A 57,671-nucleotide genomic window follows, 5' to 3' on the forward strand; every position below is an offset into this window, starting at 1 on the left:
TCAGTAGGCTGAAACCTTCCACTAGCCCTTTCATGGTGCTATCGCCATCAGTAGCATTGGTGTGTTCGCTAATTTTTGAACGCTCTAGATACTGACTAAAGCTATGTAGTGGCTGAACTTCAAGAGTCAGGATACGTTCTGCGATTTCATCAATTTTCAGTTGTAGATAAGTATAGATTTCTTCAAATTTTGCATGTAATTCAAAGAACTTTTTACCTTTAATATTCCAGTGATAACCACGAGTGTTCATGTAAAACACCTGATAGTTAGCCAATAAATTATTCAATGCTTCCGCGAGTTCTAGGCTCTGTTCTTTATCGAGACCAATAAGATTCTTTTTCATAACATCACCTCTTATGTTGATATTCTTTGCTTCGTTGAGAGAATAATAAGCGTTGGTGATGTTAAATAGAAATCGTATGAATCCATTAATTCAATAGGAATATCCTATTGAATGAGGCTCTCATTTTCTCACCCGCTATCGATAACAACATTACTTTTCGAACATTTCTTGATTTAACTCAGGGTTAAGCGAAGCGTCGAGAGGCATGGTACATCTCCTGTTTTCCTTAGAGATTTTGTTATGCCTGTTATTAACGATCAGCGTCTTATTGAACACTTTCTAGAAATTATCCAAATCGACAGTGAGTCAGGCAAAGAGAAGGCATTTGCCGATGTTCTTTCAGCTCAGCTTGAAGACCTTGGATTCGAAGTGCACAAACTTCCTGTTCCTGAAAGTGTTTCAAACGGCTACAACATCTATGCTCGTCTAGAAGGTTCGCTTGCTGGCAGCACAGTTTTCTCATGCCATATGGATACGGTAAGTCCGGGAAATGGAATTCAACCTGTCATTGAAGATGGCATTATCCGCTCTGCGGGTAACACTATTTTGGGTGGTGACGATAAATCTGGTATCGCTGCAATTCTTGAAGCGGTTAAAACTCTGAAAGAAGAAAATACCGCGCATCAAACTATTGAAATCGCTTTTACCGTTCACGAAGAAGGCGGCTTAATGGGTTCTAAACACTTTGATATGAACTACATTCAGTCGGACAAAGCGATTGTTCTTGATACTGGTGGCCCAATTGGCACCATTATTACAGCGGCACCCGGTCAACAAAAACTAAAAGTAACTGTTCACGGTAAACCTGCACACGCAGGACTAGCGCCAGAAGAAGGTATCAGTGCGATTTCAGTAGCAGCGGATGCCATTACCAAAATGAACTTATTGCGTATTGATGAAGAAACCACAGCTAACATCGGTATGGTAAACGGCGGTTTGGCGACAAACATCGTAATGCCTGAACTCACCATCGTTGCTGAAGCGCGTTCTCTCAACAATGAAAAACTGGCCGCTCAGGTAAAACATATGGTTGATACCTTTGAGGCTGTTGCTGAAAAGCACGGTGCAACGGTAGAGATCGATTCTCAGCGCTCTTACAACGCCTTTGTTATGGATGATAGTCACCCACACATCGTGGCTATCAAGCAAGTGTTCGAATCTATGGATATTGAACCTAGAACCAAGAGTACGGGCGGCGGTAGTGACGCGAATAACTTCAATGAAAAAGGTTTAACTACGGTTAACCTGTCAACGGGCATGTCAAAAGTGCACACTACCGAAGAGTTCATCGCAGTTGCGGATCTCATCAAGATCAGTGAATTCATCAAAACCTATCTGACGCGTTAATACTAATTGCCGATGATAAGCAAGAGCCCAGTTTAACTGGGCTTTTTAGTCCCTGTCGTAGTCGATGAGGTAAGTTTAATCATCGCAACAAATACGATAATCATGGTCGGATATCGCGAAATTTCGACCACCAGAGACAGAATGCCACTCGAAGAGACCTGAGCTGCGAGGTAAGAGATCACCATATACACAGCGGCCAATATCAGCGTAAACAGTAAACCTTGAAACAAAGTCAGATGCTCTCTTTGATTCTTCAAGGTAGTGGTAATAAGTGCCATTACGATCAATACCACCAACCAAGCGGAGAAAACAGGAAGCTGCCAGTAGTAAGCAAAAATTGCAGCAACCAAACTGATCCCCCACCAAACGCGGCGCGAGCCCATAATGGTGCGCGCTTTCTCGGTTCTCTTGATGTCAAAGCGAATGATATTCCAAGTAATTAACAAACCCAGAAACACACCTACAGCCATGTCCGTTAGAAATGCACTTCCTGAATAGAACTTTGACAGAATCAACCAAACGGCGGAAAGCCAGTAAGCCGCACCAAACCAATGACCACCTAGCCTCTCCTTTTCCGTCATCAGCAAAATACCAATACTGCTCCACACCGCAACGGGTAAGCTTGGAAAACCGTTTCCGTAACTTGATACAAGCTGGAGTGATGGTAGGTAAACATGTGGTCGAGGAAGCGTAAAGCCTTGCTGAGCAAACAGACACATCAAGGAAGTAATGCTGATAGCGAAACTTACCTTGTAACAAACCGATTTGCCGCAACGCCAATAGAGCAACGGAAACAGAATAATACCGCAAATAGGTGAGGCGAATAGATTTCCGCTAAACAGCAGGTTATGGATAAAGTTACCCCATTGTTGCGGCAATTTACTCACCCATAGCTGAAACGCTTGAATCCATTTCAATTCGGTTTGATGGAAACTTGGTGCAGCCTGAATCAGATCGGCAACAATTCTGATTGGCTGATCGGTAGCCCGTTGAAACATCTCTATGGTTGAATCCCACTCTTTGGGATACCGATATTGCTCTGAATTTACGTAGGACGGATCTATCAGCATTGCACTCGACACTTCAACACCATAATCCGGAGCAAACCAGACTGGCAACTCATACCCTCCCATCGGGTTATGGTGTTGATAAGCAATGATTTCGGATGAGCTGACGCAATTAAAGAAAATGGCCTTATCGGTATGGCCTAGCTCTTCCCCAACCGTAACAACAATGCCTGTTTCTTCCCAAGTTTCTCTTTGGGCAGCGAGTTGTGGTAGCTCACCGGGTTTAATGGTGCCACCGGGAATCGACAGTTGTTTGGTGATGATTTCTTTGACCAGAACAATCTTGTCGTCCGCCTTAATCAGACACAAAGCGCCTTTATACGGATTGGCCATATTTGACGCGGCAGTATTTCCCTGCTCTTGAGCGTAAGCAGGTAATAGGTATAAAAGCCAAAAAGCGGCAATAACTTCTAGCAACCGACGTTGAAACACTAAACTCACTCTACGTTATTTATTCGTTATATTAGCGGTGCTTAACCGATTTTCTCAGCCATGCGATATGAGGCTCAAACCCCGAATCCTCATAGAATCGATGAGCATTTTGATTAAATGCCCAAACCTCTACGAATACTTGTTCAACACCATAATCTATCAAGGTTGTTTCAAGCTTCTTATAGAGCAAGGTTGCGACACCCTGCTTGCGAAATTCCGGTAAAACATACAGTTCGTCGATACTGCCCATTGGCACTGGTTTGCTAACTGTAGAAATTAGTTCGCAAAAATGGCCGGTGATAAACCCGATGATCGAATCATTCTGCTTGGCGACATAAACCAGACATTCCGGTGAATCGAGATAGCGAGCAATGCTTTTTTCCTGTTCGATGTCTTCAGCAGTTTTAAAATGCTCAGGACAAGCGGAATGGTGTTCATGATGCAACTCATACATCAAATCATTGAGCACTTCTAAATCATCTGCGCGAGCAGCAACAATCGAAAGGTTGGACATGTTTGTATGCCGTTAAAAAATAAGCTTATTCGGATTTTATAAGATAACGTTCAAAAGAGCACTTCTAACTGCGGTTATTTGAAACTAAAAAAGAAAAACGTCCAACTAAGGACGTTTCTGTTACTAGACGTTATTTACTGGCTCCCGGCCTGCGCAACAAGACCAACAAAGGCAGCATGAAGATGCACACGTACATCATAAAACGAAAATCTTGCAGATAACCAAAGATAGACGCTTGCTTAGTTACCATGTTGTTCAAATTCACCAATCCTGTCGTGGTTGAAAGATCATAAACACCCTTCTGAACCGCATCTTGTAACGCTGGGTTGAAGTGGTTGATGTGTTCGGCGTAAACCGCATGGTTAATTTGCACTCGATGCGACAAGTAGGTTGTCACCAAAGATATACCGATACTACTGCCGATGTTTCGAACCAAGCTATATAACGCAGTACCTTCATTGCGGTAGCGAGGAGCTAAAGTCGAGAAGGTTAATGTCGACAGCGGCACAAACACCAAACCCAAACCCAGCCCCTGAACGGTACCTGTCCAGATAATTTCCCAGCGCGTAACGTCTACCGAGAACTTGGTCATTTGCCACAGCGAAACAATCATCAGTAACAAACCAATGGTCACGAGATATCGCAGATCCACCTTTCCTGATAAGCGCCCGACAATCATCATCCCTGTCATCGTACCGAAACCACGAGGCGTCAGTAATAGACCGACATCCAATACCGGATAACCCATCAAGTTTTGTAAAAACGGCGGTAGCAGAGCCATCGTTGCCAGCAAAATAACCCCAATCATAAAGCCGAACAGCAAGCCAACCACGTAGTTTCGATCTTTGAACATCATAGGGTCAAGGAACGGCGCTCTATGGGTAAACATATGTACGGCAAACATGTAGAAGGTCAGAACAGCCAAAGAAGCCTCGATGATCACTTCAAGACTTGAGAACCAGTTGAGTGATTCTCCTCTGTCCAAGAACATCTGTAAGCTGCCTATCGCAATACCTAAAAGTGCAAAACCAAACAGGTCAAAACGGCGGTCTGGGTCGAGTTTGGTCTCTTTTACGTAAGCTGCGATACCCAACCACGCCATAATGCCAAACGGTACGTTGATGTAGAATACCCAACGCCAGTTGTAATACTCCGTTAACCAACCACCTAATGATGGCCCTAAGATTGGGCCAACCATAACCCCCACACCCCACATCGCCATAGCGGAACCGTGTTGTTCTGTCGGGTAGGTATCAAGCAATACTGACTGTGATAGCGGAACTAAACTAGCGCCGAAAATACCCTGTAACAGACGGAACAAAATGATTTGTTCCAGCGATTGCGCAGCACCACAAAGCACAGAAGCAAAGGTAAAGCCCACCACTGAGAACAAAAACAAGCGCTTACGACCAATACGCGCTGCAACAAAACCGGTTAACGGCATAGCAATGGCTGAAGCGACAATGTAAGAGGTCAGAACCCATGAGATCTGATCCTGCGTTGCACTCATGGTGCCTTTCATATGAGGCAGAGCAACGTTGGCAATCGTGGTATCAAGTGCCTGCATAATGGTCGCAAGCATCACAGAAAGTGTGATAAATGCGCGCTTACTGGCTGGCTCTTCTTCCGGCACTGCTTCGACGTGACTATTCATCGTCTAACTCCACTTACAGTGACAGGTTACGTTGATAATGAGTGTCGACAGTGACTACGGCACTTAAACCAGCGCGCAGTTTCGGCGCACCTTCTTCTTGCTCTAAACGAATGCGGATTGGTAAACGTTGAGCGATCTTCACCCAGTTACCCGTTGCGTTCTGTGCTGGAATAACCGAGAACTCAGCACCTGTTGCAGGGCTTAAGCTTTCTACTTTACCTTTCCAAGTAAAGCCCGGTGCGTAGTCCACTTTCACTTCAACATCTTGACCGGTTTTCACGTGTGTTAATTCAGTTTCGGTAAAGTTTGCTTCAATCCAGATGTCTGAATCCGACACCAACATCATTGCTAAGCTTCCCGGTGAAATGTACTGACCTTTCTCCACAACTTTTGTCACCACACCATCAGCAGGCGCATAAAGGTTTACGTGCGCAAGATCATTTTCCGCTTTATCTAACGCCGCTACCGCTGCACGATATTTAGGGTGAAGTTCGATGGGTGCGTTCACATCACCGCCCAGACTCTCTTCAACCTGCTTTAACCCTTTTTTAAGCGCGTTCACTTCAAGCTCAACCAGCAGCGTATTTTGACGAGCTGAATCATATTGAGATTGAGAGGTGTACTTTTTCTTGAGCAGATCAAGTTGACGCTTTTCTTCTTTCTTCAGGTATTCGTGCTGGCTTTTTGATACTTCAATGTTAGCCAGTTTGCTTTGGTATTCTGCTTTCAAAGTCGTTAGCGTGGTCTTTACATCATTCAAATTGGCGCGAGCTTGTTCGACGGCAATTTTGTATGACGTCGGGTCAATTTGAAGCAGCAAGTCTCCTGCTTTCACTAACTGGTTCTCTTCCACTGGCACATCAACAATACGACCAGATACTTCAGAAGTGATCGATGTTTTGTCCGCTTTAACATAAGCATTTTCTGTTTCAACATATCTACCGCCATGCAGATAAATGGCGACACCGCCAGCTACAGCCAGTAAAGGGACGAGAAAGAGCATAACGGCACGCTTGGTTTTACGACGCGATTTAGGCACTAATGTTGAAACCGGTTTTTCATGCTCTGGTTTGGAATTAGACATACGAGGTGTTCCTGAAAATTAAGACTTTGGTTTGTTTTCTAAAGAAAGATTGCTATGTATATGATTGAGCGTTTTAACAAACTGCTCGATTTCTTGTTCTGAAAGACCGCCCAGCGCTTCTGCCCAGATACCATTGGCGACACTTTTCACTTTTTTAAGTTGCTCATCCGCTGCCGGAAGCAAATAGATGAGATGAGCACGTCTGTCTGTAGGGTCAGGACGTCTTTCAACAAAACCTTCCTCGACCAGTGAGTCGATCACTCTGACTAACGTCATAGGTTTGATGTCTAACACTTCCGCCAAATCGACCTGTTTAACACCTTGGCGACAAGCGATATGCGACAAAGCTTTTGCTTGAGCGAGCGTTAAGCATGTAGAACTCGACGCAGATTCGTAGCGTTTTCGTACGATGCGCGTCACGTCCCAAAGCAAATACCCTATCGATGGAGTTGTCATAACATTACCTATGTTGGATGTTTTTGAGATTTACAGGATGGTATATGTAACAAGTTATTACATATAATAAGTAATGCTTATTATATGTAAAGCCTATAGATTCATAGAATTTATGCGTTAAGCACTAACTCTCTGTTTTTACATATGTTTCAAAGTGTAAATTTTTTAGGGTCGAGCCGGAGAAGAGAAAGGTGGAGAATCAAGGGCAAAAAAAGTGCTCCGATATCGGAGCACAAATGTTCGCCATGAACATAGAAGTAGAAAATATGTACCAACAACAGCAGATTAAACGTGCAGAATTTTCTCTAACTCATTCAAACTGCTTGGGTCATCAATGGTAGAAGGGACAGTGTAACTTTCTCCGTCTGCGATCTGACGGATAATACGGCGCAATATCTTTCCTGAACGTGTTTTCGGTAAACGCTCCACGACCAAGGCATGTTTAAAGCATGCGACGGCACCGATATGGCTACGAACACTATTGACCAGTTCAGATTCCAGCGATTCGAGATCAACTTTCACACCGTCTTTCAACACAACCAAGCCTAATGGAAGCTGGCCTTTGAGTTCGTCATGCACACCGACAACCGCACATTCAGCAACCGCTGGGTGGGCACCAACAATCTCTTCCATCTCGCCAGTCGAGAGTCGATGTCCGGCAACGTTAATCACATCATCGATTCGTCCCATAATGAACAGATATCCGTCTTCATCCAGATAACCCCCATCGCCCGAGACATAGTAATCAGGGAACTGAGCTAAATAACCTGTTTCGAATCGATCATGGTTACGCCAAACTGTGGTCAAACAACTTGGTGGTAACGGTCTTTTTAGTGCCACAAAACCCTGTTGATTGGGAGGAAGAACCTCTCCCACTTCGTTCAAGATTTCAACTTGATAGCCCGGAATTGGCTTAGTCGCAGAGCCAGCTTTCACAGGCATTAATTCAATACCTGTCGGGTTACCCGCAATTGCCCAGCCTGTTTCGGTTTGCCACCAGTGATCGATAACGGGTTTGTTGGTTTTCTCTTGTACCCATTCTAGCGTTGGAGGATCTAATCGCTCACCAGCCATAAAAATGGTTTTCAGATGATTCAGATTGTACTTCTCTAAAAGTTCGCCATTCGGGTCTTCTTTCTTAATGGCACGAAAAGCGGTTGGTGCGGAGAACAAAGCCGTCACCTTGTATTCCTGACAAACACGCCAGAAAGCGCCCGGATCCGGTGTTCTTACTGGTTTACCTTCGTATAAAATCGTCGTGCAACCATGAATAAGCGGCGCATACACAATGTAGGAATGCCCTACCACCCAGCCCACATCTGACGCAGCCCAAAATACGCCGTCTTGCGGCATATCGTAAATACAGCTCATTGAGTACTTCATGGCAACGGCGTGTCCACCATTATCACGAACCACACCTTTAGGCTTGCCCGTGGTACCTGAGGTATAAAGAATGTAGAGAGGATCTGTTGCCAACACTGGTACACAGGCATGAGGCAATGCTTTCTCGTACTGTGCACTCCAATCTAAATCGCGCTCGTTGTCGAGATCGGCTAAGCATTCAGGACGTTGGAATACCACCACTTTTTCGGGTTTCCAGCGGCTATCCATGATCGCTTTATCGACCATAGGCTTGTATGGAATGACCTTATTGATTTCAATACCGCACGAAGCGGTCATGATCACTTTCGGTTCTGCATCTTCAATACGAACAGCAAGCTCATTGGGTGCAAAACCACCGAATACCACAGAGTGAATTGCTCCAAGACGCGCACAAGCTAACATCGCCATGGCTGCTTCCGGGATCATCGGCATATAGATAATCACTCGATCGCCTTTTGTGACCCCTTGGTCAGCCAGCATACCAGCGATACGCGCTACAGTGTCACGTAATGCGAAATAGCTATAACGCTGTTTTTTACCTGTCACAGGCGAATCATAAATGAGTGCGGTTTGGTCGCCTCGACCTTGCTCGCAGTGATAATCCAATGCAAGCCAAGACGTATTAAGCAACCCATCGGGATACCAGCGTTCGATGCCGTTTTCGTCTTTCTTTAAAATAGTTTGCGGAAATTCAAACCAATCGATTTTCTGGGCTTGCGCATGCCAGAACGATTCCGGTTGCTCTTTTGCCCATAGATATTCCTTCAAATACGCAGACATTGTGCTTCTCCTTTTTATACCCCAAGTTTTATCGCCAAAGGCAACTTGGAATAATGTTCTGGCTTAACAAGTTTCGATGGTTTCAGCGGGAACTCTTACCCAGCCTTCCATTAACACTCGTGCGCTGCGACTCATCACGGCTTTTTCTACTTTCCAGCCGTTTTGTTCTGTCGCACTGGCTTTTGCACCTACCTTTAATGTTCCGGACGGGTGACCAAAAGTAACAGATTGTTTTTCTCCACCACCTGCAGCCAAATTGACTAAGGTGCCGGGCACGCAAGCCGCCGCAGCGATGGAGACGGCAGCTGTCCCCATCATTGCGTGGTGCAATTTACCCATAGAGAGCGCTCTAACCAGTACATCAACATCTGACTCTAGAACGGTTTTACCACTCGACGATTGATACGTTTTCGGCTTAGCAACAAACGCTACTTTAGGCGTATGCTGGCGAGTTTTCGCCTCTTCTAAATTTTGGATTAAACCCATTTTTAACGCGCCATAAGCACGAATTTTTTCAAACATAGCCAACGCGTTAACGTCGTTATTGATGTCATCTTGCAGCTCAGTACCCTGATAGCCAATGGCAGCAGCATCGACAAAAATCGTCGGAATTCCAGCGTTGATCATGGTGACATTGAGTGTACCGATATCAGGCACAACTAAATCATCCACCAAGTTACCTGTTGGGAACATCGAACCTTCACCGTCCGCTGGGTCCATAAAATCGACCTGAATTTCAGCGGCTGGGAAAGTCACTCCGTCCAGTTCAAAATCCCCCGTTTCCTGAACCATTCCATTAACGATAGGTACATGAACGACGATAGTTTTGCTGATATTCACCTGCCACACGCGCACTTCGACAATGCCGTTATCAGGAATCCGCGATTCAGGAATGAGACCGGCATGAATCGCGAACGGCCCAATAGCTGCAGACAAGTTGCCGCAATTACCACTCCAATCGACAAACGGACTATCGATAGACACCTGACCGAACAGATAATCAACGTCATGGTCAGCACGTTCGCTTTTCGACACAATTACCGTCTTACTCGTGCTTGAAGTAGCGCCGCCCATGCCATCAATTTGTTTGCCATAAGGATCTGGGCTACCGATAACGCGCATCAGCAGTTTGTCGCGCGCTTCACCCGCGACTTGCGCGGCTTTTGGTAAGTCATCAAGCCTAAAAAATACGCCTTTACTGGTTCCCCCACGCATGTAGGTAGCAGGAACTTTGATTTGAGAAGCCATTCTCTACCTCCTACTGCGCTAGGAAATCTTGTGCAAAACGCTGTAATACGCCACCGGCGTTATACACATTGACTTCGTCGGCGGTGTCTAAGCGACAGGTTACCGCCACATCCAGTTTTTCGCCGTTACTGCGGGTAATGACCAATGCCAAATCCACACCCGGTTTAATCTCACCCACCACATCGTATAGTTCAGTACCATCCAAAGCTAAAGTGTTGCGATTTACACCATCTTTAAACTGCAGCGGTAATACGCCCATGCCGACTAAGTTAGTACGGTGAATGCGCTCAAAGCCCTCTGCGACAATCGCTTCAACGCCCGCAAGACGAACGCCTTTGGCAGCCCAGTCTCGTGATGACCCTTGCCCGTAATCTGCACCAGCGACAATAATCAGCGGTTGTTTGCGTTCCATGTAGGTTTCTATCGCTTCCCACATACGAGTCACTTTGCCTTCTGGTTCAATACGAGCCAGTGAGCCCTGCACCACTTCACCATTTTCCTTCACCATTTCGTTAAACAGTTTCGGGTTAGCAAAGGTTGCACGTTGCGCGGTTAAGTGATCACCACGGTGTGTCGCGTAAGAGTTAAAATCTTCTTCCGGTACATTCATCTTCGTCAGGTATTCCCCTGCCGCACTGGATGCCAAGATCGCATTCGAAGGCGATAAGTGGTCAGTAGTGATGTTGTCACCCAATACCGCTAATGGACGCATACCTTTTAGAGTTCTCTCACCTGCTAACGCGCCTTCCCAATAAGGCGGTCGACGGATATATGTGCTCATCGGACGCCAGTCATACAGAGGGCTGCTGCTCTTTTGTGCGTCATCCAGTTTAAACATCTGAATGTAGACTTGATTAAACTGCTCTGGTTTAACGTGTTGACCAACGACTTGGTCAATCTCTTCATCACTTGGCCAAACGTCATTGAGATAGATTGGATTGCCGTTTGCGTCATGACCTAGCACGTCGCGTTCAATATCAAAACGAATGGTTCCAGCTAAAGCATAAGCAACCACAAGCGGTGGAGACGTTAAAAATGCTTGTTTGGCATAAGGATGGATACGACCATCGAAGTTACGGTTACCAGACAATACCGCAGTAGCGTATAAGTCACGGTCAATGATCTCTTGCTGAATCACTGGATCTAACGCGCCGCTCATACCATTACAAGTCGTACAGGCATAACCAACGATACCAAACCCAAGCTGTTCCAATTCAGGGAGCAAACCCGCTTCTTCTAAGTAAAGCTTTGCTACTTTTGAACCTGGTGCAAACGAAGTTTTCACCCAAGGTTTACGAACAAGTCCAAGTTGATTGGCTTTTTTTGCCAGCAAACCGGCAGCAACCACGTTGCGAGGGTTACTGGTGTTGGTACAGGAAGTTATTGCAGCGATGATCACTGCGCCATCTGGCATCTCACCCTCTTTTTCTTCCCACTTACCAGCAATACCTCGAGCGACCAGTTGAGAAGTAGGTAGACGACGATGTGGGTTGGAAGGACCTGCCAAGTTGCGTTCTACACTGGATAAATCGAACTCCAAAACGCGTTCATATTCTGCATTTTCAAGACTATCAGCCCATAATCCGGTTCCTTTTGCGTATTGCTCAACCAATGCAACTTGCTCGGCATCGCGACCAGTCAGTTTTAGGTAGTTGATGGTCTGCTCATCGATGTAGAACATACCCGCACTCGCACCGTATTCTGGCGTCATGTTAGAGATAGTGGCACGGTCTCCGATGGTAAGATCTTTGGCGCCTTCACCATAGAACTCCAAGTAGCACGAGACCACTTTTTCATTACGCAGAAATTCAGTAATAGCCAGCACGATGTCCGTAGCGGTAATGCCCGATTTACGCTTACCAATCAGTTTCACACCTACGATGTCAGGTAAGCGCATCATGGAAGGACGACCGAGCATCACGGTTTCAGCTTCTAACCCACCAACACCAATGGCAATCACGCCCAATGAATCCACGTGTGGCGTATGACTGTCAGTGCCCACACAGGTATCAGGAAATGCCACGCCATCTTTGACTTGAATCACTGGCGACATTTTTTCTAGGTTAATCTGGTGCATGATGCCATTACCCGCCGGGATAACACTGACATTCTCAAATGCGGTTTTACACCATTCGATAAAGTGGAATCTGTCTTCGTTACGACGCTCTTCTATCGCTCGGTTTTTATCAAAGGCTTCTGGATCGAATCCGGCATGTTCAACAGCAAGAGAGTGATCAACGATCAGTTGAGTTTCAACCACTGGGTTAACTTTGGCTGGGTCACCGCCCTGATCTGCAATCGCATCACGCAGTCCAGCAAGGTCAACTAATGCTGTTTGTCCTAAGATATCGTGGCACACAACGCGTGCTGGATACCAAGGGAAGTCCATATCGCGTTTGCGTTCAATAATCTGCTTCAGTGAGTCGACTAATGTTTCAGGATCGCATCGGCGTACTAAGTTTTCCGCTAGCACGCGCGAAGTATAAGGCAGCTTTTCGTAAGCATTTGGAGATATCTGATTAACGGCTTCACGAGTGTCAAAATAACTAATCTGGCTTCCCGGAAGCGTTTTTTTATAAGTATTGTTCATCGCTTCTTCCTTCTCACTCCGTCCTATCGAATTTTTTAGGAGTGACTTTATGGTGTATGAAACAAGGCGCTGCTCCCTACAAGCACAGCGCCTTTTATGCTGTTAACTGCGTTTTTCGATTGGAACCCAATCTTGATGCTCAGGACCTGTGTAATCAGCACTTGGGCGAATAATTCGGTTGTTCGCACGTTGCTCGTACACATGTGCAGCCCAACCCGTTAAACGACTCATCACAAATATTGGCGTGAATAGCTTGGTTGGAATGCCCATAAAGTGATAAGCCGAGGCGTGGAAGAAATCCGCGTTACAGAACAAGTCTTTTTCACGTTTCATCACGGCTTCAACACGCTCTGAAACGGCGTAAAGTTGTTTATCACCAACGAATTCAGAAAGCTCTTTTGACCAACGTTTGATCAGCGCGTTACGCGGGTCGCTTTCACGATAGATGGCATGACCAAAGCCCATAATTTTGTCTTTGTTGGCCAGCATGCGCAGAATGTTTTGTTCTGCTTCATCCGGTGTCTGCCAGTTCTCAATCATTTCCATCGCTGCTTCGTTTGCACCACCATGCAGTGGTCCACGTAACGTGCCGATTGCAGCTGTCACACACGAATGCAAATCAGATAAAGTAGAAGCGCAAACACGGGCAGCAAAGGTTGAAGCATTAAACTCGTGCTCTGCGTAAACGATAAGCGAGGTATGCATTACCTGTTTGAACAAATCGCTTGGCGCTTTATCAGTCAACATTTTTAAGAAATAACCGCCAATCGAATCTTCGCTGCGGTCTTCGGTATCAATGCGTACGCCGTCATGGCTGAATCTGTACCAATAGCAGATGATGGCTGGGAACAAGGCTAACATACGTTCTGTAGCGGCAACTTGTTGTGAGAAATCTTGTTCAGTTTCTAAGTTACCGAGCATTGAACAACCAGTACGCATTACATCCATTGGATGAGCGTCTGCCGGAATTAATTCAAGTGCATCTTTTAGAGGTTGTGGTAAACCACGTAAGCCAATCAGACGGGTTTTGTATTGGTCTAATTCAGTTTGATTCGGCAGATGCCCGACTAACAGTAAGTGAGCAACTTCTTCAAACTGTGCATTGTTGGCTAAATCTGTGATGTCGTAACCACGGTAAGTTAGACCTGTACCTGTTTTACCAACCGTACATAAAGCGGTGCTTCCAGCACTTTGACCACGTAGGCCAGCTCCGCCTAGCTCTCCTTTAGGGGAATGAGGCATGTTGAACTCCTTTTGTCGCTTTGCTTTGGGCTGTAAAAGCCGACCTCCTTGGGTCCACCTCATGGGTGCTGTAGCTCAGCGGTTTCACGTTATTGGATTATTTTTGAAAACGCAGGCTTCACGTTTTCTATGTTTCTTTGCTTATTTAAAAGCCTTGTCTAAACACTATTTCAGTTTTCTTGGACTTCCCTACTCACTGCAAGACAATTAATAGGGATTAATTTTTAATTACGTCTACTTGCTAAACAGTTGGTCTAGCTTGACTTCGTAACTGTGGTAGTTCAGATATTCATACAGCTCTTTACGGGTCTGCATGCTATCGAGTAAGGCTTCCTGATTACCATTTTCCAGAATGTGGCTATACACCATCTCAGCTGCTTTGTTCATTGCACGGAATGCACTCAGTGGATAAAGCACCATATCGACTTTTGATTTCGCCAACTCTTCGCAGTTGTACAAAGGCGTTTGGCCAAACTCAGTAATGTTGGCAAGAATTGGAACGTGTTTACCTGTTGCTGAATGCAGAGCTGTTGAGAAACGCTCATATTGTTGAAGTTCCGTCATAGCTTCTGGGAAGATCATATCTGCACCAGCTTCCACACAAGCGATGGCACGTTCAATGGCACTATCCATACCTTCAACCGCAAGCGCATCAGTGCGAGCCATGATGACAAATTCAGGGTTATAGCGAGCATCAACCGCTGCTTTTACGCGATCTGCCATCTCTTCCAAACTGACAATGGCTTTATTCGGACGGTGACCACAACGTTTTTGCGCCACTTGGTCTTCCATGTGAACCGCAGCAGCACCTGCTTTTTCCATTGCTTTAATGGTGCGACCAATATTGAAAGCGCCACCAAAGCCTGTATCAATATCCACGAGAAGAGGCAAATCACACGCGTTGGTAATGCGGTCAACATCAACCAACACGTCATTGAGTGTGGTGATGCCAAGATCCGGTAATCCGTATGACGCATTAGCGATACCGCCACCGGAAAGATATATCGCTTGGTGACCCAATTTTTTTGCCATCATGGCGCAATATGGGTTTATAGTGCCGACAATCTGCAATGGGTTACTGGTTTTCACTGCAAGTCGAAACTTTGCTCCTGGGCTTAACATGTGATTCTCCTTAATCTAGATCTTTAGCTTCGCTTAGAATCTGTTGTTCTATTAAACGTCGGCTTCTTGATATGTGGCGACGCATCAGCATTTCTGCCAGCTCTTCATCTCTATTTCGAATCGCTTGCAGGATAAATTTGTGTTCGTCCAACGCTTCAACAGGACGAGACTGTGCACGAGGCGACTGATATCGATACATGCGCAGCAAGTGATAAAGCTCATCACAGAGTAAAGAAACGAGCTGACTATTGCGGCTTGCCTTAATGATGCGATAGTGAAAGTCAAAATCACCTTGCTGGTGGAAGTAAGAAGCACCGTCAACTTGATCAATATGTGCCGAATGTGTCGACAATAGTGTTTCTAAGCCTGCAATTTCGATTTCGGTGATATTGCGTGCAGCAAGTCGAGCTGCCATACCTTCCAATGCTTCACGCACCGCATACAGCTCAACCAGTTTTTCTGATGAGAATTGAATAACGCGCGCTCCAACATGCGGGATGCGCTCGATTAAGCCTAAACCTTCGATGCGCATTAAGGCTTCACGCAAAGGCCCACGGCTTACTTCAAAACGCTTTGCGAGCTCAGGTTCAGAGATTTTGCTACCGGGAGCAATCTGACCTTCTACAATCGCTTCAATCAAATATTCAGTCAGGTTTTCCGACTTGGTATTTTCTTTTTCACCAACAAGCGGCTTTCTCAATTCACTGTTCATCATGTCTTCTTAATCGTACTTGCGAGTTCTTTATAGGAAGCCCGCTAAGGAATGAACACACTATAGATGCACAGATTGTCGACAATCAAGACAATTGTCGACAAATTAGACTAAGGTATAAACCCTACATCGTTTCAATAATTCAATATATTTACTCTATCTATATGTATTTAAATAATAATATTTAAATTAGATTTAACATTGGCAAGTTAGACGACGTGTTGGAAACAATCAACATGTCGACAGTTTAAGTAGAACTAGATTTTGTCCCTTAGGAAAATATGAGAGTGGACACAGAAGTCGTCGTGAAAGCGACTCGCTTTCAATCAACTATTTTTGAGTACATTAAAATATTTTTATACATATAACTATTTGTATTTATTAGTTAATTAAATGAAAAGCCGTTTTACTTCAAAAAAAACAGCTTTTAGACTATTGATCTCGATCATATTTAGGCATAAAGTGTGAACACGATCACAATGAAGGCGTCAAGAATGTTTCGCTTCATTGTCTAGTTCAAAAAAATAGAAATAGATACTAAGTCGAGGTTGCGTAATGAACACTTTAAATATTGAAAACCAAGCTTCAAAACGTCTAGCAACTAAATTTGCTAACTTCATTACTTCATTTTTCACAACTGAAAACAAAATCAAAAGCAAAGCGCCTAAAGCAAGCTATAAAGGTGAGTCGTTCTCATCTGTGATGACAACTGCACAACGTATCGGTTGTGACATGGCACACTTTAACTACATCTCTTAAGCGATTAATAAAGTATCTTTAACATCACTTAAATTGTAGGTAATAGTAATAGACGTGATGACAAGACCTATTGCGTGAAAGCAAAGGCCTTGTAAAGAGCAAAATCAAAGAAGAGTAAAATCGACACTAGGAAGGGATTCGAATCCGGGTTTGGCAAAATAGTACCCTTGCATTAAATCGATACCGGCATCTCTCAAGAAAATCATCTCTTCCTTGGTCTCGATCCCCTCAGCAAGTGGCGTAATATTCAATTCTGCGAACATAGCTAAACAGTGTTTTATGATCACTTGTTTAACAGGGTCTTTATCTATGTTTCGAATTAACTCCATATCCAGTTTAGCGATGTCTGTTTGAAAACCCGCCAGAAGATTTAACCCAGAGTAACCCGATCCAAAATCATCTATCGCCGTTCTGAAACCCAAGTTTTTGTAACACTCAACAATGTGTTTTATGTGTTCATTATCTTTAACTTTCTCTACTTCCGTAAATTCAAACATGATGTTTTCGATTGGGAAGTTATACTCCTTCGCGGCTTCTAACGTAGTACGAATACAAAGTTCAGGTCGATACACAGCATTAGGTAGAAAGTTAATACTTAACACAGAATCAATATTAAGCTTTGACGCTAAAGCAATTGCTTTAACTCGACAAAGTTGATCAAACCGGTATCTGTTTTCATCATTCACCTTCTCAATGACAGAGAAGGCCGATTCATTTTGTGTTCCCCTAACTAGAGCTTCGTAACCAAATATCGTTTTGGTCGAGTATTGAATTAATGGCTGAAACGCCATCGTAAAATCAAAACCAAGATCTTTTCTCTCTAAACATTGTTTGCATGACATCTTATTGTGATCCGCAGGTTTAACTGTTTTATCCATCATATCTTTTAGTTTTAAGACGTTATTTATATTGAAGTTAGCTGCTATAAGACATTTAAGCAAAACCTATTAGATGTTCGTTTAGCAAAGAGCACAATTGGTATTCATTACCTATTGAACAAGGATTAAATACCAAGTCTCTGAATCAAGGGGGATATGTTGCCTTTCGATCACACTTATTAAGAGCAGTTAGAAAGGACTTTATGATGAGACGGAAGTTAGGGAGAGCTAAGCAGGTTAACCCTCCCTTATAACCAACTGATATTAGTAGCGAATAAATTGTTTAGTTAATTTACTGCTCTTAATTTGAAGTTTCTTTTGCCCACTCAGTTTTTATGAACGTAGGTAAGCGGCAAAATGTTTGCTCAATTCGTTGATATGTTCCGGACCTATGCCACAGCAGCCGCCAATCAAACTCGCTCCCTGTTTGTGCCATTTGTCTGCAATTTCTGCGTACACGGTTAGATTGAGATCATCACGGAGTTCATCTAAACCATCATTTGCTGTTGCATCTTTTGTTGTTGGAGGAAATGCGTTGGCATAAACGCCAAGTTGAATCCCTTCTACATCAAGTGATTCCAACGTCGTTCTTGCAACAATCAAAGCGTCTTCCATAATTTCAGGTTGGCTGCAATTGAACAAAATCGCGTTCACATTCAGTGCAGCCATAGCTTCAACCGCTTGCTTAACCGTCTCACCAGAACGAAGCTTTGGTACTTCCGTTTTCTCACTGTCATCTAGAGTAAAAGAAACCCAAAACGGTTTATTTCCAGTGCCCAGCGCCCTTACCTTCTGATAAATCGTAGTGGACTCTGCAATCAGACTCTGAGTTTCCGCTAGCCATACATCAATATGAGCATCGAGCCCTTTGATAAGTGGCGACGCAATCTTTTCTGCATTTTCAGGTTGATAGAGATCTGCACGATAAGAGCCAAACAGTGGAGGAATAGAACCCGCAACTAACGTCTGCTTACCTTCAGCAATGACCGCGTCTCTGGCTACCTTGCCTGCTCTGTCTGCCAACAACTCAGCTTGAGAATCGAAACACTCTTGTCCGATGTGGAAAGGCACAAGTGCATAACTGTTGGTAGTAATAACTTGTGCGCCATTTTGAATGAATGAGCGGTGAACTTCGCCGACAACTTCTGGCGCTTCCATCATCGCCAACGCTGACCATTCTGGTTGACGAAACGGCGCACCACGACGCTTCAACTCTCTGCCCATTCCGCCATCTAATATGGTAACCAACTGCTGACCTGACATACAAACTCCCTTATATTCTTTATTTAGATGTATAGACGTCTGCAGACTAATATGTCTTGTTCGGCGAATCAATCTCTTTTGCAGGTTTAAACGAACACTTGCCAAGCCAATACTTATCGTGGCAACGAAACAATTTGGCGGATTAGAGGAGAATTCATTACTGATATCAAAATTCGTCGATTGATTTCGTTGTTGCAGTGGAAAGAGTTCAAATGGTTATCCCTAGATTAGAATGAAATAAGCAACAGAAAATAGAACCAGAGCTAAGGTCGACGTTAAGTACATTAAACGAATAGATTGAACAATATCCTCAGGCTCTATCTCCCTAATGCTATCTCCAATCCAAGGTTTTTCGACTAACCGTCCAAAGTAGCTGCTTGGGCCACCAAGTTGCACGCCTAGCGCTCCTGCAACAGTTGCTTCAGACCATGCACTGTTTGGACTTTTATGTTGGTACCTGTCACGCCAACCGATTGTGAACGCAGATTTGCCATTGCCCCCTAACAAGCCAGCTGATAAGGAAAACAACAGCCATGAGAGACGAGCGGGAATGAAGTTTGCTAAATCGTCCATTCGAGCCGATACGAAGCCCAACTCTCTGTATCGTTCGTTTTTGTAACCAACCATAGAATCGAGCGTATTGACCGCTTTATAGACCATCGCAAGTGGAACGCCACCGATAAATAGATAAAATAGTGGCGCAATGACTCCATCTACGGTGTTTTCAGCCACGGTCTCAACTGTTGCTCTGGTGATCTGTTTTTCGTCCAGTTGACTGGTATCACGCCCTACTATGTAGGAAAGTTTGAGTCTAGCTTGTGGAAGATCATGAGTACGCAGTGGGGCAAGCACATCTTGAGCTGCATCATTTAAGCAGCCTGTCGCGAGTACTGTGAATGCAAGCCATACCTCTACCCCCGTGCCGAGTAGCCAATGGATGCCATAACAAAAATGAATTATCGCCCAGGTAACCAATCCGGCAGTAACCACAATTGATATCCATAAAATCCCGCCTGCAAAGTAAAGCCACACTTTACTTTTGAATATGTGGCGAAGTCGTTTCTCGACATTGGAAATGGCCATACCAATTAACCGAATAGGATGTGGCCAACTTTGGGGGTCACCGATTAGCAGGTCGATAAAGAACGCGGTGATATAAATGCTCAACGCCATCACAAGCTCCGCGCTCTTGCAAACCACTCAAGTAACATTTCTGGTGACTGTGCAAAGTGAACATGCAAGTACATAGCCAAGGTATTGCCAACTTGATAGCCTCCCCGCCACGTTGCAACCACTTCACCTTCATGAACTTTAGTAAGCGTAAATGCCGGTTCCATATCCGTATAAAAATCAGAATAATGAAACTCGTGACCGCGTAACTCATTGCCAGAAACACATAACAAAGTATCTATGTCTGCTTTAGCATTGCAATATCCGAAGCGACTCAGTTTGTTCGTCATGATGCTTTGACCAGATAAAATCCCAACCATGGGGTAGGTTTTTTCTTCACTGTCAGACAGCGAACTACCCAGATACATCAAACCACCACATTCAGCATAAATTGGCAAATTGGCTTGATGAGCTGCAAAAATCGATTGCAGCATCGAGGTATTTTTCGACAACTCCTCAGCGTATAACTCTGGATAGCCACCGCCGATATATACTAAATCACATTCAGGTAGCTTAGAGTCGGCCAGAGGGCTAAAAAATAGGATTTCAGCTCCACTGCTGGCTAACAAATCGAGGTTAGCTTGGTAATAGAAGTTAAATGCTTTGTCCATCGCCACTGCGACGGTCAGTCCTTTTCCCTTACCTTCAATCGTTTGATAAACCGTGTGAGAAGAACCTTGATGAAGTTCAGAACGAGCAACACTAAGCAATCCATCAACATCGACATACTGCTCAATAGCATCGGCCAGCTCATCCCATTGAGAATCCATATTTTGTGATTCTTGTGCGGTCATCAAACCTAAGTGACGAGAAGGAAGTTCAACATTGGGTAGCTTAGGTAACCGGCCAAACGCAGGAATATGACAATAGGTTTCTACAGCCTGTTTTAGAAGTTGGTAGTGACCATCGGAATTAACGTTGTTGAAGACAACCCCTGCAATGTTGATCTCTTTACCAAACTGTTGGAACCCCATAACAATAGCTGCGGCCGATGTCGACATAGCTTTGCCGTCAACAACCAAAATAACAGGGCAAGATAGAGCTCGAGCTGTACCCGCGCTACTACAATAGTATGGATCTGTACCATAGCCATCGAATAATCCCATGACACCTTCAATCACAGCGATATCCGCATTTTGTGTTTGTTGATGGAATAAAGCGTTTACAGTCTCCTCATCGAGCATGAAGGAATCTAAATTATGCGATGGAACTTTGGCAACTTTGGTGTGCCACGCGGTATCAATGTAATCTGGGCCCACTTTAAAAGGCTGAACCTTAAGATCACGACGACATAAGGCTCTTAATAAACCTAATGTGAATGTTGTTTTACCGCTTCCGCTGTTTGTACCCGCTATAAGTAATGCTTTCATAGTCCACTTTCAATTACGTTTCTGAATGGACGGTAGGCGGTTGAAAAGTCGTAGGATCTTGGTGTCAGGAACCTGCTTCTCTCACTCTCTTCCCACCGAAGGAGTTATTGATTGAGTTCAACTTGATTCGTCTTCTGGCTTAGCGTCAACCTTATTGGTCCCTTCCCGTTTTAAAGGATAAAACAGTGGTGTAACCAAATCGTCAGCATTACAGCAGCGGGGGCTGCGGAGGATTCTCACCTCACTTCCGTAATCCCATGAGGGATATATACCCGTTCTAGGGCATAACCAAATTGAAATGTTTTGTTTCGATAATTAAAACTACTACATATCCTGTTGTTAAATTTCACTATAGGCTTGTTGTAAGTAAAATCAGGCTACCATGACAATGAATGTTTACAAAACTGTCATCTTCAAGGTAATAACTTGTGATGCTAACCTAAACAAGTATTTAAAACAGCATCTTACAGAGTCGATGAAAACATACAAATGGTAATTTATTGCTATTGCGGAATTTTCAAATATGTTAATTTGCGCCAGCATTAATTGAGATTGGCGGCGTTGTACAGAAACATGCAACACTTTTGTTTAAGCCCATGTCGTTAAATTAACGAGCTAACACAAATTCAACTCGATATAGCTTAAAGGCAACTAATATGGCGATAAGTGGACAACACGGCGGTAATGTCCTGCAAATGGCAAATCAATTTGGTCTCGCACCCAGCGATGTCATTGATTTCAGTGCAAACATCAATCCTCTGGGTATGCCCGGAGGATTAAAGCATCTACTTGTAGAAAACTTATCACGCTTAGAGCAATATCCCGATATTGATTACCACCTGCTGCATCGTCAGTTGGCTCGTCACCATCAGTGTTCACAAAGCCATGTGATTGCTGGAAATGGCGCAACTGAGCTGATATTTCTTTGGGCGCAATATGTAAAGCCCCAAAAAGCACTGCTCGTTGAGCCGAGTTTTGGCGAGTATCGCCGTGCACTCACACGCGTTGGCTGCAAAATCACAAACTACTTGCTGCGTGAAGAGGAAGAATTTCGCGTTACTAAACGTATTCTCACCGCTCTTTCACCGGATCTTGATTGCCTTTTCTTATGTACACCTAATAATCCGACAGGGCTGCAACCCGATCCGGATTTGCTGATTGAAATCTTAAATCGCTGTGACGTCATGGGCATCAAGCTCTTTGTCGATGAATCGTTTCTCGACTTTATGCCCGAGACTAAGAGTCTTTGTAGATATCTGCCCTGTCACTCCAATCTTTACATTTTGCGTTCACTGACCAAGTTTTATGCCTTGCCCGGTTTACGTTTGGGATACATGCTCTCTTCCGACGCAAAGCTTTTACAACTGATTCGAGAACAAAGAGAACCGTGGACAATAAATGCTCTTGCTGCATTGGCAGGAGAAGTACTATTTGATTTCATCACCTATCACCAAGCAACCTACGACTGGCTTGCCAAAGAGCAAAGTTATCTATTGGGTGAATTGCAACAGTTTGAGCAAATCAAACCCTACAAACCTTCGGCGAATTACATCTTTTTTAAACACTCAGATAGTCAGTCGACGCTGCAAGCACAGCTAATGAAACACAGCATTTTGATTCGTAGCTGCGCTAACTACATTGGTTTAGATAAGAGCTTCTACCGAGTGGCGATTAAATCCAGACCAGAGAACGAACGATTAGTGTCAGCCCTCAAAAAGGTGTTTAATCATGGCTGAAGCGAGCTGCCCAGCTTCGTGCGGAGAGTTGATTCAAGGATGGATTTCCGGCGGTGAAAAGTTGGTGTCTTGCCCTATTGATTGGTTTAGTACCGTCGAAGTCAGCTCTGGCTTGGCTTCGCTTAGTAATCAAAGACCGATGATGCGCAAAGCTTTGGAGTTAACTCTAAAGCAGCTCAATATCCCAAGCGCTGAATCTCAACAGTTAAAGATCGATTTTCAATCCACAATTCCTGTTGCTAAAGGTATGGCTAGCAGTACCGCCGATACAGCGGCAACGGTGGCAGCGACCTATCGCTACTTTCAGTGTGACTACACAGCAGAACACCTTGCTGCCCTTTGCGCTCAACTCGAACCTACCGACAGCACCATGTTCAACGCCCTAACCTTATTTGATCACAACCAAGGAGTTGTGGCGGCACAATACGGTTCGATGACAAATCTTAATTTGTTGGTATTGGAAAGCCCAATACAGCTAGATACTGCGGCTTACCACAAAGTGGATCACCGTCATTCATTGATGAATTCTTCATTGAAATTAGATACGGCGAATACAGATCTGGCAGATGCCATTAGGTGTCACAATCCAAGTCTACTTGGCAAAGCAGCAACCGCAAGCGCCATCGAAAGCCAGATCATTTTGCCTAAACCTCGCTTTGAACAACTACTTAACATCGTCGAAAAACACGACCTATACGGGTTAAATGTTGCTCATAGTGGCAGTGTGGTTGGACTGCTTTTTGATGCGAAAAAGCACGACATTGAACACGTTATTTTCGATATGGAACATCTGGAAATAAGAGATTCTTACCCACATTTTCATCAATGTAAGATGGTTGATGGTGGTGTTCGCTAAACGAGCTTTATCTAACCCGCATCTGACCTTGTAATACCGTCACCGCCTTTCCTGAAAGCTTTACTGTTTTGGCGTTGATCTGTTCTACGTCAACAAAACCACCTCTATGTGATGCTTGGTAAGCTTTCAGCTTTGTTTTATTGAGAACTTTTGACCAATAAACACTCAATGCACAGTGTGCCGAACCAGTGACGGGATCTTCGTTAACGCCTACCCAAGGAGCAAAGTATCGCGATACGAAATCTAAATCACCTATAGATTTTGCGGTAACAACAACACCTCGACCTTTGAGTTTAACTAAGCCACTAAAATCGGGGTTAAGTTGATGTAAGAGTGCTTCGTCATTAACAACGATTAACTGTTTAGAATCGAAGCTGCCGTAATCAACAATCTGAGACGTTGATATACCTAAACGTTCAATGAGTTGATGGTCAATTTCCACATCCATCTCTAATTCAGGAGCAGGAAATGAGAGATGAATATCTTCAGTTCCCAACTCAGCAGTTAACACACCAGATAGAGTATTAAATTCAATACAGTCACCAATTTGATACAGCCCTTGCTCTTGCAAAACATGCGCAACCGCTAGGGTGCCGTGACCACAAAGCTTCACTTCAACCTCAGGAGTAAACCAACGTAACTGCATTGTGTCTGTCGCCAAAAATGCGGTCTCTGAGACCGCCATTTCAGCCGCAATAGCGAACATTGTCGATTCTTCTAGCACGGTATCGGTAATACACACACCTGCAGGATTTCCCTTGAAAACTTCAGAAGTGAATGAGTCGACTTGATATACGTATAGCTCCACGGATATTTCCTTATTTTCCAATGACTTTGATAATTAATCTAATCTTGAGGATTTCGCTTTGCGTTGATATCCGCATAAGTGTGTAACAGCTCTGTAAGCGCATTGACCCAACCAAATGCATCGACGGGCGCTTTAGCGAGTAGCTGTTCAACCAGTTCGCAATGTGTTTCAAGCGTGATCGCTTGCTCCAAATTGAAAGATATTGCGTAGAAGTGCCAAAGAACTAAGCGAGTCATTCTTTCACTGTTCTGTTTAGCATTTTCTGAATCATCAAACGCTTGCTGAATTTCACTTAGCGCAATGGCTGTCATGCGCAGCATTGCATCTAAACGCGCTGACATCATGCGTTCTTCACTATCAACTTCTTCTTGTTCAAACGTAAAGATTTCATTCATTACGTCTTCAGGAACCATTTTGCTGATCATTCTGACGCTGAATTCTTCTAATTCATGGCGAGGCATAGTTACAAGGCAGTCAAAGGTGTAGTCACGAATCATAGTGGTCTTCTGGCGGATAGTTATTCTGAGCGCGTATTCTAATCGTTAGCGTTAGGTTTACCACCCTTTTTGCAGCTGTAGCCCGTTTAATAACACATCAAATCAAGCTCAGCAGAGAGTGGATAATTCACAGCTTAAAGTCATTTACCGCTTACACATTAAAACTCATGGTGAATTCTTGATGTCCAGTATGAGGATCGGTTTGCTCGCTCACCACTTTGAAACCTTGCGATCGATAAAAGTCATAGCTCGCTTGGTTTTCTTTGTACACATTGAGGTCTATTGTTTGACGTAGAGTTTTAGCGTGATTGATGAGTTGCTTACCAATACCTTTACCTTGCAGTTCTGGTTTGACAAAGATTGCAGCTAGGTTGTTCTCATACAATGCATAAAAACCAACAACTTCAGAGTCAAGTTCATAAACATAGGTTTCTGAAGCAGGAATGTAGATCTCACGCATATTGCCTATTTGCGAGCGCCAAAAATCTTCCGGTACAAAGTTATGAGCTTTAATCGAAGCCGCGAGCCAAATTTCAATAACGGAATCTAGGTCGTTACCACTGTATTTTCTAATCATTTTTAATCTCTATTTCATCGGCATATTAAGACAGCTCTTTGCATAGCATTTCAGTCAAATAGGTTTTATTCCTGCTCAACAAAAATTAGCTTATCTGTATCAAAACCACGCTCTTTCGCCATTTGGACAAAACTAGTCATAACTTCAGGTTCTACGGTTGGCGTTCTCGCCAACAACCAAAGGTAGTCAGTATTAGGGCCAGAGATAAATGCATAGTCGTAATTGTCACGCTCTAAAGCAAAGACCACATAAGATCCGTAAAAAGGACCGAAGAAAGAAACTTTGAGGTAGCCTTCTGATTCGCTATTTACAAAGTAAGCTTTCCCTTCTGCTTCTTTCCATTCATCATCGCTTGCCGAATAGCCTCTGTTTAGCACAGACACTCCGCCATCATCACGAAGAGAATACTCAGCAGTTACTTGACTTAATCCTTCTTCGAAAGAGTGGTCTAAACGTGCTATTTCATACCATTTGCCAAGGTAGTTTTGAAGTTCAAAGTCAGTAACAGGCTTTACTGTTTGCGGCATTCCCAAACAGCCTCCTAAAATTAACGAGCTAATGATGAGCAAAATTTTTTTCACAGAGTCCTCCAAAAAAATCAAATGTTTCTTAACTCGTTTATTTTTCTAACACTTTAGCCTAATGATGTCGTTATACTTGTTCTTCACTCGGTTTTAGGAAGCAAGATTCACGCGGTTATATAGATGATATTTGTTTAAGAATTTCTCTTCCTGTTTCGGTAAACAGCCAAACATAACCGCCGATATTCAAAAAGACGGTCATCCATAAAATCGTTTTAAAAGGCTGTTTCTTTGACTTGTGGCGTAAATGGAATTGAGCCAGTAGTGCCCCAGGCCAACCTCCAGCCAATGAGAGTAAATGAAGTGTTTTCTCTGGGGTGCGCCAAGCCCCTTCCTGAGCAGCTTTCTTATCCCAAGCGTACATCAGATAAGTGACTAGACTTAAACTTATATAAATAGGTATTAGATACCATTCGCCCCCCAAGAGAAAAACGGAAGCAAACACTGCAACTAAGTAGGTAAAACCGAACAATACTGTGACAGGAAAACCGTATGCTCCTTCTATCACTACGTTTGCTGCATTAAAGCGTCCTTTATCATCTTCATCGACTTCAAAAAATACTTTGTCATTTAGCTTCGGGCGTTGATGCGAAGTTTTAACTGATGAAATATGAAAAAAAACTTTGAGCTCACCATTCAATGCGGAGATAAAACCGTAACCTTTGGAATCATTCCATTCTATGATTTGACCTTTCATCATTTCCTATCCCTGTTTCAAATCAGACATTCCGTAATCAACCACTCAGAAGTATTACACATAGTCATCAAAGCTCATAAAGTATCGTTTAGTTTATTCGAAGCTCATGGTATTGATTCACTATCTACTTAATTAAGTTAAGGATCTCTCTAAACTCTGGTGCGCGGCAATCTTCAACTAACTCGTAGAGACACATTTCTAAGCCAGTAATATCGACACCTGAACCAGCTAATTTTTGTATCGCAAGATCTTTGTTCGATTGGTCACGAGAAGAAACACAATCAGAGACTAAACTCACTTCAAAACCCATTTTTTTGAGATGGATAGCCGTTTGATAGACGCATATATGCGCCTCAATTCCACAAATCAACCACGAGGTTTTACCGGATGTTTTAATAGCTTCTACAAAATTGGGCTCTCGACAGGCATCAAAAGTAAATTTAGCTATGGAGTTGTGATCATTCAGTAGAGTTTGCAATTCTTCAACTGTCTGACCCAGTTTGTTTGGGTTTTGTTCTAACCAAACGATCGGCAAACGAAGAGCTTGAGCTCCTTTAATTAATTTTGCGCAGTTTGATACTACAGCATCACTGTTGGACACTAATCTGGACAGTTTACCCTGAACATCTACGATAATAAGCCCAGTATTTTCCTTGTTAAGCATGCACACTCCTTAGCCAAACCAATTACTGTTAGTGCCATACTGATAATCAGACACGCACCATTCAAGAACAATGTTATTCACAAACACCATGGTATTAGCCAAACTCTAAATAAGGAACCCTCGTTTTACCGAAACGTTTATTGGAGCGATTTCATTCACTTTATGGCTGGCTAAACATTCCCGATTAAAAAGAAACTAACCTAGTACAACATTCAATTTATATTGCGCGCTAACTTGGCAACTTTATTCAGCCAATCTTTCCTATGATCGCTCTTAGAATGGATAACGGGTCCAAAGTAAGTTGCAGATATATTTTTAATACCAGAGAAGTCCAAAATAGAGTGCTTTAGCTGTTTATATATTGCATTCCCTTTTACGTACTTATACCAAAGAGGTGGACTATCGAGTGTAATAATGAGTTCTGAAGTACGTCCTTTCAGCAACTTTTCCGGATATGATTTTCCTTCTACATATTTGAATGAGAAACCCGGTAAAAAGGTTCTATCAATTACACCTTTAAATTTTGCAGGGATCGTTCCCCACCATACGGGGCTGATGATAACAACATGTTCTGACCACTGGATCTTCTGCTGAAATTCCAATAGATCGGGTTCCAAGGCAGTAACTCTGTCATATCCCTCGTCTAAACTTATTTCAAAATTCAAATCACCGATATTAATTTGTTCAACGGTGTGGTGTTCTTTCGCAACAGAGATATATCGTTCTGCCAACGATTTGCATAAGCTAGTAGACTTGGGGTTGGCATTGATAACCAATATTTTTTTCATAAACTTGCACATCCGATATAGATAGAAAAATGCAGTTTAAACTCTTACCTATAGGTCAGAGTCAAGCTCTTGAACACACTTATCAATCGAAATTCGATAACTTTTAATACGTTGAATTTGAAGCTCTAACTCTTTTACATTCTGTTCTACCACTTGTTGTTTTTGAATCAGAAAATCACTCACCAATTTCCAGTCAAAATCATCTTGCTTGCCTTTCAATTTAGCCAATTCGGCAAGCGATATGCCAAGACTTTGAGCCTCTTTAATTATCTTTATGAGATTGATATTTTCTTGAGTATAAACCCTATACTTTCCTGATCTTGAAACCCTCAACAACCCGAGAGATTCATATAATCTTATTGCTCTTTGAGTCGCTCCCGTTTGTTTAGATGCCTCATTGATAAACACATGAAATTCCTTATTTTTAGTCAAGTTCAGGCATGACGCTGCTTATGCAAAATGTATTTAATTCAACGCTAAACACCAAGCGTTGAATCCTTGTATAGCGCAAAGTTTTTGAACTAAAGAGCCTAGAATTCTGGATGCTCACAGAACTGTTTCGCATCATCGCCAATTTTTAACCATTTGGGCTTTTCAGACGTAAATTCATGAAACTGATTTTCGATATCCAGTTCACCATCGAAACAGTTCGCTGAAACTGGAAATGACTTACCGTCAGATAGCACTTCACCAAGTGACGTCCCACAAACAGAACAAAAACATCTATTGTATTTATATGGTTCAACAGCCTTGTAGGTCGCGATCTTATCCCTACCATTAGTGATTTTGAAAGAATTAGAATTTACAAAAACTAATGTACTGGCTCCAACTTTACGACATCGGGAACAATGGCAAGTGCCCATCATGCTTGGTTTTTCACTCAGCTCAAACTGAACGGTTCCACAGCAGCAGCTTCCTTTAATCATTATCATATTCTCCTGTTTGCGGTTTAAAGACTTAACGCTACAAACAGTAGAGCATGAAACTGTATAAATCAACAGTACTTAAATATGTAAGCACAACAGAAGTAACGAAGTTGCCCAGCCAAGGAAAAGCCTAAAAATAACAAAACGGAAATTGACCACCGTAAACTCGTAGCAAACGTTGTTATACCATTAAATCTGTACACCTAATGATCTTAAAGCTTGTTCACACTGGGAAACATTTTCAAACTGGATTGCTGCTATACCAACTGATTCTGCTCCTTTCACGTTATAAGGCATATCATCTATGAACACTGTTTGCGACGCTTTTAGTTCATATTGAGAAAGCAGAGTCTGGTAGATTTCTGGCTGAGGTTTCAATAATCCTACATCTGCTGAAACTATTGCACCGTCGAACAAATCCCAGAATGTGTAGGTGTTTTTTAAGTGGGAGACAATTTCGTGAACATTATCGGTTAACGCTAGAACATTTAAGCCCGCAGACTTACAGCGTTTAATTAGGTCAACAGAGCCATGGATGAGTATTTGAGTTTGTTTCACGTAATAAAACAGGCGCTCACACTCTAACTCAGTTAACCCTAGAGCTTCCTTATATTGAGCTTTCGCATCATTTTCTGTTATTTGACCTTTATTCAAACGAAGCCAAGTTTCAGACTGAAATATTGATTTCGCTTTCTCTTCAACAGCGTTGTTGTCTCCAAATGTGAGCCTGATAATCTCCAAAGGAGACCAACGAACGACAACATTGCCGATGTCGAAAACGACGTTTTTAATCTCAACAGAACTCATTTAATACTCCTTTTAAAAAATCACATTAAAGGGTAAAAACTGACTCAGTTTGTCGAACCAAAACTGCGAAAAATGATAAGCAAACTGATTCAAAAGATGTAGCAGTTACAACGTAGCGATGTTCTTTGCCATATTGAAGCCAGTAATAACAAAGCCGATTTCTTTATACAGTTGGAGGGCTCGATCATTTTGATAGGCCACTCTTAGCTTTATTTGATTAACGCCGACTTCTCGTAACTGTTTTTCCAAAACTGAGATAGCTTCAGTTCCATAGCCCAAGCCACGGTATTCAGAGGAAACAAAAAAGTCATATATAAAGGTAGACTGTTCTGTAGCATTAATTGAATGCCACAAATAACCAACAAGATTCAACTGTCCATTAACCTCAGCATCAATACATAACAATGAATGCTCACTACCTTTGAGACCATCAGGAAAGCAACGATGCAGTTCCTTTTCAGCCAACTCTGTTGCTAGAACTATAGAATGACCATAATTCGCAGCTATTTCCTGACTATAATCATCGATAAAATACTGGCAATAAGCCGGAAACTCTTCTTGCTGCATTTGTCTGAGCACAACCATATTTGTTCCTTTTATGCGATAAGTTCAGCGCGCATTTGACGCGAGCCATAACTACAGAACGTTAAGGATCCGAACTAACTATCTAGTTATTCTATAGGAAGACTATTTCACTATTTTCGATATGTAAGGAATATTCCTTAATTTGTTTTGCCAAGGTAAACCATACCCAACAAGTAAATCGTCATTTGTCATTTCATAGGCGTAGTATTGTGTCACTGGTATATCGACACGACCTGGCTTAACAAACAACGTAGCAACTGAAAGTGATCTCACTTCATAGTTGTTTTGGATATAAGAAACTAACCTTTTCATTGTGCCACCAGACTCTATTGCATCGTCTACCATAATGACGTCTTTGCCGAGGAGTGGGATATTCTCATGGAATACAATCGTAGATTGATTATTGCTGTCTCCGGGAGTATGTGGGCAAGAAATATAGTCCATTTTGATATCGAACTTTAATTTACGAACCAAATCAGCAGTAAACAAAATACCACCTGGAACAATTGTAATAACAACCGCTTCAGAGAACTGCCTGTTAAGTTTTTCAGCGACTATTTCAACACCATCTCGAATTTGTTGTTCACTCAAGACTAGTTCACCAATATGCTTAGATTTCACACTCTGCTCCTATTTTTGACTAATAGAATATCGGGCTACGTAGCTACATACGCTACCCCCTTACGCCGTAAATACAACATTCAACCGTAATCTAAAAATTCTAAGTGTTGGAAAGCAGTCTACTTTAAATTAGTTTGCACGGTTCATTCTCTGAAACCTCCTCAGTAACGAGGAAGCAACCCAGCAACAAACTTGTTTAATTAAATCAATGTTTTATAGGGATTTAACTCGCTCATCCAAGCATTCGTCAGAGCCCATTTCGAATTCTCGACATATCCAAGGACGATTTTCATAAATTGAGCACATTAACGTATCTCGGTCTAAAGCAGAACACCAACCGTCATGTAGTCGCATCATTGTCTCCCCCCCATACTGGTCACGTTGGATAAATTCTTCTGGCACGCCAGTATCTGAAATAATCATAACTTCGAGACGACAACAACATGCCTTGCAATTTGAGCAAGATACATCTGAAGAAGAAGGATTTTTTGTTGGTATAATCATGAATCACTACAATTTGGTCAATTGCGCATGATAGCGTAATCCAATACATATGGTAGGAACTTCTTTATCAAATGTAATAGTTCCGTATAATCGCGACCCAATTACGCCACACCAACCTATCAGTGAGTTGCAAATGTCCAAACTATTTTTCAAAGGTCGAATCGATGCTAGACAAAACCACGTTATTTCAGGCTACAACGTAAAGCGTGATGTAAAAGCAGGCACTGAGGAGTCTCCAATCAATGTTGTCGTCCCAACACTAGCTCGTAAAGCAGAGATCGAAACATTGCTGTCTGAGCACTCTATTGTGGCTCATATTGTCGTGGACTCGGAGCAACCGGAGAACACGGTTGAATTAGATACGCTATTGAATAAACCTAAAACGGTTACCTTTGACAAAACACCAAACCGCAATGAACCATGCATTTGCGGAAGCGGCAAAAAGTACAAAAAGTGCTGTGCTTAAGCTCTTTATAATTACGTTCAAAAACCGTCTTCTGACGGTTTTTTTATAATCAGGTGCCTACTATTGCCTTAGTTCGGGGCTCTGCACGTAAGTTAAATTTGTAAAACGCTACATTAAAGAGTAAGTAGCACTGTCCCTCAACAAAACCTTTCAGATCTTTGCATCGTAAACACGAAAACCACACTTAAACTTTGCAGCTAACTATTAGCAGCCAATTTTATAAACCGAATCCAATTTTAGGTAGTTTACGAACTGAGCGAACACCCCATTGTGTTAAGTCTGGTTTAGGTTGTCCCTTGAAATCACCAAGGCAAATATAGCCTCGAGACAAATACCGATAAAGGAAATCTCCCCCTTCAAGCGACGCTCTTTTATCATCCCCAAATGGCAGTTTGATACGCTCGACTCGAAGATCCGAGGCAGCTTTGAAAGCTGGATAAACTGTAGAGTTAACTTGGTACGAACCCAAATCATTTAGAAGAGCTTTGTCTGGCATTTTTGAGATGGTACGACTAAAGAGCATGATGAGACGCTTCTGTTGTTCAGAAGAGACAATGATCATTTCCATTTTTACTTTCCTTTGAAATAAGGAAGTATATAGAACCCCTGCTTCCCTAGATACAGAACTTTACTGAACCCTGATAATAATGAGTTGATAACAACTCTCTAATAACTTGTTTTCACTGCCACCAACACACTTAAACGTTGCGCCGTAATCACTAAAGCTAATCCACCAGCCATTGTGAACCCGAATTAAACTGTTCGTGATGTTGGTGCCTCTACGTTGTACGTTTTAATTTGCTCGCACATACATTAAATGAATACCCGTTTGCGTATTCCGGAGCAATCCAGCCACCGTTTCCGGGATTCCCCGGACACCCATTCCGTTTTAATCCGGACACTATTTCCGGCATAAACCAGCCATTTTTCCACTAACTCCGGAATCACTGTCCGGTTAAGCGGAAACCCTGTCCGGTTACTCCGGAATATCCCTCTTTTCTCTTTTAAATCAATCACTCACTATTCTTGTTATGCATATTAACGTAGCAAGGAAGTGATAATGCCGAAAAAGAGAACATCTATGACAAACATCAAAGAGGTATTACGCCTTAAATATGAGTGCCATCTGTCGACCAGAAAGATCGCTTCCTGCACGAAAGTAAGTCGTTCAACCATCTCAGAAATACTGACCCGTTTTGAGCAAAGCGCAATGAGTTGGCCTCTCCCTGAAAGCTGCTCTGATACTGAACTGGCTCAGACTCTCTATCGTGACAAAACAATCAGCGACACAAAGGTGATGCCGGACTTCGCCCAGTGCTTTGTCGAACTGAAACGTAAGGGCATGAGCAAACATCTGCTGTGGGAAGAGTATCTGGCTGAATATCAGGAGAGAGCTTATCGTTACAGCCAGTTCTGCGAGCATTACACTCGTTGGTTAAAGAAGCAGAAACGCAGTATGCGTCAGAGCCACCTGGCCGGTGACAAACTGTTCATCGACTACTGTGGACCAACCATCCCGGTGGTAAACCCTGAAACCGGAGAAATCCGCAACGCTCAGATCTTCGTGGCGACGTTAGGTGCGTCCAACTACACCTATGTTGAAGCCTGTGAAAGCCAGCGACTTGAGCACTGGCTGGAAGCTCATGCCAATGCCTTTGAACACTTCGGCGGCGTTCCGGCGTTGCTTGTACCTGATAACCTAAAATCCGCGGTGACCAAAACGGACCGCTACGAACCCAAGCTCAACGATAGTTACCGCAAGTTGGCGTACCATTACCGCACGGCCGTTATGCCAGCACGCCCTTATAAACCCAAAGATAAAGCCAAGGCTGAGAATGCCGTCCTTATCGTTGAGCGTTGGATCATGATGCGGCTTCGTCACCGAACCTTCCATACCTTCAAAGAGCTAAACCTCTCTATCCGGGAGTTAATGGACTCACTGAACCAAAGACAGATGAAACAACTGGGAGCCAGCCGAAAGGAGCTGTTCGATACTCTGGATAAGCCGGCACTAAAACCTCTCCCCGTACAACGTTATCTCTACACAGAAATCAAACGCGCCAAAGTGGGGCCGGATTATCACATCGAATACAAAAGGCATTATTACTCTGTTCCCCATCAGTTAGTGGGCCAATACGTTGAGCTTGAAGCCACTTCCAGGCTGATACAGATATACCATCAGGGTAATCTGATCTCTCAGCACCCAGCCAGTAAAAAAGAGCATGGGATCAGTACTTATCCGGAGCATATGCCCAGCAATCATCAATATCAAAAATGGTCACCAGAGCGGTTACTTAACTGGGGAGGCCGGATCGGCGCAGCGACACAAGAAGTGGTCAACCGATTACTCATGTCGAAAGCGCATCCTGCGCAAGCCAATCGCAGTTGCCTTGGGCTTCTCAACCTGACGAAAAAATACGGTGACGCTCGCTTAGAGCAGGCATGTAAAGATGCTCTGATGGTGAACAAACCCTATCTCAGGTTCATCAGAAACTTGCTTGAAAATCACCGGGAAGGCCTGTTGTCTTCGACTCCGGAATCCACCCCTGACATCCAACACAGCAATGTGCGCGGACCCAACAGTTATCACTAGGAGAGAATGATGAACACAATAAGCGAACAACTCAAATCACTGCGTCTGAGCCATGCCGCCTCGGCTCTGGAGCAACAACAAGAGCAGTTATCGACCTATGCAGAGCTGAGCTTCGAAGAGCGGTTAAGCCTGCTGCTTGAAAGCGAAGTGTTGGGACGAAATCAGGCCAAAATCCAACGCCTGAAGTGGCAAGCTAAACTCCGGGTCGATGCTCTGCCAAGTCAGATTATCTACAAAGAAGGACGAGGACTTAAGCGTACTCAAATGAGTGAGCTATTAACCGGGAGCTACTTGCACAAAAAACAAAACGTTCTGATCACCGGACCGACGGGAGCAGGAAAAACCTACGTTGCCTGTGCGCTTGCAGCTCAAGCTTGCGACCAGCTCTACAGTGTCCGTTATCACAGGCTCAGCCGTTTACTTGATGACCTGAGTTCAGGTCGCCTTGACGGGACTTACCAAAAGCAACTTCTGGCTCTGTCGAGAAAACAACTTCTGATCTTGGATGACTGGGGAATGGAAAAGTTGAGTCCGGATCATGCGGGTCACTTGCTGGAGCTTCTGGAGGATCGTTATCAAACCAGCAGCACCATTATGATAAGCCAGCTTCCGGTTAAAGAATGGTACAACATGATAGGCAATGCCACGGTTGCTGACGCCTTATTGGATAGGTTAATCCACAACAGTCACCGAATAGAACTCGGAGGAGAATCAATGAGAAAACTGGCGCAATCCGGACAGGTAGAGTAAAAATAGGGTTAGAGAAAAGTTAGGGATATGAGGCGTCCGGTTAAACCGGAGCCGGTGTCCGGAATCACCGGAATACGCACCCGTTGGCGTTATCTTTGTTAAATCTCTGCTGTAGACATATCCATATCGTTCTAATAAATCGATAGAGTGATACGTCCAACCTGCCGCAAAAGCTATCCCTATCAATGCAAAGTAAAGACAAACCTTGTTAGCTAATTGCATTGCTTTAGGTGAATAAACTTTTCCAATTCCTTTTCCATAATAGAGAGCTTTTGGCGACATCCAAAGTAAGCAAAGCACTGCACCTAGACACCCAAAAGGAACCCAAAGAGTTAAAACAGATACCCTTACCACTACCTCATTGTTCAATAAATCTAAATAATCGCAAAATATCCCGTAGGAAGGATAGACCCAACAGGTTAGCATCAAAGCAATTAGAGCAAATCCCGCTAGGCGAACTTTAATTTGAGATGACATTTTCTAAGGTCTCCACTAAATGATCGGAAATCTTAAGATCGCTCCAAGTCATCTCGATTAGAGTGTAGACGGCAACACATGCTATTGCACCAATAAGAATAGGAGCACTATAGGAAGCCGCGATCCACAACGCAGCCTCTCCAGCCCCAAATTGTACTAACGCTTTAAACATGTCGGAGCCCACATTTCCAAACCAATTAACCAAGTGATAGTCATCCTTAAACACAAGATCCGATGTCGCTAAGCTTGCAGACACCACAAACGTTAATGCGGCTGCACCTTTAAAGTTGGACGCTTTTGATTTGGGACTGAATCCTGCTTGCATAGATTTGAAAGAGTTCAGTGGGTACTTTTTGCCGTTCATATTGATACGAGTACCGTTAATAAAAGCATGTTTCAGGGTTCTGCCGTTTTTATCCGTACCAGCAAATGCCACAAAGGTTTTTCCTTTACTCTCAACTAAATCTGCTTTAATACCCATATCACCAAATTGCTTAGCGATAGAATGGGCATTAAACATCGGTTCTGTATGGTTAAACCATGATTTAGAAGTATTGATGCTTGTGGCAATGGCAACAACATCACGACCAGACTCCAACCATATATTGTGCAAAATTTTGTGAGCATCTTCTAAGTCAGCAATAAGCACATGTTGATGATTCTTCGCCATTTCCTCTTCTAGCGAACATTCTGATCTAAGCGTATCTTGAAGAGAGTCATCAAGCATTTGTGAAGCATTCCGGCGAGCCATAACATCTGCTCTTTGTAAGGCATAACGCTCTTCGTTTGCTTGAACATAAGCCCACGCTTCTTCAGATTGTCGATGATTCTCTTGTAGCTGCTTTAAGTATCTCTCTTTGGGAGAAAGTTTACGTTTAGGAGATTCGGGTAAAGTATCTCCCTCTATCCAACGCATATTATACGAACTCATATCTCGAACCATCTTAGGGATACCTTCACTTGCTATTCGCTGCAACTGCATGATAACGCGAAAAAACGGAGGGCAAAAACATGCTCACGAGCAACAAATTGCCCTCTAAGATATAAAGAATTTTCGATAGAAAACATGACGATTAGTGTATTGGCTCTGAACACAGTAAGGGTAACTTATACGTTCTGCATCATTCACTAAACCTAAGTTAAACCTAAACCGCCAAGCGTTAACACATCTTCACTTCTTGTAATACGAGAGCTAATTAAAACCTCATGAAATCAGTCTAAATTCATACTGAAGCGTATCTTCTGGGCAAATTTTTACCTGTGCACATTTGGAATTAAGATACGAGTATTTTAAAACGTCTGAGAAAAGACATGCCCATATACGAAACTTATGACAAGACAACACCCTACCGCTGCCCTTTTTGGAAAGACCCCATTACTTGCACTTGCTCATCATGCCATATGCGTCGTGAGTGGGAAAATGGCGACTTGGGCAGTTGGAGGTGTCTTACTTCTACTTGGAACAGCGTCAGCCCCTGTAATTGCAGTTGCGTCTATAGGTGCGTTTGTAGCAGAGGGCTCTGCGGGGGGAATATTAGGTTCAACTCTTGGAAAAGAGTTTTCCGATGGAATTTATTCATTATATGAATTGGCGATTGAATAGATGAAACATTCAATATTTGATTTAACAGTGATAATTCCTGCTCTTATAGCTGGTTGTTATCTAATTGCTTGGGCCATCCCTGGAGCAATAATTCTTTCCGTCATATCTTTAGGTAGCTTAAAACATATTATTTTTATCGATAAGCAATTAGCAAAAGATCTAGATAAATATTATGACAATAATGGGAATATGCGATTAAATCATAATATGCCATATTCGATATCAAGTAGATTTACCAGTTACTGTCTATCTTATCCATTTATAAAAGGTCGAGTGAAAACAAACTCTGTTAAGTTTAAAATTTTTATGTGGATCAATTCTTTAGGCTATTGGAGTTTTTGGGGGACTGGCTTTTTCATATTGTTAGCAAAATTGATGGCCATAATTCCATAATTCCATAATTCCATAATTCTAAAGCTTAAGGGGTGAACAACGCCACCACCTAACCTAATCCATTGTGCCGTAAACACAAAAGCGGATTTAAACCAAAACGGCCAAGCGTTGTGAATCCCTCTTAAATGCTTGTATGGATAATAAGTAATCCAATCGGGTAAGGTGAGCCCCAGACTTTAGCTGCAACTAAAGTTCTATATCTGGTAGTTCGATTAAATGTTGGCTCCTCTATCGAGAGACCGGTAACAAGTACGAACGCCAGATAGAACTCCAAGCACCACACTCGAATAGTCTTCTGGGTCTCGAGCCCGCATTTGCAAGCATGAGTTAGCTTATTATGAATACAAACACACTTCAAAACATTAATGTCGGCGTTGATACTGGTAAGTTACAATTAGACATTTACATCCGCCCTCTCGATATTTACTTCAACGTACTGAACACTGACAAGGGGATCAAAGAAGCGATTAAAGTCATTAAGAAACACTGCCCTAAACGCGTTGTTATCGAAGCCACTGGCCGCCTAGAGATGCCATTCATCCTTGCCTGCGATACAGCGAAATTACCTTATGTTATTGCCAATCCACTTCACATTAAACGCTTTGCTGGAGCGATAGGGAAAAGAGCCAAAAACGACAGATTAGATGCTGCTCTTATCGCACATTATGCCAAAGCGATTGAGCCAAAACTTACACAGTTAAAGAGTGAAAACATACGTTTAATGAGTGACTTAGTTACTCGACGTAACCAACTAATCTCTATGCAAACTATGGAAAAGAACCGGTTGCAAGTCTTACCAAAGACTATCGCCTCATCAATAAAACCTATCCTTACTGCTCTCAAAAATCAGATTGAAAGAACTGAAATCAAAATCGCAAAACTCATCGATACGTGCCCCGAATACCGAGATAAAAATACCTTTTTACAAAGTATGCCTGGCGTACGGAAAATCGTTGCAGTTTCGCTCATCAGCAATGTCCCTGAACTTGGTTATATCACCAACAAACAAGCTGCTTCTCTTATAGGCGTTGCTCCCATTACCAAGGAAAGTGGTCGGTACAAAGGCAAACGAATTATCCAAGGAGGTCGAACACAGGTAAGGACAGTTCTCTATATGGCCATGATGTCAGCTATACAATGTAACCCTGTGTTTAAGATGACTTATGAACGATTACTTGCGGTAGGAAAACCCAAAAAAGTGGCGATAGTTGCCGGTATGAGAAAGATGGTTGTGATCTTAAATTCGATGCTCAGAGACGGTGTAATGTGGGATAACAATAGCGCCAGAAATTAACTATTGACGCAATAGTCTCTTGTTAGCTGGCTGCGCTGAAGCTTGATGATTGCACCCAAATGCCTAATTTGAAATACATTATGACTATACGAACACAATGTAAAAGGAACAGCTATAAAACTGAAACCTAGCCCACGAAACATAACCGACCAAGAAAAATTACGATGAAGCCAATCCTAACAAGCGAAGAACTTTATTAGTCACGAAACTCTTTCAACTTCAAAGAAGCCACACCAAAGAACTCGACAAACGCACCACTAAAAGTAAACCGCTTGGGTAAAATAAATCAGTGCATTGAAAGTGCCACTGGCGAGATAGTTGAAATACGCGAAATTTCAGGTGTAAAACTCGAACCACATAACCGGAACAAAACGGTTCTTTTAATTTTCCAGCTAACGCCCCAATCACCCGTGGAACAACCGAGGCGCGTATTTTTACCCCGCAAAAATCGCGCGGCGGTTGTGGAATCGGGTGAATTGGCTTGTTAGTGCTTTTTATACGAGGTAAACCAATTATACAGATCTTCACTTTTATACGCTTCATCCCAGCAATTATGGCCAGTATCGCTATAAAGAGTAAACTTGGCATTACCGCCATTTTTGTTAATGATATTAGCTATTTCCTCTGTGAACTTATACGGCATTACTTCGTCATTTTCACCGTGAAAGGTCCAGACCGGAATTTTTGAGAGTCTAGCAACGTCACCTAACATCGCAAAGCCGCAAATTGGGGCTATTGCAGCAAACAGATCGGGGTACTTAATTGCGGTAGTCCAAGTTCCGTATCCTCCAAGACTATAACCGGTAAGGTATAGCCTAGATTGGTCTACATGGTAGGTGTCTACAATCTCATCAACCAACAATTTAATTCTATCAGGCTCCCAAGCTGAAAATTTTTCACATTGAGGAAAGACCATTACGAAAGGAAACTCAACACCCTCCTCGATCAGCTTTGGCATCCCTTCTTTCTTCAACAATTCTAGATCGGTGCCTCGTTCCCCACTGCCATGCAGCGAAATAATTAGCGGCCATTTCTCATCCCTTTCATTGTATCCTTTTGGCAAATATACAAAGAACTTAGTTGAAAATCGGTTTTCTAACTCTTTACATAACTCTTTTAATTTAGACATGACTCTCCTAGTACATTAGCCTTGGCACTAACGCTAAGCTAAGTGGCTGCAAACCACCTCTCCACTCTAAAAAAACACCGTAAACACACTAGCCAATTGAACCAAAACCACCACAGGTTTGCAGTCCGACTTAAGCGCCTTGTTAGCTGGTTGCGTTGAAGTTGATGCTTGCACCCAAATGCATAATTTAAAATACATTATGATTATACAGTCACAATGTAAAAGGGGCAGCTATAAAACTGAAACCTAGCCCACGAAACATAACTGACCAGAAACAATTACGATGAAGCCAACAATAGCAAGCGAATAACTTTGTTAGTCACGAACCGCTTTCAACGTCAAAGAAGCCACACCAAAGAACTCGACGAACACACTATTAAAAGTAAACGGCTTGGGTTGATTCAACCGATTAAATGAAAGTGCCACTGGCGAGATACTTGAAAAACGTGAACGTTTAAGTGTAAAGCTCGAACAACAAAAACCAGAATAAAACTGCTCTTTTAATTTTCCAGCTAACGCCGAATTAAGGTGCGAACAACGCTAAGCACCTACCCAACCCACAGCACCTTAAACACTAAAACCAACTTTAAACTGAGATCGCCGAGCGTTGTGAGTCACTCTTAAATGCTTTGTTAGCCCAGTTTTTAACCGCCAGCTATACCAGATGAAGACTTGCACAAACTTAAATCTTTTGCGTAAACCCTCCAGCTATTTTTAGAAGAAGTTCGTGACTCATTGATGCACTTTACATAACCAGCTTTATTTACTTGGTAGCCGAGATAACCTCTTGAAACTAGTGCAAGTAAACCTATAGTTAGTGAAATATAAGCAACTTTGAGCCAGACCTTACTATAAGAGGTCACTTCTCTTTGTGGATGACATAACTGATGCGTCATTATACCAATGCTTCCTAGGAGTAAAGGAGGAAGAATTGCTAATGCGATGTAGGATGTATATCCAAGCAACCTGACTCTTAGCTCTAATGGCAGAAAGGGAAGCGCCAATTCTTCTGGCGCTCCAATTGCCAAATAACCGACAAGAAAAAGCGCAAAAAAAACAATCCCTGAGATTTGTATTTTTTTCATTACATACCCTTTTTCAACAAATCAACTAACGAATCAGACACCCCAAATTCATTATCAGCCCAATCTAGAGCAATACCCACTCCGACGGACATACCAGCAAAAATTAACCCACTAACTAACAAGGGAGTGCCAGCAGTTGCGACTATAATTGCGGCTAGAGTTCCTGCCCCCGTAGCAACAACACCTTTAACAATATCAGCACCCGATCTACCCACTAAATTTTCCATTGTCTTTTCATCGTGCACATAAACATCAACGGCATTTATTGCAATAGCGAAGGTGATATCGACAACCAACCCAACTTTCAACATGTTGCGTGCCATATTTTTTGTGCCCAAACCAAGCTGAACAACCTGAGGATTGTTTGCACGCCAACGATTACCTTTAACGAGAGTCTTTAGGTGTTTCTTGTAACCTTTGATTATTACATAGTCTTGACCATTGGCAGGTTTTACATAAGCCACAACCCCCATGCCACCTAATCCTTTCGCGAGTTGATAAGCTCCCTTAGCATTTGCTGCACCATCCCAGATTTTTTTGGAGTTATCTAACGTATCTTTGCCGTTGTATTCCAACCATAAGTTATTGGCAAACTCTTCAGCTTCCTCTAGCGACATAATCGCTAGGTCAACAACCTTTTGGGTATACTCAACATCAAGTTGTTCACTTTTAGTAAAATCATATGGTGGCCAATAACCTGAACCTTGTGAAATTTGAGCGGTTTTCAAAGCAACAGCTTCGCTTACACTCGCTGAAGAATGCGCGTTTTTAGCTTTAGTTTGAATAGCAACTTGAGATTCTGTTGAGAACGATGAAGATGATAACGCGGAGATTTTCGCAGGCTGATATACATCACCGATGTTCACAGTACCACTACCAATCGTAACCCCTCCGCAACTAATTGCGCCACCAGTAATGGCTGCTGGTTTACCATTTATTTTGACAGTTGATGAACCAGACGCAATGGTACGTCCATGGGGTGGATGTTTGGGTTTATCGTGTGGAGCTAACGGATCTCCAACCCGTGCAGCGGGCAGGCCATCAAATTTCACATCAGGAGAGCCTGCCGTAACAGGAGTAGGTGGAAAACCATCATGGTCAGTACCTATATCGCCAACTTTAACGCCTTTAGACATAACGTTCGTCCTATCTTTATTTTGTCCGAAGATTATATCTATATGCACTACCACGAATAATCATCAACTATTCTAGTTTGTGAACTTACTCCAAAGTTTGCGATAGTGGGCTAACGATAAGCTAAGTGGCTGCAAACTCCACTAAACTCAAAATAACCACCGTAAACACACTAGCCAATTTGAACAAAAACCGCCACAGGTTTGCAGTCCGACTTAAGCGCCTTGTTAGCTGTGCTTTACAGACAAAAACACCATTACGGGTATAGATAAAATCATAAGAATTGATGCTAAAAGCCACAAATACAGCAGTAAAGATATATAAGTTGAAATAAACCAACGAAAACCTTTTTCCAGCTTTTGACTACAACCATACTGCATAAAATAAGCAAGCTCTGCTTTCGGTATACGATTTAGAGTCCAGTTGAATTTTAATTTGATAATTATGAACCCGATTAGCAATGGAACCGAAGCGCCTAATAGACCTACGGGTACAGAAAGCCACCATTGCTTTATAGCCTCACCTGCAAATATGCTTACAGTTATGAGAACAGCAAATGATGCAAACAAAACTTTGAATGAAACAATAGGTGAATTATTTGTTTTTTGATAAAGCCAGTAAAGAGGCCAATCTAACTTTCTCATATACACTCTGCTAATTTTGTACAGCTAACGCCGCGTTAAGTGGTGAGCAACGCTACCACCAAACCCAAAATAACCACCGTAAACACACTAGTCAATTGAACCAAAACCGCCGAGCGTTGCGAATCCGTCTTGAAGCGTTTGTTAGTTTTTACTAATTCCACCCAGCTCAGCAATGAGTTCATCTGAGGTTGCTACCCTTTTCAATAAATGTGTAATGTCAGGGTCTGCGATAGGTTCAAGCGCATACACTGGTTTACCCAGCCCAAGCGCGTAACCGATGTCCATTGCAACACTTTTACCAACGTATCCGCCGAAATTTAGAATGTATGTAATATCTGCCTCTCGAATTCGTTGCAAGCAGCCGTCGATACCATTTTGTTGTAAAGGCTCTGAAATACTTGTTTTAACCCCCGCTTCGATTAATGTTTCGCGTACAGCCTGCATTTTTTCTAAGTTCTTAAAGCTACCTGCCACATATACTGATTTACTCATTATCTTCCTTTGATATTTTCTCAAATTTTGATGTAAACACTAACGCTAAGCTAAGTGGCTGCAAACACAACCAAACTCAAAATAACCACCATAATCACACGAGCCAACTAGAACCAAAACCGCCACGCGTTTGCAGTCCGACTTAAGCGCATTGTTAGCTGGTTGCGTTGAAGCTTGATATTTGCACCCAAATGCATAATTTGAAATACATTATGACTATACGAACACAATGTAAAAGGGACAGCTATAAAACTAAAACCTAGCCCACGAAACATGACTGACCACGGAAAATTACGATAAAGCCAACCATAACAAGCGAAGAACTTTATTCGTCACGAACCTCTTTCAACTTCAAAGAAGCCACACCAAAGAACTCGACAAACACACCATTAAAAGTAAACGGCTTGGGTTGATTCAACCGATTAAATGAAAGTGCCACTGGCGAGATACTTGAAAAACGTGAACGTATAAGTGTAAAGCTCGAACAACAAAACCAGAATAAAACTGCTCTTTTAATTTTCCAGCTAACGCCCGCTTAAGGGGCAGACAACGCAAGGCACTACACTCAAACATAACAGCCGTAACCACAAATGCACATTTGAACTAAGATGCCGTACGTTGGCTGTCCCACTTAAAGCGTTTGTTATGTGTTAATACTATATGACCGAGCCCAAACCACCCAATATACCTAAGACAGATAGATCTTTGACATCACTTCCGTAGTTCTCTTTATGCAGCTTGAGTGCATCTGAAATTTCATTAGTTTCAATCACATCACCTGTCATTACAAAGCCTTGGGCAAACAGCTGCTTTTCCTCTTCTAAAGAAGTAGCTGAGTTTTGGTCAACATACGTTGTTACTTCTCCGTTTGTGAAAAATTGCACTTTTTTCATTGCGTTCTCCTTTGGTTTAAAAGACCTTGAAAATTGAACCAAAAAGAAGAAATTCAGCTAAGCACTTTACCCCAAGTGATCATCTAGTCGAACCACCATACTTCAGTAAATCTGAGGGCTCTAACACTTGTTGAGTCTTCTGCGACGCGGTATAAAAAATCGGTTACACATAACGCTCTGCTAAGGGGTGAGCAACGCAATACCGATGCCACCGCATACCACCTTAATCACTAAAATCAACGCATGATAAAAATGCCACGCGTTGCGAATCCCTCTTGAGCAGTTTGTTATACGATGTTTGCCCACCACACAAAAATTATTAACGATTAGATTTTGTACCTTGTTTAACTACTTTTTTATAAATACGTTCAATAATTGAGAATACAACTACTAAACCGATTAAATAAAATCCATTTTTACCAGTCAGGTACCAAAATAGCCAAGCAATCAAAGACAAACCGACACTAACCATAATCAACTTGAGTTTATCGCCCATTAGTTAGCCCTTAGTAATTTATCACCATTCGGAGCTTTTATAGCATCATCAGCAGCCCAACTTGGTAAGCCTAGCGATTTAAATGACTCTTTTAATTCGCTGAAATCACATCTTGTTGCACGCTTGGAAGCCATTAGTGCAGAACCAATAATAGCACCAGCATAAAATGCAGCTGATATGCCAGCTAATTGCTTCATGTGATGACCTGATTTCGCGATTGCTTTTAATGGCATATCTGAAGCTTTGCTTGCTAACGCAGATTCAATAGCTGCAATGATACCTGACATTGTGGCAACGGTACCAAATACTGTTTCTGGTAGTGGTAATCCCATAGCTTCAAGATTCGATTCAATATTGTATGAAAAGTTATCTATATTAAACCTACAAATACTCATCTCAATCCACCTGTATAACAAAAGATACTCAACTCTATGAATATATTTAAGCTACAAGTCAGGAAAATGTAAAAAGCACAAAGCTCGGGATGACTATCACAACAATTCTGATAATAAAGAATTAGATGCAACAGCAACGTTGCTCAAACGACATCGTATAACGCTAAGCTAAGTGGCTGCAAACTCCACTAAACTCAAAATTACCACCGTAAACACGCAAGCCAATTTGAACCAAAACCGCCATGGGTTTGCAGTCCGACTTTAGCGCCTTGTTATGTTACGGAGCTATCAGTGATTGCGCAAACTCTCGCATGTGACGCGCATTGTCTGCAGTTTCCGCATTACCACAAGCCTGTCCATAATATTTGATATCCGGTGATGAGTAGACTGGCAACGGCTTCTCTGCATAAGTCATTACCGTACCAGATTCATGACACAACGCCCCAAATGCATAGGGCTTAATTTGCTTGTGATGCTCTTTTAGAAGCTGTCCTTTTAACCAATGTATTGATGTATTGTCGTGCCATGCCCAAGCCAGATGTCCTAACTCATGCTCAAGTACATGAAGTTCTGCATCAGAAGATAGAACTAAAAAACTGCGACTAAAATTTACATGAGCAGTTCCTGCTCTGTCTTTTGCAAAAGGAAAGTCTTTAGGAAGAACTAGAACATAGTAGCTTCCTATTTTTTGCATTGGCTCAAGAATCGAGTTACCAACATTTAGGACTAACTGGCGATGCAACTTACCACTGTCTTGACTTTTAAAACCGGTCAAATCAAGTTTGGTGATTCCTGAAAGAGTCCTTCTAATTGGAATGCAAGAGTTCTCTAGAACAAAGTTTGAATAGTCAATAAACTCTTCAATTCGTGCCTCACTAATGGAGTCATCTGTGAAAAAATGCACTGGTGTATCAATTATAGAGACGGAATCACACACGGGGAGTGATAACTCCTCACCACTTCGTTTACCGACAATAAATAGAGCGATCACACTAAGCAAACAACCGCCAACTAACAACTTTTTATTCATTCAATAACTCGTAAAGCGCAGTAACATAACGCAAAGCTAAGTGGCTGCAAATACCACCAAACTCAAAATAACCACCGTAACCACATTAGCCCATTGAATCAAAACCGCCACAAGTTTGCAGTCCGACTTAAGCGCCTTGTTATGTGAATCTTTCAACGCGATCAATAAACACGACCATTAAACTCTATAACTTGATCGTTAAAAGCATAACCACTATAGGACTTAACCATACCTCCACGATAGACAAACTGATTCCAATGTCTCCTCTGTTCGTCGAAGTAACGAATGGGTAAGACTAGCTCTCTATAGCCTGAGCTTTTATAGATATCTGGCTCATAAGCAAAGAGAAAAGATTTCGCTACTCCAGCAGACTCTAAGTATTGGTCGATCTCTTTCACAACGACTTTAGCTAAACCCAAACCACGTTTGCTTGGGGTAACGGCTATACCACCGATTATACCCGCCTTGAAGTTTGTCTTACCTTGTTTCATAAAACGACTATAAGCGAAACCTGTAGCGATAATCTTGTTTTCTTCTTCAATGAGAATTGCGCAGGCAAACTCATGATTGAAAATAAACCTAGAATCCTGGCCAAAAATTGAATTCAGATGAGCATTAAGTACAGATTCATAAGCCTCAATATCGCCTCTTTCGATAACGGAAATTTTCAAGATTAACTCCATTCACATAACGCTAAGCTAAGTGGCTGCAAACACCACCAAACTCAAAATAACCACCTTAAACACACTAGCCAATTTGAACCAAAACCGCCACAGGTTTGCAGTCCGGCTTAAGCGTCTTGTTAGCTGGTTACACTGAAGCTTAATGTTTGCAACCAAATGCCTAATTTGAAATACATTATGACTATACGAACACAATGTAAAAGGGACAGCTATAAAACTGAAACCTAGCCCACGAAACATAACCGACCAAGAAAAATCACATTGAAGCCAACCATAACAAGCGAGAACTGTATTAGTCACGAACCTCCTTCAACGTCAAAGAAGCCACGCCAAAGAACTCGACAAACGAACCATAAAAAGTAAACGGAATGACTAAATTCAATCACTTAAATTGAAGTGCCACTGGCGAGATAGTTGAAAGACGTGGACTTTCAGGTGTAAAGCTCGAACCACAAAACCGGAATAAAACTGCTCTTTTAATTTTCCAGCTAACGCCCGCTTAAGTGGTGAGCAACGCTGCCACTTCACTCAATTATTACAACGTATACACAAAAACCAAATCAAACCAAAGCTGCCGAGCGTTGCGAATCCGCCTTAAAGCGTTTGTTATACCCTATTCATCATATGGCTTTAACATATCCAATACTTGTGTGAATGTATCTGCAACAGGAAATATTGCGTCTTCCCCTTCAAGCTCATGAAACCAAAACACCACTGTTGGATTAGTAATACTGTCCGAATAGTCTAAGCAAAGATAGTCACCTCCAGCACCAATAGCGATTGGCAAGTAGTTCTTTGATATACCGTGTATTTTGCGCAACTTTGAAAGTGATGAAATAACGTTTGTGCAACTTTCTAGCGGGTCAAGAGTTAATAATTCACCAAAGCCAATACCCCAAGATGAACCATCGACATCAATCGACAAACTTCCGTTTTTCGGTTGTCCACCGTGATAATACTTGACGCACTCAACGTAATCTTGAGGCAAACTGAACTGAATTATTGTTGAAACACTTTCGATCAATTCATCTCTCAAAGGCAAGTGGTCTTCTTCGAAGATCAGCCATTCATTTCCAATACTCAAGTATTAATCCTCCAATGGGGTATAACGCTGCGTTAAGGGGTGAACAACGCCACCACCTAACCTAAATCATTGTGCCGTAAACACTTAAGCCAATTCAAACCAAAACTGCCAAGCGTTGTGAATCCCTCTTAAATGCTTTGTTAGGCGAACTTTACCACTGATGTTTACATTGGCTTGAAAGCAGATTACCTGAAACCCAATAACCTACCAAACACCCACTGACTTTTTGGGATTCAAGAACCACAAAAACCACTATGTTTCAGCCAAATTTTCCACAGCCACGAAATGCGAACTTGCAGCGACAGAGTTGCTTTTTAGCCACCGAGACTCAAGTTGGAAACTATTAGCAAACACGAAAGCCTCAGTAAACTTGCCCTTCCCACACGTTGAGCCAGTGAAACTCACCACCGACCAACACTGAAAACCAATGAGGCAATCCACGAAGTTTGGCATGTTTTACGGGTTGAGTGATTCAAGAATTTAAGTCGACAATGCGGAGTTGCCGACTTAGAAAAATGAGCGGCTAAAGGGGTGAAGAAAATTAGACCAGAAATATTTGCCGCCCGTCGCCTAACGCTAAGCTAAGTGGCTGCAAACACCACTGAACTCAAAATAACCGCCGTAAACACACTATCCAATTGAACCAAAACCGCCATAGGTTTGCAGTCCGGCTTAAGCGCCTTGTTATGTTTATTTCTCTGTTGCTAAAGACATAATGGCTTTTTCGATAGATGGAAACTGTATTTTTGTAAGACACATCTCTGCCTTTGAAAATTCATGTTCTCGAATTAACTGAGTAACTGCACCCAAAGAGAGCACGTTTCCCTCGACATCAAATCGATATCTTCCGTCTAAAAAACTGACTAAATAACATTGTCCGCGGCTATCGATCAGACGGTCTGAACTATCCCAGATTAGAGCATCTAATTCGATGGCCAATTGAGTCTCTGAGGACAAAAACATTAGCTCCGCATCACCATCTAGCTTGAAAACACATGGCCAATTAATCATTGTGCCTCCATAAACATAACGCCAAGCTAAGTGGCTGCAAACACCACCAAACCCCAAATAACCACCTTAAACACACTAGCCGATTTGAATCAAAGCCGCCATAGGTTTGCAGTCCGTCTTAAGCGCCTTGTTATGCCGCTACATTTCGCCCGACTTAATATTGGATTGAGCCTCACTTACCGTTTGTTTCCCCAAACAATAAATCCATCATGGTTATAATTCGTTTCTTGTCGTTCCCCCACTTGTCTGGATTGGTATTGTTTGGTGCCTTGAAATCAACTTCACCAACTTTTTCTCTGTTTTTATATGCTTTAACTTGTGCGGCTGCGATAAACGTCCTGAAGTCCCAACTCCAACGCGCCACATAAGTAAGTGTAAGCTCTGAACTATTAGGTGGAGTGCCATCACTAACAATCGTACATTTATGAGCAGAATCCAAACACCATTCTTGCATCGAATCTAAGAAAATCTCTCGTGTTGCTTCATCTTTAACAATAGTAATTTCTTTGCTCTGATTCTCTTCCGAGATAGCTTCAACTGTATATTTTGGCGCTGCACATGCTGCTAATAACACAGGTAGACTAAGGATAATTATTCTCTTATACATTTTACGTCTCTTCTAATAAATCAATAATTTTAAAGGAATTACAAATAGCGGCATAACGCTAAGCTAAGTGGCTGCAAACCACCACCAAACTCAAAATAACTACCGTAAACGCACTAGCCAATTTGAATCAAAGCCGCCATAGGTTTGCAGTCCGTCTTAAGCGCCTTGTTATGTACGTTTCACCGCGACCACAGAATATGTGTGCCAATGCTTCATTCTACCCAATGAAGTTTTAGCACTTTCATCACGTTCAAAGAAACTGACTATTTCAAAGTCAAAGAACAAACCCTTTACCTCTGATTCCGATAAAGGTGTTGTTGGACTACGGTAGTTATCAGCCCAACTGTCTTTCAACCCCATGAAGTCACCTGCGAATACCCCACCGATCTCAATTGAAGATTTAATATTGCCCCAAGTAGTTTCAAATTGGTTGGGGTCAGCAAAGTACAGACTTGAATTTGCTACAACAACACCAGATTTTGGATAGTCGAAAGATTCAAACGAAGACTCTGAAATGTCCACTAACGATTTTGAACTAAACCTGTCCCTACAAATAGCAATCGAATCAGGATTAATATCGAAGCCATGAACTCGAAAACCCTGTTGTTCTAAATACTGGATGTCACTGCCAGTGCCACAACCACAGTCAGTGGCTACTTTGAGATTTGATTCATTGAGTCGAACAGCAAACTCAGTACGTTTTAAATGTGGGCGAGTTAGTGCCTTTTCGTAGTACTGACGCCAAATTTCAGCATTTTCATCCATAAGTTTCTGATTTTCCGTAAAAGTACATAACGATAAGCTAAGTGGCTGCAAACACCACCAAACTCAAAATAACCACCTTAAACACACTAGCCAATTTGAACCAAAACCGCCACAGGTTTGCAGTCCGGCTTAAGCGCCTTGTTAGCTGGTTACTATGAAGCCTAATATTTGCATCCAAATGCATAATTTGAAATACATTATGCCTATACGAACACAATGTAAAAAGGGACAGTTACAAGACTGAAACCTAGCCCACGAAACATGACTGACCAAGTAGAAATATGATGATGCCAACCATAACAAGCTAGGAACTTTATTAGTCACGAACCACTTTCAACATCAAAGAAGCCACGCCAAAGAACTCGACAAACGCACCATAAAAAGTAAACGGAATGACTAAATTCAATCACTTAAATTGAAGTGCCACTGGCGAGATAGTTGAAAGACGTGGACTTTGAGGTGTAAAGCTCGAACCACAAAACCAGAATAAAACGGCTCTTTTAATTTTCCAGCTAACGCTAAGCTAAGTGGCTGCAACTCCACTAAACTCAAAATAACCACCGTAAACACACTAAGCCATGAACCAAAACAGCCACAGGTTTGCAGTCCGACTTAAGCGCCTTGTTATGTGTATGATGTTGAACTAAGACGCTGGACCTCTTTTCACGATACTTGCAATCGAACCAGTTAGATATGAACCTGAAGGACCACTATGTTTAAAGCACCACATACCATCAACATTAACAAATTCTTCTTTAATTGCTTTGCTGTTGTTTTGGTAATAACCCGCAGACACTTCACTATCTGATATGACGCTTATTACGTAGGCAGGTATATGAGAAGTGCCTACATAAATCCAATGACCAACATCTACTTTATCCATACAAATGTCCTCGAAACATGATTTACACATAACGCCCTGCTAAGGGGTGAGCAACGCAATACCGAAGCCGCCGCAAACCACCTTAATCACCAAAAATCAACGCATAGTAAAAATGCCACGCGTTGCGAATCCCTCTTGAGCAGTTTGTTATGTTTTTATTACCTAACTAAAGACACTAAGGAAACACTTCCCGATTTATACACTTTGGAATGTGCTTTCACATCACCGTACCCTTGCCAATCAAATGTCAATTGTTGAAAGTCATCCACGATAAATTCAGAATCAGAGACCTTTAGTTGAATAGGCTTTGTAAAAGTTAAATACATTTGGTTATCAAACTCCAAAATCAACTTGTTGTCACGTTCTGCAATCCAAGTAAGTCTGTGCTGATTATCATAAGGCCTTCCAAACCACCCGTCAGGAAGCTTAAGACCAAATACGGCATTACTTTTAATCCAAGATTCAATTTCCATAAAACTTCCAAGAAAACATAACGCTAAGCTAAGTGGCTGCAAACCGCCAAGCGTTTGCAGTCCGGCTTAAGCGCCTTGTTAGCTGGTTACGTTGAAGCTTATTATTTGCACCCAAATGCATAATTTGAAATACATTATGACTATACGAGCACAATGTAAAAGGGACAGCTATAAAACTTAAACCTAGCCCACGAAACATAACTGACTAAGAAAAATTACGACGAAGCCAACAATAACAAGCGAAGAGCTTCATTAATCACGAACCGCTTTCAGTTTCAAAGAAATCACACCAAAGAACTCAATAAACACACCACTAAAAGTAAAACGGCCTAGCCGAATTCAACCACTTAAATGAAAGTGCCACTGGCGAGATAGTTGAAAGACGTGAACTTTCAGGTGTAAAGATCGAACCATAAAACCAGAATAAAACTGTTCTTTTAATTTTCCAGCTAACGCCGCGTTAAGTGGTGAACAACGCAAACCACCAAACCTAAACCATTGCACTTTAAACACTTAAGCTAACTTGAGCCAAAACCGCCAAACGTTGTGAATCCGCCTTAAACGCTTTGTTAGGAATTATTCTGAGACGATCGCTGAATAATAACCGACTGTCAGCAATGACAATACAGAAACAACTGCAATGGCATCAGCTGTGACGGCAACAGGGGTAAATACAATTTTCGCTACTTTTGAAATTCCGCCTTCAGGCTCCTCCACTATAATAAGTTGATCCTGATCGAAGGAAGTAACTTGGAGCTCACCTTCGATATGATACAACTTGCCTGACAGTCGAGTTTTATATGCAAGCCCGTTTGATGCTTTTGTAAAACCTAACCCCAAAAGAACTTTTGCTTCTGATGAATCACTGGCAACATCCGTGGTCAACTTGAGCATCCCAGTTACCGTATTATTGTCATTAATTTTAAAGTAATCGTACTTTGGCAGAAAATCGAATTCATGACTTGCTGATAGAATATCTTTAAAGTCTTTAGAAATATTGAAAATATAACTATATCTATCACCATCAATGATCAGTAGATCCTTATCCGGAACAACATAGTAGCCAGTCACCTTTTCTGTAAAGGTAGGAGGCTCCCACAGTGCGGAAGTACATCCTGTTATGGCGAATAATGCCAAAAGAACGATTGTAATGCGCTTCATGAGTACTCCTAATTCCTAACGCTAAGCTAAGTGGCTGCAAACACCACCAAACTCAAAATAACCACCGTAAACACCCTACCCGATTGAACCGAAACCGCCACAGGTTTGCAGTCCGGCTTAAGCGCCTTGTTAGCTGGTTACGTTGGAGCTTGATGTTTGCACCCAAATGCCTAATTTCAAATACATTATGACTATACGAGCGCAATGTAAAAGGGACAGCTTTAAAACTGAAACCTAGCCCACGAAACATAACTGGCCAAAAAAATTACGATGAAGCCAACCATAACAAGCGAAAAACTTTATTAGTCACGAACCGCTTTCAACTTCAAAGAAGCCACGCCAAAGAACTAGACAAACACATCATTAAAAGTAAACGGCTTGGGCAGATTCAACCATTTAATTGGAAGTGCCACTGGCGAGATAGTTGAAATACGGGGGCTTTCAGGTGTAAAGCTTGAACCACAAAACCGGAATAAAACGGCTCTTTTAATTTTCCAGCTAACGCTAAGCTAAGTGGCTGCAAACACCACTAAACCCAAAATAACCACCGTAAACACACTAGCCAATTGAACCAAAACCGCCACGCGTTTGCAGTCCGACTTAAGCGCCTTGTTATGTTCGAACTTAAAGCGCCACAACGGCCTCTATTTCTATTTTTAGATCTGGATGAATTAACTTTGATACTTCAACAAGTGAGCAAGCAGGAAGAAATCCATCGTAGAATTGGAAAAGTTGCTCTCGGATTGAGGCTAACAAACCAATATCTCGCACAAATATTGTGAGCTTTAATAAATCACTCTTTGCCCGCTGTTCACATTCAAGAATTGTAGCTATTTGACCGAGAATTTCTGTACTTTGCGCCACTAAATCCGATGATTGTGCAACTGTCCCGTATGCAGTAAGCCCAGATATATAAAGCGTTTTATTATGCTTAGTCGCATGAACATAAGGACCAGCTATTTGAGGGAGCCCTTCGTAATTTATCCTTTCAACCAATTGATTTCTCCTAAGAACATAACGCTAAGCTAAGTGGCTGCAAACACCGCTAAACTCAAAATAACCACCGTAAACACCCTAGCCAATTTGAACTAAAACCGCCACAGGTTTGCAGTCCGACTTAAGCGCCTTGTTAGCTGGTTACGTTGAAGCTTGATGTTTGCACCCAAATGCCTAATTTGAAATACATTATGACTATACGAGCGCAATGTAAAAGGGACAGCTTTAAAACTGAAACCTGGCCCACGAAACGTGACTGCCCAAGTAAAATTACGATGAAGCCAACCATAACAAGCGAAGAACTTTATTAGTCACGAACTGCTTTCAACTTCAAAGAAGCCACACCAAAGAACTCGACAAACGCACCATAAAAAGTAAACGGAGCGCCAAAATTCAATCAATTAAATTGAAAGTGCCACTGGCGAGATAGTTGAAATAACTGAATTTTCAGGTGTAAAGCTTGAACCACAAAACAGGAACAAAACGGCTCTTTTAATTTTCCAGCTAACGCTAAGCTAAGTGGCTGCAAACCACTACTAAACTCAAAATAACCACCGTAAACACACTAGCCAATTAGAACCAAAACCGCCACGCGTTTGCAGTCCGGCTTAAGCGCCTTGTTAGCTGGTTGCGTTGAAGCCTCATGTTTGCGCCCAAATGCATAATTTGAAACACATTATGGCTATACGAACACAATGTAAAACGGACAGCTATAAAACTGAAACCTAGCCCACGAAACATAACTGACCAGGACAAATTACGATGAAGCCAACCATAACAAGCGAAGAACTTTATTAGTCACGAACCGCTTTCAACTTCAAAGAAGCCACACCAAAGAATTCAACAAACACACCATTAAAAGTAAACGGCTCGGGTAGATTCAATCATTTAATTGAAAGTGCCACTGGCGAGATAGTTGAAATACGCGAAATTTCAGGTGTAAAGCTTGAACCACAAAACCGAAACAAAACGGCTCTTTTCATTTTCCAGCTAACGCCCAATTAAGTGGTGAACAACGCACTGACCAAGCCGCCGCATTGCACCGTAAAACACTTTACTCAACGCATAGTAAAACTGCCACGCGTTGAGAATCCACTTGAATTGCTTGTTATGTGAATTTTACCGTGAATTCAAAGTAAACCACCGTAGAAATGAAGAGATTTGAATAAGTTACGTACAAAAATGATGCTTACCAAAACCTAAATTTCACAGCGATCTTAGCCGAAGAAAGCCACTTACAGAATCAACAACAAAGAAAGCGCCCTTTCAGCCACAACAAAACCTTTTGCTTCACCAGACTTTCAGAGCTGAATTTCAGCAAGTGAATCAGTCAAAAAGACATTTCAATTAAAGCGATTTTAAACTGACAAAATTCAACACAAACCAGACCCAAAACTAAATTGAGGCAACCCAAGAACCTTGAAAACGATCAATCTCAGGTTGTTCAAGAATCCATTTCGACCAAGCCAACCTGCCGAAAACACGGAACAAATTATCAATGAAATCGTAGCTTTGACCTTAAAAACTCATCCAACACATAACAGTTCTTATACGGAACTATTCCTCTAAAACTGTTCTGTATAAGTTGTATCTCATTACTACATAACGTTCCTTAACTTAATAAAAAAATAATGAGTTCTGCATTATTTACTTAAAGTCTCCTCTCAAAATGTGGAGTTACTCCTGTTAATCTACCCACATCATGGTTTCATACCGAAAACTACCGTTTACTTCTAGGGTAAGAGTATGAAGTCTCCATTTCTAAACGACTTAACTGAATTTATGATCGTGAGGCATTATGCAAAAACTACGATTCATACTTACTGTTATTGGATTGTTCAATTCATTCGCTTCAACAATAACCAACATCCAAACCAGTTAGGTCGAAAAGAAGTGGAAGCGTTTTTAACTAATCTGGTCGTGAAGTTACAGGTTTCTGTCGCAACACAATCTCTCGCTTTAAACGCCCTTGTCTTTTTATATCGAGATTTTCTTTCTAAACCTCTTGATTTGGATATGAGATTCCAAAAATCCTCGAAGAACAAAAAGCTACCTGTCGTTCTCACGCCTAAAGAAATAGTGCAGGTTTTTAAGCTCATTCCGGTTCAATCGCGTTTGCCCTTTCAATTGATGTATGGTTCTGGGCTACGTTTGATGGAAACCGTTCGTCTTAGAGTGAAAGATATCGATTCTGACTATGGCGCTGTACGCATACATAACGGCAAAGGCGGGAAAAGTAGAGTCGTTACCTTGGCTGAAGAACTTCATACCCCTTTGTACAACCAAATTGCTAAGGTGCGCCTGATTCATCAACAAGACCTGAGCACACCAGAATATTCAGGAACCACCATACCCTACCGATTAGCAGAGAAATATCCATACGCACCCAAGAGCTTAGAGTGGCAATTCTTATTTCCGTCGTTACACCTCAGTCAATTTGGTACAGATACAGGATGGTATCGACACCATCTTCATGAAAACTCACTACAAAAAATCATCAGAAAAGCGTCAACGAATATGGATACACATAAAAACATCACTTGCCACACGTTTAGGCATTCATTTGCAACTCACTTACTTGAGTCAGGTAGTGATATTCGTACCGTCCAAGAACAACTCGGCCACTCAGACGTTAAAACAACACAGATCTACACGCACGTTATCAATCGTGGAGCTAGCGGAGTGAAGAGCCCTTTGTCCAATTTAGGTATATAAAAAAGGCGGATCGTTTAACCGCATCCGCCTTTACAATGTGATTAAAACTCAACCACTAGAGGTTAGAAATACACAGAGAATCTTTAAACACATGACAATTCTCTCGGTTAAAAGTGAGTTCAATCTCTTCACCACGCTTCACCGCGACATCGCCTGATAGGTGGACTTTATTGTTCTCATATCCACCAATCACACCAAACAGATAGGTACTGTTACCAAGTCGTTCAACAGCGTCCGTTTTGAAATGAAGTGAATAGTCACCTTCTCCGCCGACGGATAGATGCTCAGGGCGCAAGCCGAAGGTCAGCTTATCTCCTACCGCAACTTTTGAAAGGTCGATATGCAAAGTAACGGATTG

Annotated in this window: 58 protein-coding genes, 2 pseudogenes and 1 riboswitch (2 of these 61 cut by a window edge); of the genes and pseudogenes, 10 read left to right on the forward strand and 50 right to left on the reverse strand. The window is 42.3% G+C overall.

All coding sequences use genetic code 11. From position 1 onward, the window contains the following. Nucleotides 1-343, reverse strand: partial view of a Dps family protein gene (locus AAGA51_RS07870; RefSeq protein WP_042482257.1) — the 5' portion only. 128 nt of this gene lie to the left of the window's left edge; only the first 343 of its 471 coding nucleotides appear in the window; the start codon lies at nt 341-343; its stop codon lies beyond the left edge, outside the window. A gap of 240 nt (nt 344-583) precedes the next feature. Here AAGA51_RS07870 and AAGA51_RS07875 point away from each other — a divergent pair, with 240 nt between their 5' ends. Continuing rightward, on the forward strand, nt 584-1,690 hold the full coding sequence (locus AAGA51_RS07875) for a M20/M25/M40 family metallo-hydrolase (RefSeq protein ID WP_042482256.1): 1,107 nt from the start codon (nt 584-586) through the stop codon (nt 1,688-1,690). Nucleotides 1,691-1,722: 32 nt separating this feature from the next. On the opposite strand, the gene AAGA51_RS07880 is transcribed toward AAGA51_RS07875, so the two are convergent. From AAGA51_RS07880 to AAGA51_RS07930, 11 genes are all read right to left on the reverse strand, one after another. Then, a complete protein-coding gene (locus AAGA51_RS07880; protein WP_255209363.1) occupies nt 1,723-3,189 on the reverse strand; it encodes a bifunctional NUDIX hydrolase/phosphatase PAP2 family protein in 1,467 nt (488 codons plus the stop codon). Between the two features lie 31 nt (nt 3,190-3,220). After that, the gene (locus AAGA51_RS07885) at nt 3,221-3,703 is read right to left on the reverse strand and encodes a GNAT family N-acetyltransferase (protein WP_042482255.1); all 483 of its coding nucleotides are present in this window, start codon (nt 3,701-3,703) and stop codon (nt 3,221-3,223) included. A 130-nt stretch (nt 3,704-3,833) separates the two neighbouring features. Continuing rightward, a complete protein-coding gene (locus tag AAGA51_RS07890) occupies nt 3,834-5,357 on the reverse strand; it encodes a DHA2 family efflux MFS transporter permease subunit (RefSeq protein WP_042482254.1) in 1,524 nt (507 codons plus the stop codon). 13 nt (nt 5,358-5,370) lie between these two features. Further along, nucleotides 5,371-6,441: an HlyD family secretion protein gene (locus tag AAGA51_RS07895; RefSeq protein ID WP_042482253.1), complete on the reverse strand. Its 1,071-nt coding sequence runs from the start codon at nt 6,439-6,441 to the stop codon at nt 5,371-5,373. 18 nt (nt 6,442-6,459) lie between these two features. Continuing rightward, nucleotides 6,460-6,897: a MarR family winged helix-turn-helix transcriptional regulator gene (locus AAGA51_RS07900; protein ID WP_042482252.1), complete on the reverse strand. Its 438-nt coding sequence runs from the start codon at nt 6,895-6,897 to the stop codon at nt 6,460-6,462. A 285-nt stretch (nt 6,898-7,182) separates the two neighbouring features. Continuing rightward, nucleotides 7,183-9,060 carry a propionyl-CoA synthetase gene (locus tag AAGA51_RS07905; RefSeq protein ID WP_042482251.1) on the reverse strand — a complete coding sequence of 626 codons (1,878 nt, stop codon included), beginning with the start codon at nt 9,058-9,060 and terminating at the stop codon, nt 7,183-7,185. A gap of 63 nt (nt 9,061-9,123) precedes the next feature. Next, nucleotides 9,124-10,308 (reverse strand): 2-methylaconitate cis-trans isomerase PrpF, encoded by a 1,185-nt coding sequence (gene prpF / locus AAGA51_RS07910; RefSeq protein ID WP_042482250.1) that lies wholly within the window; start codon nt 10,306-10,308, stop codon nt 9,124-9,126. 10 nt (nt 10,309-10,318) lie between these two features. Further along, nucleotides 10,319-12,898 carry a Fe/S-dependent 2-methylisocitrate dehydratase AcnD gene (gene acnD / locus AAGA51_RS07915; RefSeq protein WP_042482249.1) on the reverse strand — a complete coding sequence of 860 codons (2,580 nt, stop codon included), beginning with the start codon at nt 12,896-12,898 and terminating at the stop codon, nt 10,319-10,321. Between the two features lie 102 nt (nt 12,899-13,000). Next, nucleotides 13,001-14,140: a bifunctional 2-methylcitrate synthase/citrate synthase gene (gene prpC, locus AAGA51_RS07920; protein WP_042482248.1), complete on the reverse strand. Its 1,140-nt coding sequence runs from the start codon at nt 14,138-14,140 to the stop codon at nt 13,001-13,003. 234 nt (nt 14,141-14,374) lie between these two features. Beyond that, nucleotides 14,375-15,262 (reverse strand): methylisocitrate lyase, encoded by an 888-nt coding sequence (gene prpB / locus AAGA51_RS07925; RefSeq protein WP_042482247.1) that lies wholly within the window; start codon nt 15,260-15,262, stop codon nt 14,375-14,377. A 10-nt stretch (nt 15,263-15,272) separates the two neighbouring features. Next, complete coding sequence (locus AAGA51_RS07930) at nt 15,273-15,977, reverse strand: GntR family transcriptional regulator (protein ID WP_042482246.1); 705 nt, start codon at nt 15,975-15,977, stop codon at nt 15,273-15,275. Between the two features lie 552 nt (nt 15,978-16,529). Between AAGA51_RS07930 and AAGA51_RS07935 the strand changes: the two genes are divergently transcribed. Continuing rightward, entirely contained in the window at nt 16,530-16,733 is a 204-nt protein-coding gene (locus AAGA51_RS07935) for a hypothetical protein (RefSeq protein WP_042482245.1), read from the forward strand. Between the two features lie 104 nt (nt 16,734-16,837). Here AAGA51_RS07935 and AAGA51_RS07940 read toward each other — a convergent pair whose 3' ends face one another. From AAGA51_RS07940 to AAGA51_RS07955, 4 genes are all read right to left on the reverse strand, one after another. Next, the gene (locus AAGA51_RS07940; protein WP_255209362.1) at nt 16,838-17,575 is read right to left on the reverse strand and encodes an EAL domain-containing protein; all 738 of its coding nucleotides are present in this window, start codon (nt 17,573-17,575) and stop codon (nt 16,838-16,840) included. A 369-nt stretch (nt 17,576-17,944) separates the two neighbouring features. Continuing rightward, nucleotides 17,945-18,874, reverse strand: coding sequence for a homocysteine S-methyltransferase family protein (locus tag AAGA51_RS07945; protein ID WP_217995499.1), 930 nt, complete (start codon nt 18,872-18,874; stop codon nt 17,945-17,947). Between the two features lie 222 nt (nt 18,875-19,096). After that, nucleotides 19,097-20,047 carry an adenosylcobinamide-phosphate synthase CbiB gene (gene cbiB / locus AAGA51_RS07950; RefSeq protein ID WP_042482243.1) on the reverse strand — a complete coding sequence of 317 codons (951 nt, stop codon included), beginning with the start codon at nt 20,045-20,047 and terminating at the stop codon, nt 19,097-19,099. Beyond that, the gene (locus AAGA51_RS07955; RefSeq protein WP_042482242.1) at nt 20,047-21,414 is read right to left on the reverse strand and encodes a cobyrinate a,c-diamide synthase; all 1,368 of its coding nucleotides are present in this window, start codon (nt 21,412-21,414) and stop codon (nt 20,047-20,049) included. Before AAGA51_RS07955 ends, cbiB begins: the two co-directional genes overlap by 1 nt. A gap of 107 nt (nt 21,415-21,521) precedes the next feature. Then, nucleotides 21,522-21,722: riboswitch (cobalamin riboswitch) on the reverse strand. Nucleotides 21,723-22,070: 348 nt separating this feature from the next. Here AAGA51_RS07955 and cobD point away from each other — a divergent pair. Together cobD and AAGA51_RS07965 are read left to right on the forward strand one after the other, a co-directional pair. Continuing rightward, nucleotides 22,071-23,150, forward strand: coding sequence for a threonine-phosphate decarboxylase CobD (gene cobD, locus AAGA51_RS07960; protein WP_042482241.1), 1,080 nt, complete (start codon nt 22,071-22,073; stop codon nt 23,148-23,150). Beyond that, nucleotides 23,143-24,006, forward strand: coding sequence for a GHMP kinase (locus AAGA51_RS07965; RefSeq protein WP_042482240.1), 864 nt, complete (start codon nt 23,143-23,145; stop codon nt 24,004-24,006). Before cobD ends, AAGA51_RS07965 begins: the two co-directional genes overlap by 8 nt. 7 nt (nt 24,007-24,013) lie before the next feature. Here AAGA51_RS07965 and AAGA51_RS07970 read toward each other — a convergent pair whose 3' ends face one another. The 13 genes from AAGA51_RS07970 to AAGA51_RS08030 form a co-directional block, all read right to left on the reverse strand. Further along, nucleotides 24,014-24,814, reverse strand: coding sequence for a PhzF family phenazine biosynthesis protein (locus tag AAGA51_RS07970; protein ID WP_042482239.1), 801 nt, complete (start codon nt 24,812-24,814; stop codon nt 24,014-24,016). Between the two features lie 38 nt (nt 24,815-24,852). After that, entirely contained in the window at nt 24,853-25,311 is a 459-nt protein-coding gene (locus AAGA51_RS07975; protein ID WP_042482238.1) for a hypothetical protein, read from the reverse strand. Between the two features lie 151 nt (nt 25,312-25,462). Beyond that, complete coding sequence (locus AAGA51_RS07980) at nt 25,463-25,888, reverse strand: N-acetyltransferase (RefSeq protein ID WP_042482237.1); 426 nt, start codon at nt 25,886-25,888, stop codon at nt 25,463-25,465. Between the two features lie 65 nt (nt 25,889-25,953). After that, complete coding sequence (locus AAGA51_RS07985; protein ID WP_042482236.1) at nt 25,954-26,469, reverse strand: lipocalin family protein; 516 nt, start codon at nt 26,467-26,469, stop codon at nt 25,954-25,956. Nucleotides 26,470-26,584: 115 nt separating this feature from the next. Then, a complete protein-coding gene (locus AAGA51_RS07990; protein WP_042482761.1) occupies nt 26,585-27,166 on the reverse strand; it encodes a DUF1294 domain-containing protein in 582 nt (193 codons plus the stop codon). 124 nt (nt 27,167-27,290) lie between these two features. Then, nucleotides 27,291-27,830 carry a hydrolase gene (locus tag AAGA51_RS07995; protein WP_042482235.1) on the reverse strand — a complete coding sequence of 180 codons (540 nt, stop codon included), beginning with the start codon at nt 27,828-27,830 and terminating at the stop codon, nt 27,291-27,293. 212 nt (nt 27,831-28,042) lie between these two features. Then, complete coding sequence (locus AAGA51_RS08000; protein WP_042482759.1) at nt 28,043-28,618, reverse strand: NAD(P)H-dependent oxidoreductase; 576 nt, start codon at nt 28,616-28,618, stop codon at nt 28,043-28,045. Nucleotides 28,619-28,666: 48 nt separating this feature from the next. Continuing rightward, nucleotides 28,667-29,026 (reverse strand): MerR family transcriptional regulator, encoded by a 360-nt coding sequence (locus AAGA51_RS08005; RefSeq protein ID WP_042482234.1) that lies wholly within the window; start codon nt 29,024-29,026, stop codon nt 28,667-28,669. A 122-nt stretch (nt 29,027-29,148) separates the two neighbouring features. Continuing rightward, complete coding sequence (locus AAGA51_RS08010) at nt 29,149-29,544, reverse strand: GFA family protein (RefSeq protein WP_042482233.1); 396 nt, start codon at nt 29,542-29,544, stop codon at nt 29,149-29,151. A gap of 189 nt (nt 29,545-29,733) precedes the next feature. Next, nucleotides 29,734-30,351, reverse strand: a complete 618-nt coding sequence (locus AAGA51_RS08015; RefSeq protein ID WP_042482232.1) for an HAD family hydrolase — start codon at nt 30,349-30,351, stop codon at nt 29,734-29,736. Between the two features lie 105 nt (nt 30,352-30,456). Beyond that, nucleotides 30,457-30,936, reverse strand: a complete 480-nt coding sequence (locus tag AAGA51_RS08020) for a GNAT family N-acetyltransferase (RefSeq protein ID WP_042482230.1) — start codon at nt 30,934-30,936, stop codon at nt 30,457-30,459. 102 nt (nt 30,937-31,038) lie between these two features. Then, a complete protein-coding gene (locus AAGA51_RS08025) occupies nt 31,039-31,557 on the reverse strand; it encodes a phosphoribosyltransferase (protein ID WP_042482229.1) in 519 nt (172 codons plus the stop codon). Between the two features lie 213 nt (nt 31,558-31,770). After that, entirely contained in the window at nt 31,771-32,061 is a 291-nt protein-coding gene (locus tag AAGA51_RS08030) for a YkgJ family cysteine cluster protein (RefSeq protein WP_081878671.1), read from the reverse strand. Between the two features lie 133 nt (nt 32,062-32,194). On the opposite strand from AAGA51_RS08030, the gene AAGA51_RS08035 reads away from it, so the two are divergent. Then, nucleotides 32,195-32,527 carry a PBPRA1643 family SWIM/SEC-C metal-binding motif protein gene (locus AAGA51_RS08035; RefSeq protein WP_042482227.1) on the forward strand — a complete coding sequence of 111 codons (333 nt, stop codon included), beginning with the start codon at nt 32,195-32,197 and terminating at the stop codon, nt 32,525-32,527. A gap of 217 nt (nt 32,528-32,744) precedes the next feature. Here AAGA51_RS08035 and AAGA51_RS08040 read toward each other — a convergent pair whose 3' ends face one another. Next, complete coding sequence (locus tag AAGA51_RS08040) at nt 32,745-33,095, reverse strand: hypothetical protein (protein ID WP_042482225.1); 351 nt, start codon at nt 33,093-33,095, stop codon at nt 32,745-32,747. Nucleotides 33,096-33,587: 492 nt separating this feature from the next. On the opposite strand from AAGA51_RS08040, the gene istA reads away from it, so the two are divergent. Together istA and istB are read left to right on the forward strand one after the other, a co-directional pair. Then, nucleotides 33,588-35,120, forward strand: coding sequence for an IS21 family transposase (istA, locus tag AAGA51_RS08045; RefSeq protein WP_337165989.1), 1,533 nt, complete (start codon nt 33,588-33,590; stop codon nt 35,118-35,120). Between the two features lie 9 nt (nt 35,121-35,129). Continuing rightward, on the forward strand, nt 35,130-35,870 hold the full coding sequence (istB, locus tag AAGA51_RS08050) for an IS21-like element helper ATPase IstB (protein WP_337165987.1): 741 nt from the start codon (nt 35,130-35,132) through the stop codon (nt 35,868-35,870). A 460-nt stretch (nt 35,871-36,330) separates the two neighbouring features. Here istB and AAGA51_RS08055 read toward each other — a convergent pair whose 3' ends face one another. Beyond that, nucleotides 36,331-37,263, reverse strand: a complete 933-nt coding sequence (locus tag AAGA51_RS08055; RefSeq protein ID WP_042487822.1) for a hypothetical protein — start codon at nt 37,261-37,263, stop codon at nt 36,331-36,333. A 687-nt stretch (nt 37,264-37,950) separates the two neighbouring features. Here AAGA51_RS08055 and AAGA51_RS08060 point away from each other — a divergent pair. Together AAGA51_RS08060 and AAGA51_RS08065 are read left to right on the forward strand one after the other, a co-directional pair. Beyond that, a complete protein-coding gene (locus AAGA51_RS08060) occupies nt 37,951-38,343 on the forward strand; it encodes a hypothetical protein (protein WP_156102060.1) in 393 nt (130 codons plus the stop codon). 337 nt (nt 38,344-38,680) lie between these two features. Next, nucleotides 38,681-39,637, forward strand: a complete 957-nt coding sequence (locus tag AAGA51_RS08065) for an IS110 family transposase (RefSeq protein ID WP_042487444.1) — start codon at nt 38,681-38,683, stop codon at nt 39,635-39,637. A gap of 484 nt (nt 39,638-40,121) precedes the next feature. Here AAGA51_RS08065 and AAGA51_RS08070 read toward each other — a convergent pair whose 3' ends face one another. From AAGA51_RS08070 to AAGA51_RS08155, 18 genes and pseudogenes are all read right to left on the reverse strand, one after another. Beyond that, on the reverse strand, nt 40,122-40,766 hold the full coding sequence (locus tag AAGA51_RS08070) for a prolyl oligopeptidase family serine peptidase (RefSeq protein ID WP_042487448.1): 645 nt from the start codon (nt 40,764-40,766) through the stop codon (nt 40,122-40,124). A 644-nt stretch (nt 40,767-41,410) separates the two neighbouring features. Next, complete coding sequence (locus AAGA51_RS08075) at nt 41,411-41,851, reverse strand: hypothetical protein (RefSeq protein ID WP_042487452.1); 441 nt, start codon at nt 41,849-41,851, stop codon at nt 41,411-41,413. A gap of 854 nt (nt 41,852-42,705) precedes the next feature. Further along, nucleotides 42,706-42,987, reverse strand: a pseudogene (locus tag AAGA51_RS08080) (type VI secretion system PAAR protein); the annotation flags it as partial. Between the two features lie 225 nt (nt 42,988-43,212). Continuing rightward, complete coding sequence (locus tag AAGA51_RS08085; RefSeq protein WP_042487457.1) at nt 43,213-43,629, reverse strand: hypothetical protein; 417 nt, start codon at nt 43,627-43,629, stop codon at nt 43,213-43,215. 141 nt (nt 43,630-43,770) lie between these two features. After that, on the reverse strand, nt 43,771-44,121 hold the full coding sequence (locus AAGA51_RS08090) for a nucleotide pyrophosphohydrolase (RefSeq protein ID WP_042487460.1): 351 nt from the start codon (nt 44,119-44,121) through the stop codon (nt 43,771-43,773). 656 nt (nt 44,122-44,777) lie between these two features. Beyond that, on the reverse strand, nt 44,778-45,014 hold the full coding sequence (locus AAGA51_RS08095; RefSeq protein WP_042487463.1) for a hypothetical protein: 237 nt from the start codon (nt 45,012-45,014) through the stop codon (nt 44,778-44,780). 319 nt (nt 45,015-45,333) lie between these two features. Further along, nucleotides 45,334-45,510: a hypothetical protein gene (locus tag AAGA51_RS08100; protein WP_156102061.1), complete on the reverse strand. Its 177-nt coding sequence runs from the start codon at nt 45,508-45,510 to the stop codon at nt 45,334-45,336. Further along, nucleotides 45,510-45,905 carry a hypothetical protein gene (locus AAGA51_RS08105; RefSeq protein WP_042487465.1) on the reverse strand — a complete coding sequence of 132 codons (396 nt, stop codon included), beginning with the start codon at nt 45,903-45,905 and terminating at the stop codon, nt 45,510-45,512. Before AAGA51_RS08105 ends, AAGA51_RS08100 begins: the two co-directional genes overlap by 1 nt. Before the next feature lie 277 nt (nt 45,906-46,182). Further along, on the reverse strand, nt 46,183-46,935 hold the full coding sequence (locus AAGA51_RS08110; protein ID WP_042487467.1) for a hypothetical protein: 753 nt from the start codon (nt 46,933-46,935) through the stop codon (nt 46,183-46,185). A gap of 161 nt (nt 46,936-47,096) precedes the next feature. After that, complete coding sequence (locus AAGA51_RS08115; RefSeq protein ID WP_042487828.1) at nt 47,097-47,606, reverse strand: GNAT family N-acetyltransferase; 510 nt, start codon at nt 47,604-47,606, stop codon at nt 47,097-47,099. 625 nt (nt 47,607-48,231) lie between these two features. Then, nucleotides 48,232-48,702 (reverse strand): SMI1/KNR4 family protein, encoded by a 471-nt coding sequence (locus tag AAGA51_RS08120; RefSeq protein WP_052404617.1) that lies wholly within the window; start codon nt 48,700-48,702, stop codon nt 48,232-48,234. A 690-nt stretch (nt 48,703-49,392) separates the two neighbouring features. Further along, nucleotides 49,393-49,713, reverse strand: a complete 321-nt coding sequence (locus tag AAGA51_RS08125; RefSeq protein WP_042487469.1) for a DUF4144 family protein — start codon at nt 49,711-49,713, stop codon at nt 49,393-49,395. Nucleotides 49,714-49,851: 138 nt separating this feature from the next. Then, nucleotides 49,852-50,320: pseudogene (locus AAGA51_RS08130) on the reverse strand (Sbal_3080 family lipoprotein). Between the two features lie 168 nt (nt 50,321-50,488). After that, a complete protein-coding gene (locus AAGA51_RS08135) occupies nt 50,489-51,085 on the reverse strand; it encodes a class I SAM-dependent methyltransferase (protein ID WP_042487477.1) in 597 nt (198 codons plus the stop codon). A 643-nt stretch (nt 51,086-51,728) separates the two neighbouring features. After that, complete coding sequence (locus AAGA51_RS08140) at nt 51,729-51,968, reverse strand: hypothetical protein (protein ID WP_042487479.1); 240 nt, start codon at nt 51,966-51,968, stop codon at nt 51,729-51,731. Nucleotides 51,969-52,126: 158 nt separating this feature from the next. Continuing rightward, nucleotides 52,127-52,441 carry a hypothetical protein gene (locus AAGA51_RS08145; protein WP_042487481.1) on the reverse strand — a complete coding sequence of 105 codons (315 nt, stop codon included), beginning with the start codon at nt 52,439-52,441 and terminating at the stop codon, nt 52,127-52,129. 576 nt (nt 52,442-53,017) lie between these two features. Then, entirely contained in the window at nt 53,018-53,602 is a 585-nt protein-coding gene (locus tag AAGA51_RS08150; protein ID WP_042487483.1) for a hypothetical protein, read from the reverse strand. Nucleotides 53,603-54,226: 624 nt separating this feature from the next. Beyond that, nucleotides 54,227-54,598, reverse strand: coding sequence for a RidA family protein (locus AAGA51_RS08155; protein ID WP_042487486.1), 372 nt, complete (start codon nt 54,596-54,598; stop codon nt 54,227-54,229). A gap of 1,746 nt (nt 54,599-56,344) precedes the next feature. Here AAGA51_RS08155 and AAGA51_RS08160 point away from each other — a divergent pair. Further along, entirely contained in the window at nt 56,345-57,313 is a 969-nt protein-coding gene (locus AAGA51_RS08160; protein WP_042487490.1) for an integron integrase, read from the forward strand. A gap of 55 nt (nt 57,314-57,368) precedes the next feature. On the opposite strand, the gene AAGA51_RS08165 is transcribed toward AAGA51_RS08160, so the two are convergent. Next, a protein-coding gene (locus AAGA51_RS08165; RefSeq protein ID WP_042487493.1) for an ABC transporter ATP-binding protein crosses the window boundary here: on the reverse strand, nt 57,369-57,671 show its end. Its footprint extends 783 nt past the window's final position; only the last 303 of its 1,086 coding nucleotides appear in the window; its start codon lies beyond the right edge, outside the window; it ends in the stop codon at nt 57,369-57,371.

Source organism: Vibrio diazotrophicus (genome assembly GCF_038452265.1).
Lineage (GTDB): Bacteria > Pseudomonadota > Gammaproteobacteria > Enterobacterales > Vibrionaceae > Vibrio > Vibrio diazotrophicus.

Excerpts from the sequence above, each read along its gene's own strand:
- AAGA51_RS07875 (WP_042482256.1), top strand. The coding sequence starts at position 584 with ATGCCTGTTATTAACGATCAGCGTCTTATTGAACACTTTCTAGAAATT.
- AAGA51_RS07885 (WP_042482255.1), bottom strand. The coding sequence starts at position 3,703 with ATGTCCAACCTTTCGATTGTTGCTGCTCGCGCAGATGATTTAGAAGTG.
- AAGA51_RS07890 (WP_042482254.1), bottom strand. The coding sequence starts at position 5,357 with ATGAATAGTCACGTCGAAGCAGTGCCGGAAGAAGAGCCAGCCAGTAAG.
- AAGA51_RS07895 (WP_042482253.1), bottom strand. The coding sequence starts at position 6,441 with ATGTCTAATTCCAAACCAGAGCATGAAAAACCGGTTTCAACATTAGTG.
- AAGA51_RS07900 (WP_042482252.1), bottom strand. The coding sequence starts at position 6,897 with ATGACAACTCCATCGATAGGGTATTTGCTTTGGGACGTGACGCGCATC.
- AAGA51_RS07905 (WP_042482251.1), bottom strand. The coding sequence starts at position 9,060 with ATGTCTGCGTATTTGAAGGAATATCTATGGGCAAAAGAGCAACCGGAA.
- prpF (WP_042482250.1), bottom strand. The coding sequence starts at position 10,308 with ATGGCTTCTCAAATCAAAGTTCCTGCTACCTACATGCGTGGGGGAACC.
- acnD (WP_042482249.1), bottom strand. The coding sequence starts at position 12,898 with ATGAACAATACTTATAAAAAAACGCTTCCGGGAAGCCAGATTAGTTAT.
- prpC (WP_042482248.1), bottom strand. The coding sequence starts at position 14,140 with ATGCCTCATTCCCCTAAAGGAGAGCTAGGCGGAGCTGGCCTACGTGGT.
- prpB (WP_042482247.1), bottom strand. The coding sequence starts at position 15,262 with ATGTTAAGCCCAGGAGCAAAGTTTCGACTTGCAGTGAAAACCAGTAAC.
- AAGA51_RS07930 (WP_042482246.1), bottom strand. The coding sequence starts at position 15,977 with ATGATGAACAGTGAATTGAGAAAGCCGCTTGTTGGTGAAAAAGAAAAT.
- AAGA51_RS07935 (WP_042482245.1), top strand. The coding sequence starts at position 16,530 with ATGAACACTTTAAATATTGAAAACCAAGCTTCAAAACGTCTAGCAACT.
- AAGA51_RS07940 (WP_255209362.1), bottom strand. The coding sequence starts at position 17,575 with ATGTCATGCAAACAATGTTTAGAGAGAAAAGATCTTGGTTTTGATTTT.
- AAGA51_RS07945 (WP_217995499.1), bottom strand. The coding sequence starts at position 18,874 with ATGTCAGGTCAGCAGTTGGTTACCATATTAGATGGCGGAATGGGCAGA.
- cbiB (WP_042482243.1), bottom strand. The coding sequence starts at position 20,047 with ATGGCGTTGAGCATTTATATCACCGCGTTCTTTATCGACCTGCTAATC.
- AAGA51_RS07955 (WP_042482242.1), bottom strand. The coding sequence starts at position 21,414 with ATGAAAGCATTACTTATAGCGGGTACAAACAGCGGAAGCGGTAAAACA.
- cobD (WP_042482241.1), top strand. The coding sequence starts at position 22,071 with ATGGCGATAAGTGGACAACACGGCGGTAATGTCCTGCAAATGGCAAAT.
- AAGA51_RS07965 (WP_042482240.1), top strand. The coding sequence starts at position 23,143 with ATGGCTGAAGCGAGCTGCCCAGCTTCGTGCGGAGAGTTGATTCAAGGA.
- AAGA51_RS07975 (WP_042482238.1), bottom strand. The coding sequence starts at position 25,311 with ATGATTCGTGACTACACCTTTGACTGCCTTGTAACTATGCCTCGCCAT.
- AAGA51_RS07980 (WP_042482237.1), bottom strand. The coding sequence starts at position 25,888 with ATGATTAGAAAATACAGTGGTAACGACCTAGATTCCGTTATTGAAATT.
- AAGA51_RS07990 (WP_042482761.1), bottom strand. The coding sequence starts at position 27,166 with ATGAAAGGTCAAATCATAGAATGGAATGATTCCAAAGGTTACGGTTTT.
- AAGA51_RS07995 (WP_042482235.1), bottom strand. The coding sequence starts at position 27,830 with ATGCTTAACAAGGAAAATACTGGGCTTATTATCGTAGATGTTCAGGGT.
- AAGA51_RS08000 (WP_042482759.1), bottom strand. The coding sequence starts at position 28,618 with ATGAAAAAAATATTGGTTATCAATGCCAACCCCAAGTCTACTAGCTTA.
- AAGA51_RS08010 (WP_042482233.1), bottom strand. The coding sequence starts at position 29,544 with ATGATTAAAGGAAGCTGCTGCTGTGGAACCGTTCAGTTTGAGCTGAGT.
- AAGA51_RS08015 (WP_042482232.1), bottom strand. The coding sequence starts at position 30,351 with ATGAGTTCTGTTGAGATTAAAAACGTCGTTTTCGACATCGGCAATGTT.
- AAGA51_RS08020 (WP_042482230.1), bottom strand. The coding sequence starts at position 30,936 with ATGGTTGTGCTCAGACAAATGCAGCAAGAAGAGTTTCCGGCTTATTGC.
- AAGA51_RS08030 (WP_081878671.1), bottom strand. The coding sequence starts at position 32,061 with ATGATTATACCAACAAAAAATCCTTCTTCTTCAGATGTATCTTGCTCA.
- AAGA51_RS08035 (WP_042482227.1), top strand. The coding sequence starts at position 32,195 with ATGTCCAAACTATTTTTCAAAGGTCGAATCGATGCTAGACAAAACCAC.
- AAGA51_RS08040 (WP_042482225.1), bottom strand. The coding sequence starts at position 33,095 with ATGGAAATGATCATTGTCTCTTCTGAACAACAGAAGCGTCTCATCATG.
- istA (WP_337165989.1), top strand. The coding sequence starts at position 33,588 with ATGCCGAAAAAGAGAACATCTATGACAAACATCAAAGAGGTATTACGC.
- istB (WP_337165987.1), top strand. The coding sequence starts at position 35,130 with ATGAACACAATAAGCGAACAACTCAAATCACTGCGTCTGAGCCATGCC.
- AAGA51_RS08055 (WP_042487822.1), bottom strand. The coding sequence starts at position 37,263 with ATGCGTTGGATAGAGGGAGATACTTTACCCGAATCTCCTAAACGTAAA.
- AAGA51_RS08060 (WP_156102060.1), top strand. The coding sequence starts at position 37,951 with ATGAAACATTCAATATTTGATTTAACAGTGATAATTCCTGCTCTTATA.
- AAGA51_RS08065 (WP_042487444.1), top strand. The coding sequence starts at position 38,681 with ATGAATACAAACACACTTCAAAACATTAATGTCGGCGTTGATACTGGT.
- AAGA51_RS08070 (WP_042487448.1), bottom strand. The coding sequence starts at position 40,766 with ATGTCTAAATTAAAAGAGTTATGTAAAGAGTTAGAAAACCGATTTTCA.
- AAGA51_RS08075 (WP_042487452.1), bottom strand. The coding sequence starts at position 41,851 with ATGAAAAAAATACAAATCTCAGGGATTGTTTTTTTTGCGCTTTTTCTT.
- AAGA51_RS08085 (WP_042487457.1), bottom strand. The coding sequence starts at position 43,629 with ATGAGAAAGTTAGATTGGCCTCTTTACTGGCTTTATCAAAAAACAAAT.
- AAGA51_RS08090 (WP_042487460.1), bottom strand. The coding sequence starts at position 44,121 with ATGAGTAAATCAGTATATGTGGCAGGTAGCTTTAAGAACTTAGAAAAA.
- AAGA51_RS08095 (WP_042487463.1), bottom strand. The coding sequence starts at position 45,014 with ATGAAAAAAGTGCAATTTTTCACAAACGGAGAAGTAACAACGTATGTT.
- AAGA51_RS08100 (WP_156102061.1), bottom strand. The coding sequence starts at position 45,510 with ATGGGCGATAAACTCAAGTTGATTATGGTTAGTGTCGGTTTGTCTTTG.
- AAGA51_RS08105 (WP_042487465.1), bottom strand. The coding sequence starts at position 45,905 with ATGAGTATTTGTAGGTTTAATATAGATAACTTTTCATACAATATTGAA.
- AAGA51_RS08110 (WP_042487467.1), bottom strand. The coding sequence starts at position 46,935 with ATGAATAAAAAGTTGTTAGTTGGCGGTTGTTTGCTTAGTGTGATCGCT.
- AAGA51_RS08125 (WP_042487469.1), bottom strand. The coding sequence starts at position 49,713 with ATGATTAATTGGCCATGTGTTTTCAAGCTAGATGGTGATGCGGAGCTA.
- AAGA51_RS08135 (WP_042487477.1), bottom strand. The coding sequence starts at position 51,085 with ATGGATGAAAATGCTGAAATTTGGCGTCAGTACTACGAAAAGGCACTA.
- AAGA51_RS08140 (WP_042487479.1), bottom strand. The coding sequence starts at position 51,968 with ATGGATAAAGTAGATGTTGGTCATTGGATTTATGTAGGCACTTCTCAT.
- AAGA51_RS08145 (WP_042487481.1), bottom strand. The coding sequence starts at position 52,441 with ATGGAAATTGAATCTTGGATTAAAAGTAATGCCGTATTTGGTCTTAAG.
- AAGA51_RS08150 (WP_042487483.1), bottom strand. The coding sequence starts at position 53,602 with ATGAAGCGCATTACAATCGTTCTTTTGGCATTATTCGCCATAACAGGA.
- AAGA51_RS08160 (WP_042487490.1), top strand. The coding sequence starts at position 56,345 with ATGAAGTCTCCATTTCTAAACGACTTAACTGAATTTATGATCGTGAGG.